Below are 57671 nucleotides of genomic sequence, written 5' to 3'. Positions count from 1 at the left end.
CCATTCCCTGCTTGGCCCAAAAATCATATAAGGCAATCAAGTCATCTGAGGGAGCTCCCTGACTATCTGCCAGGGTTTCGCTCATGGCGGATTTGAAAAAGCGATTGTCTAAGACCTGACCATTGGGCAGTTGGAGGTTTTCTAACAAAATCTTAGTCACGGTCGCTCTCCTTAAATACTTGGATTTTCCTATCAAGATAGGCTAGTAAGGCTTGGCTCTTTGCCAAATCAAATCCTTTCAAGCTGACCTTAGCCAACCTTTTCTCCGCAAAATAACGACCTGATACTCCAGCCACCTCTGGTGACAAACTTAAGTAGTAACCCGTTTCAATCCCCTGGTCCAAATCTTTGGAAAATGGTTTCATCAGACTGGTGAGAATCCGACTTCTCAGATTGCGTTTGACCCCATCATTGCCCAAATTTGTCGCAATCAAGCCAGGATGGTAGGCATTGACGGTCACAGATGAACCTTGCTTTTCTAAGGCCTCTGCCTGAGCTATTGCCAGCCAAATGGTGTATAGTTTGGCATTATTGTAAGCCATGGCTGCAGAATAGCCCTGCTCTAAACCAAAATCCAAGCCTCTGGTTTGTGCAAAATGGTGCATGAAGGAAGAGGTGTGAATGACCCTGCCTCCTGCTTTTTCCAGCAAGGGAAGCAACTCCGCCGTCAGGATATAGGGAACTTGGACAGACAGCATAAAGGTCATCTCGATATTTTCTGCCGTTGCCACACGGGCATCTCCAAAGTAAGCTCCCGCATTGTTTAACAAGACATCAATCTGCTCAAAATCTCGTTTAATTTCTTGGCTGAAACGATAGACATCTGCTAACTTGGAAAAATCTGCAAGGTAGCCGTGAATCTTTTTATTTCCTGTTTTTAGTTGAATATCACTGAGAGCTACACGGAGCTTTTCGCTATTTCGCCCGTGCAAGATCACTTCATGACCTTCACTAGCCAGTTTCATGGCTAGGTGTTTGCCGATTCCATCCGTCGAACCAGTGATTAAAATAGTTTTAGGCATTGCTTTCCTCCAAAAAGGCTAGTAAGGCTTTCGAAAACTCTTCTGCATTTTGGAAGATAGAGCCGTGACCTGCATTTGGATAGATGATCAGTTGGCTATTTTTGATTTTCTCATGCATGGTGTAAGAATTTTCTGTTGGAACCTGCATATCCTTATCACCGTTGACGATCATAGTCGGTTGGGTGATAAAGGTCATGGCATCTTGAGGCTCTCTTCCCCAGCGTTTGATAGCTTTGAGCTGTGTCAAAAATCCTGGAACATTCATGTCCTTGTCTGCATGAGCAGCACTTCTTTGCCCCATACGACCCAAGACTTTTTCTGCCTCCAAACGACCTGCCTCATCATGATTGTAGAAGATGTAGCGTTTTGGATCCACACGCTCCAAACCAGCCTTCAGCATGTAGCGGAAGGTTTTTCCAGTCACCTTATCAACTTCAAAACCACCACGAGGACCTGTACCTGCTAAAATCAAACGGTTGACCAATTGACTATCCAGACGAACTATTTCTTGAGCAATAAAGCCACCCATAGACAGACCTAGCAAATTGATTTTCTCATGACCCAAAGCCTTGATAATGGAAACAGCCTGCTCAGCCATTCCTGGAATGGTCGGAGCCACCTTGCCCTGACTAGCACCCACGCCAGGGAGGTCTAGGACAATTACATGGTGCTGTTCAGCCAGCAAATCCAGCAATTTGGGATCCCAGTTGTCCAAGGTGGCCGCTAGGTGAACCAGCATGACCAAAGGAATGTCAGACTTGCCCTTGCTGAGCTCACGGTAGACGATTTTATTGTTTGAAACGGTGGTGTATTGGTTTTTGGTTGTAATATATGACATGATGATTCCTTGTATATCTTATTGTCTTAGTTGAAACTGAGGACGGTTTTTCCGCGTGAACGACCGTTGGCAACCTTATCAAGTGCTGCGTTGACTTCTTCAAATGGATAAACGGTATCGATAGACGGTTTAATTTCGAGCTTGCTGAAAATGTCTGCTACTTCTTGCAGTTGGCGACCGTTGCTCTCTACAAAAATGAAATGGTAGTGAACACCGTATTTTTTCGCCATTTTGTCAAATGAACGACCAGCTAGACCAAACAAGATTTGTTTCCATTTTGGCAAATTCATGCGTTTGGCAAATTCACCATTTGGCATGGCACGAAGGGAAACCAGCTGTCCACCTTTTTTCATGATTGACATTTGTTTTTCCGTTTCTGCACCGCCAAGTGTGTCCAAGACATAGTCAACATTGCTAAGTGTTTTGGTGTAATCTTCTGTCTTATAATCGATAAACTGGTCTGCACCCAATGACAACACCCGGTCTGCACTTGCCCCATCACCATTTGTGATAACGGTCAAGCCCTTAGCTTTGGCAATTGGAATAGCCATACCACCGACGCCACCAGTTCCGCCAGAAATGAAGATGGTCTTGCCTGCCTCAGCACCCATGAGGTCAAGGGCCTGCATGATGGTCAAGGCTGTCAGAGGTACAGCAGCTGCTTCTTCATCTGTCAAGTAGGCAGGAACCTTAGCAAGAGCCTGAGCGTCAACAGCTACATACTCAGCAAAAGCACCGATACTATCAAGCGGAAGACGACCGAAGACACGATTACCTGCTGCAAAGTTGGTTACAGTTGCACCGATTTCTTGGATGATTCCAACTACTTCATTTCCAGCTGTTTGGGGCAATTTGTAAGGGACAATCAATTTCACATCTCCGCGTGAAATCATGTTGTCCAATGGATTAACGCCTGCTGCGGTCACTTTGACAAGGACTTGGTTAGGCTTGATTTGTGGCTTAGCAATTTCTGTAAGGTTAAGGGTGATATTGTTTTTGTTATAAGATGTGTGTTGTGCTACTTTCATGTTGTTCTCTTTTCTATTCTTTAGTTTGTTCCTGTATCACTTACAGGTCTATGTTTGGTTTTATAAAATCTGACCTCGGTCAGATTCGGGTTACTTGTGCGGATTGATAGAGATTAGTAATCACATTATCTAAGGATTGACGACTGAGTTGATTTTCCAGTTCTTGTTCAACGCTGGAAAAGATGGGAACCATTGCACCTTCTATATGCTGCCCAACTGGACAAGAAAGATTGGCATTCTGGTGTATCTGAAATAGGCGAATATGCTCCACTTCTTGCGTCGCAAGATAGATTTCCAATAAGCTAATATCCTTAGGGGACTTGCTCAATTGGTAGCCTGATCGCCCTTGGTGCGAAGTGATTAAGCCTGCATTTTTCAAAAGTGCAATCACCTTGCGGATGTAGCTGGCATTTGTGCCTACGCTCTCAGCCAAGGCTTGCGAGCTAAGTATTTCCTTGCTCTCACTGATCATGGTCAGAATATGAAGGGCTACTGAAAATTTTGTATCCATTCGGTCTCCTTTGTGTTCTTGTATCAACTACAAGAACAAATTTATCATAAGCTAGACTTCTTGGCAAGTCTTTTGCTTGATTTTTTTAAAACAAAGCATTCGACCAAGAAGTCGCTTGTCTTACATACGTTTGCCGTCTAGGACGAAAGGCAAGGTTTTTTCTATATGATAGGCGTGGACTGCTGAGGCGTATTGCACCACTTCTGCATTCAACTGCGGAGCTAGGTTGGCATAGAAGGCCTCTCTTGCCGCCTGATCCGCAAAACCTAGGATGATAGAGGAATGAAGATGGGCTTCTTTAGGATTGTCATGGGCAACATTTGGAGTATTCCAAGTCGCTTTATTCCAAGGAAGATAGACCTGTGTCCGTACTTCCGTTACACCAGAGATTGTAGCCAGTTGACTGGCTAGTCCATCTTGAACAAATGTTTTGAAGCTACCGCTCTTCACACCATCTTTGCGACGGAAGTAAAGGACATCACGCAGTTGGGTTTGGGCCTGTGTGCTAGTATGATACCAACGTGATGAAAATGGGAAGCCCATGTGCATCAAGGTCCGACGGAAAACATTGACCTCATCTTCAAAGGTAAGAGCCGTCTGACGGCGACCGCCTATTGGTGCCAATAACTTTTGATAGGTTACTTCCGCAATACCATCAATCCGACGGTCTTCTGGAACAGCCGTTTCCAATCCTGTCGCTTTCGGCCAAAAACTATGTTCTGTCGCACTCAAATGTTGCTGGCGGTATTCTAATAGACCCGGTGAAGCTGCAATAATCTGTGCGTGCCCGCCACTCCAGTAGTCCATCCCCTCTTGGCGTACTTTATCCTGACGCATCCATAATAAAATGGACAATGAAAATTGTTGTTGGTATCCTTTTGTCATATTTTTCTCCTTTTTGTTCTTGTATCATTTACAGGAACAAGTTTAACACAAGCCAGACCTCTTGGCAAGGATTTGGCTCAAAAAAGGGAGTGGGACAAAAATCGGTAACCCGCAGGGGGCGATTTTATCGTCCCACCCCCGCACAGCTCCAAAGGTTTGGGGAACCTTTGGAGGTTGGAAATAGAGCGAATTTTGTTCGCGTCAGCCGTAGAGGCCAGATTTGGAGTGTAAAACACGAATTGCTGAGATTTGCTGTGCAAATCTTATCTCCAACCTTTAACAGTCCACTGGACTGTTAAAGCCACTCAACCACTGCGTCAAGTTTAACTATTGAAAAAAACTAAGGAGGCAAGGAATTTTTCCCAGCCTCCTAATTCTTCCGTATCTTATCTTCCTGATAAGCCGCACGAGCTCCGCCGATTAGTTTGGGTCGACTGGCGAGAGCGGTGACATGGGCCTGACCAATCTCACGCAGACTAGGTCTGATGGGCACTTGGACGTGCTTGATGTGCATGCCAATAGCTGTGTCGCCGATATCCACACCAGCCTGAGCAGTGATAAACTCGACTTCCACCGGATCCTTCATATACTTGAAGGCCGCCAACTGTCCAGAACCACCTGCATGAAGGGTGGGCAAAACATTGACTATTTCCAGGTCCTTCTGGATTGCCAATTCCCGCTCCACCACCAAGGCACGATTGAGGTGTTCGCAGCCTTGGACAGCTAGAAAAATACCTTTTGGCTCCAGAATTTCCAAGATAGTTTCAACAACCACCTCACCGACTTCCAGACTAGAATTTTTACCAATATGCCCCCCAAACACTTCACTAGAAGACAATCCAAGGACAAATATCTGTCCCTTTTGAAGATTGCTGAGTTCTAGGACTTCTTGCACAACTTGCTGGGTTTGAACTTTGATTTTATCGAGTGACATAGCCAATAGCTCCACTTTTCTCTACTAATTTGACCAAGGCAAATCCCAAGCCCATACCGACAAAATTTTGCATGCTATTGCCAAAAACACTTTCAATGGCTTTGAGGTCATTAAAATAAATCCGAGATGCCAGGTAGTAGCCCCCAACCATAGAGAGCGTCGCCAAGACTAGACCGAGAATCCGTTTCTTGCCTGTCCAACCCGCAAAATAACCCTGAGCCCCGTGGAATACTAGACTAAAGAATGCCCACTGGGGATAGCCCAGCAAGAAATCAATCAAGAGCCCTGCCAAACCGCCAACAATGGCTCCTTCTTTCTTGCCCAAGTAAAAGGCCGTAAAGAAGACACCCACATCCAAGAGTGTGACAAAGCCGGATAGGGTCGGCACATGAACATGGGCCAAGACCAAGGTCAAGGCTGTTAAGATGGCTAATAATACTAATTCTTGTGTTTTCTTATTTCTCATATTGAATCACCCCGTAATCATCTGATTTTTCAATCGCCGCATGAACAAAGTCCTTGGACAGCCTGACCGCCTCGAATGGTTCTCTTCCCAGCAAAAGCTGACTGGCAATGCTGGACGCAAAGGTACAGCCTGCCCCCACATTGTTTTCTGACAGCAGAGGCGACTGGAGCACCACCACTTCCTGACCGTCGTAGAAAACATCGATCGCCTCTGAGCCACCCAGACGATTGCCTCCCTTGATGACCACCGCCTTGGCTCCCAAGTCATACAAGGTCACTGCCGCCTGCTTCATCTCTTCCACCGTTTTGATATCCTTTTGGAGCAATAGCTGAGCTTCTGCCAGATTTGGCGTGATCATGCTGACATAGGGAAGGAACTTCAAGAGTTCATCTCGCAACTGGCTGACCTCAGTATCATGCGTTTCCTTGCAGACCAAGACTGGATCCAAGACCACAGGAATCTCCTGGTGAGTCTTGATAAACTCCAAAGCCTGCTCTGCTATTTCCACAGAGGGAAGCAAGCCAATCTTAATCGCAGAAAAGGGCACATCCTTCAAACTAGTCAGTTGCTGGGCAAACACCGCAGCCTCCGTCGGAATGACCTCAAAGCCCTTGTCGGTCAGAGCTGTCAAGCAAGTCACCGCCACAAACCCATGCAGCTTGTGGACAGCGTAGGTCGTCAGATCCGCATGAAGACCCCCACCGCTGAAAATATCGTTGCCCGAAAGAGCCAAAATGTACCTAGTCTTCATAGATAATCTCCTTTAGATAGAGGCCGTTGCCTGCCGCAGTCGGACCCGCCAAACCACGATCCTTTTCTGCCAAAATCCGCTTAATCTGCCCCACAGGCATGCGACCATTGCCAATTTTCAGCAGGGTCCCCACCATATTCCGCACCTGCTTGTACAAAAAACCGTTGCCTGAAAAGGTAAAAATCAAAAACTGCCGCCGCTGGTCGTATTCCATAGTCGCCGCCGTAATGGTCCGCACCTTGTCTTCAACCGAGGTCCCCGAAGCCGTAAAGCCTGTAAAATCATGGGTCCCCACCAAGTCCTGAATGGCTTCTTCTATCAAACTCAAGTCCAAATCATAGGGATAAAAGGTCGCATAGTGTCGCATCATGGGATTCTTGGGTCGACCAATGTCCACCAAAAACTCGTAGGTCTTGCTGTGCTTGGCATAGCGGCAATGAAAATCATCCGCTACCTGCTCCACACTGACCACATCAATATCCTCAGGTGTTTGAGTATCAAGAGCAAAGCGGAGCTTCTCAGCATCTCGACTGCCAGCCAAGTCAAAGTGAATCACCTGACCATAAGCGTGCACTCCTGCGTCCGTCCGACCTGCTCCATGAACGGTTACTGGCTGGCCGCTGTTCAATCTTACTAACGTTTTTTCGATTTCTTCCTGAACCGTACGGGCATGGGGCTGGCGCTGAAAACCAGAAAAATCATGGCCGTCGTAGGAAATAATTGCCTTATATCGTGTCATGTTCTGATTGTAGCACAAGCAAACTTAGAAAAACAAGCCTATAAAACAACAACTGTCCTAGCACAGATACCTACCCTCCTATTAGATTGACAGAGCTAAGAAAATACACTATAATGAAAGCAGGAATTGAAATTTAGAATTGTTATTATTACATCGTAGAAAGGAGGGAAGCATGACCCACCATCATAGTAGTGACCATCAAGCGGATTTCGACCACGTCATCCAGCACCTTAAGGAAAAAGGAGTGCGTATCACTTCGACACGTAAGGCTGTTGTAGCCTACATCATAGAAAGTGATGACCACCCGAGTGCTGAGATGATTTACCAAGATCTTCTACCAGACTACCCAGGAATGAGCCTAGCTACTGTTTACAACAATCTGAAACTTCTGTTGGAAGAAGGATTTGTCACAGAAATCAAACGTACCAATGATAATACGACCTATTATGACTTTATGGGCCATGATCACCTCAATATCATTTGTGAAGTGTGCGGAAAAATTACAGACTTTATGGATATCGAACTACCTAGTCTGAAAAAAGAAGCCCAAGACCAGACAGGTTACAAGGTCACAAAAGAGGTCCTAGCTATCTATGGTATCTGTCCTGAGTGCCAATCTAATATAGAATAGCAGAGCGAATTAATTCGCTCTTTTTTCTTTCCTTGGAATTGTCTGAAAAATCTTATTTAGAATTATTATAATTAAACTTGACATTCTATTTATAATTGTTATAATTAAACCATAGAAAGATATTTCGAGGAATGATTTATGACACTGACACAACAATTTAAACAGTATAGTCACATTATCACAACTGCTGTCTGCCTAGTATTTATCCTGGTAGGGATAATCCTACTACAGACCGAACAAGGATGGGCACCCATCCTCTTCATTTCAGCCTTTATCATCGGTGGCTACCAGTCTGCCAAGGAAGGTCTGACAGAATTATTTGTGGACAAGCACCTGTCTGTTGACCTGCTTATGATTTTGGCTGCTATCGGCTCTGGCCTCATCGGCTACTGGATGGAAGGAGCCCTGCTCATCTTCATCTTCTCCCTTTCTTCTACTCTGGAAGAATTAGCCATGGAGAAAAGTAAAAACGCTATCGCTGCTCTGATGAACATGACGCCTCCAACGGCTCGCAAAATCGAGGAAAACGGTGACATTACTGTCTTAGATACCGCAGCCATTCGCATCGATGACCTCTTGCAAGTTCGCAAGGGGGATACGGTACCACTAGATGCTACCCTCATCAGTCCGCAATCCATCTTTGACGAATCCATGATTACAGGCGAGCCGCTCCCTGCTGAGAAAATGGCTGGCGCTGCTGTTATCGGCGGAACCATTAACCAAGGTCCAACTGTGACTGTTCAAGTTACAGCTGAAAAAGGCGATGCCCTATTCGATAAAATCGTCCAAATGGTTGAAAACGCCCAAGAATCCAAATCAAAAACAGCGACTTTCATTGAAAATATGGAAGATACCTATGTCAAGGTTGTCTTGGTGGTGGTACCACTCTTTATCCTCTTTGCTCATTTTGTTCTGGGTTGGGACTGGTTGACTGCCTTCTACCGTGGCATGATTCTCTTGACCATCGCTTCTCCTTGTGCACTTGTAGCTTCTTCTTCACCGGCGACACTTTCTGCCATCAGCCGTGCGGCACGCAAGGGTATGATTATCAAGGGCGGTGACATTGCGGATAACATCGCCAATCTAGAAGCCATCGTCTTTGACAAGACGGGTACCCTAACCATTGGTAAACCTGAGGTTGTAGGAGTGACCTATCTTGGCGATGAGGAGCTTATCAAACAGGTTGTTCAGGCAGTTGAAAAACAATCAAGCCACCCAATCGCTCAGGCTCTCATGACCTATACGGCTGACAGCTCTGCTATTACCCTCCAAAGCCTAGAAGACGTGACCGGAAAAGGCTTGGTGGCAGGCTATCAGGACGACAGCTGGAAAATCGGTAAGGCGGGCTTTGTGGTAGATAGCTTGGTTAGTCCCCTGTCTGCAGACTTAGTTGCACAGATCGATGAGGCGGAAAGCACTGGGAAAACCCTGGTCTATGTCAGCCAAAATGATTTCCTTGTGGCGATTTTTATGGTGGAAGATAGTTTGAAACCTGAGAGCAAGCAGCTGATTGCCCAATTGAAAGAGATGGGCGTGACACCAATTCTCTTGACAGGTGACCAAGAAAAGACGGCTCGTTACGTGGCGAGTCAGGTCGGCATTGATCGGGTCATTGCCAACTGTCTGCCAACGGATAAGGCTGCTGTTATCCAAGAACTGCAAACCGAGTTTGCGTCTGTCGGCATGGTGGGCGACGGTATCAACGATGCTCCCGCCCTAGCTCAAGCCAATGTCAGCTATGCTATGGGAAGCGGAACGGACATCGCTATGGAGTCAGCTGACATCGTGCTCATGGAGGACCTGACGAGAATTCCTTACTCCATTCGTCTCTCTAAGAAAATGCGGGGCATCATCAAGCAAAACATTATCTTTGCCCTATCTGTCATTGCCCTTCTTATCATTTCCAACCTCTTCCAGTCTATCAACCTCCCACTCGGTGTGGTGGGCCACGAAGGATCAACGATTTTGGTCATTCTCAACGGATTGAGACTCTTGTATTTTAAATAGCAGAGAGCCGCCAGCTACTTGGCGGTTTTCTTATTATTCTTTTTTTAAAAAAACGCTTGCATTTTAAAAATTATTGTTTTATAATAATTTTACAGATAATATTATCATAAAACAATAATAATCGGAGGTTTGCTATGAAAACCAATCTACTCAAAACAGCTGGCATTGTGGCTGCTTGTGTTCGCTATTTCTTCTATTTCACGATTGCTCTTTATACCTTCTCTACCTTGGCTGGTTTCAGAGGCGACTCATTTGTGATAGGCTCTTGGGAATACACCTTTAACAAACCCATTGACCAGATTAGTGTTTGGCTCATCCTTTTAACAAGTGGATTAATCTTAATCATCTTGGCGGTACTCAGTCACATTGCTCACTTGCTTCAAAAGTTATGTAAATTGCTTCTGGAAGAAGATTATTTCGCTTCAGCTAGTCTGGAAGTTTATCAGAAACTCTTCATCAGTTTGCTCGTCTTGACTGCTGGGCAATTTTGCCTAACCAGCTTGATCGCCTTGACAAATGCTACTGGACCAAACAACTTCCTCAATCTGCGTTGGTCAGATTTCATCCTCAATGCCCTCTTTATCTTCTTGACTTATTTTGTCTGGACCTTAGTACAAAAGGGGCAACAACTTGAAACCGAGAACAGCGAGTTTATCTGATATGGAAATGATTCGCGTAAACCTAGACAAGGTCCTCAAAGATCGACAAATGACTTCCAAGGACTTGGCAGAGCAAGTCGGCATCACCGAAGCCAATCTGTCCATTCTCAAGACAGGCAAGGCAAAAGGGATTCGTTTTAATACCTTGATGAGCATCTGCCGAATCCTAGACTGCCAACCAGGGGATATTTTGGAATATGTGAGAGAGGGGGAATGATGAAAATCTCCTAGATTTAGGTCTGCAATGAGAGGCTTAATCTTATCTCCAACCTTTTAAGCAAAAAATTTTCCTTATGGATAGCTGAAAATATTGAGGCTAGGCATAAAGTCCAAAGACACTTCTCAGTGTTCGTGTTAACATCTCAGCGCAGCGGTTGATAGGCTTTAACAGTCTGGAAGACTGTTAAAGGTAAGAGATTCCCCACTTTGTAGAGAATGTCTGTCGCCAGAAGCTCCCTTGCTTGGTTGTCTGCCATGTTTTGGCTGAGCTTTCTTGCGACCTCCATTTGATATGGGCTGGCGATGGTTTGAAGTGCTTGGACTTCTTTGTTTCGACGAATAGAAGGTGTAAGTGACATAAGTGTTCTCCTTTGATATAATTTTGGTAAGTTAGCTAACTTATGGTTAAAGTTTATCAAAGTTAAAATGCTAAATGTTGCCAAAATCTATGTCAAAATCTTGCCAATTTCGGAGGTGTTTATGTTTATAATCCCAGCCTTATTTTCCATTGTTTTGAAAAATGCCAACAAAACGGTCTGGTCTGACCGCAAGAAAGTAAGTGTCGGCTTGGCAGTTACTCTTCATGAAGATTCACTGGCTTATTTATCTGACACAACTTTCAATAAATTATTCACAGGGCAAAATAAAGGACGAACCCTTTACGGAATCGTCCAAGATGAGATAGATGAAGCAGGTTTTTCAGCTTACATTTTCAAAACTGAAAAGAGATTAAGCGACACCAACTACCGAGAAAATAAGTTTGAATTACAGAAAACGCAAGAAGACTTCTTTGACTTATTAGAACAAGCACAAAATTTACCAAAATCCATTCTTTTGGGTTTGAAGCAATCTTTCCAGCTCAACCATGCCGAGCGACCTTATTTGTTTTTAGCAGAATGTTTGTTTTACGCCTTGGCTTGCCAGCACAACAAACACCAGCAATATATCGAACTGGATTTCAGCCAAGAAACGGAAGTGGTCTCTCGTCCTTTGGAAGAGTTAGTATCAAAAGCAACAGGCTATTCCAAGCGAATCAAGCAAGAACTAAACCGTTTTTCAGAAGATGAACTGAATCTGTTTAAGCGAATCGCCCCTTATACTTTTTATGATGAATCCTTTGATGAGCTTTCGGGTGAATATATTTTGGACTATTACCTGATTTCTCATGCCGATTTTCTGGACTTGTTCACCAAGTATGGCGTCAAAGGCAATGACATTTCAAGGCTGAAAGAATACGGTTTGATTTCTGACGGTGGCAGACATGAAATAATTGTCGAAAAAGGCGAACTGTCTGGCTTCCAGAATGACAACCTAGTCCTAACTTTCTCCACTGATTCTGATGAACGAATCACTTTTGAATACAGTGCTTTTCATTTAACAGATACCGCCAAGGCTTTGATTGAAATTTTGGAGATTGAGACGGATGATGAGTTTTTCCAAGGCTTAGCAGATAACTTCAAGGAGCGTTTGGCTGGGATTGATGTCATTGTAGAGGTTTATAGTGTGGAGGAATTGGGATGAAATAATTCTTCTATCCTTGTTTGTTATATGGTATAATAAGAGTATGATTTATTCTGATAGTTTAGCTATCTGGAAATTATAATTAGATGAGCATCAATTAACGAATTTGAATTAATATAGGAGGTAACAATGAATAAGATTACTTGCATTTGTCTAGGTGTTAAAGATATGGAAAAGGCAATTAAGTTTTACAGAGACGGTTTAGGTTATAAGACTAACTGTAAAGAGAATAATCCGCCAGTATGCTTTTTTGATACTCCAGGAACAAAGTTCGAACTATTTCCTTTGGAACAATTAGCAAAAGATATTGATGAAAACAATCCACCAAAAGGAAATGGATTCTCAGGAATTACATTGGGTTACAATGCTGAACATAAAGAAGATGTAGATACTATAATTGAGTTAGTAAGAAAAGCTGGTGGAAAAATTGTAAAAGAGCCACAGGAATCTTTCTGGGGTGGATACCATGCGTATTTTTCGGATTTAGATGGATATTATTGGGAAGTTGCATGGGGTCCAAATTTTAAGTTTGACGAAAATGGACTATTGAAATTTTAGTAGTTAATGGAGATAGAAAAATGGCTTCAAGTAAAGAATACTTAAATTTCATTTTAGAACAACTATCCGAGTTGGAAGAAATAACATATAGGTCAATGATGGGTGAATATATTGTTTATTATCGCGGAAAAATTATAGGTGGAATTTATGATGATAGGTTTTTAGTAAAGCCTGTTAAATCTGCAATAGCATATATGCCAAATGCAAAGTATGAGTTACCATATGGTGGAGCTAAGGAAATGCTACTGGTAGACGATGTAGATAACAAAGAATTTCTAACTGGCTTATTCAATTCTATGTACGACGAACTACCAGCGCCGAAACCGAAAAAAGAAAGTAAACAAATTCAAGTTTATTAAAAAAATATAACTTAAATAAATTTTATATGATTATCCTGAAGGAAAAAGATAAGTAAAAAACGGCAAATTGCCGTTTTTTTCATTACTTCTATAAGGTGTATGAACTCAGATTTTATTAGACTGCTGAACGTCATACTCGGTTGCCGCTGGTTCTTATTTCAAACCTTCTAGGACGTCCCACGTACAATGAGAACCGTCTGCCGACGATTTCAATCTCCAACCTTTTAATAAAAATGACTGTTCCCCGGACTTTTGAGTATAAAGAAAACTGCCTACCGGCAGTTCCAATTTCCAACCTTTTAGTATAAAAAAAGTGCTACCAGCACTTTTTTTATACTAAAACCCATCTACATTCGTGTAGATTTTTTGGACGTCTTCGTCGTCTTCGAGGGCGTCGTAGAGTTTTTCAAATGTTGCGAGGTCATCGCCTTCAAGTGATACTTCTGATTGTGGGATCATTTCAAGTTCAGTGACGTTGAACTCTTGGATTCCTGATTCTTTCAGTGCCACGATGGCCTTGTGCAAATCAGTTGGGGCTGTATAAACAGTGATTGTTCCTTCTTCTGCTTCTACATCATCGACTTCAACATCTGCTTCAAGGAGCAATTCGAAGATGGCATCTGCATCATCACCAGCAAATACAACTACACCTTTTTTATCAAACATGAATGATACAGAACCAGATGCACCCATGTTACCACCGTTTTTACCAAAGGCAGAGCGAACATTGGCTGCCGTACGGTTTACGTTTGATGTCAAAGTATCAACGATAATCATAGAACCATTTGGTCCAAAGCCTTCGTAACGACCTTCCACGAAGGTTTCGTCTGTGTTTCCTTTTGCCTTGTCAATGGCCTTGTCAATGATGTGTTTTGGAACCTGCGCTTGCTTAGCACGGTCGATAACAAATTTCAGCGCTGAGTTTGTTTCTGGATCTGGGTCACCCTTTTTCGCTGCTACATAGATTTCAACACCAAATTTGGCGTAAACTTTTGAGTTAGCACCGTCTTTTGCGGTTTTCTTGGCTACAATATTGGCCCATTTACGTCCCATGGGGAACCTCCTACATTTTATAAAATCGCTTTATTATACCATAAATGGCAAGGATTGAGAAGATTTTAAAAACAAAAGACAAGCTCACATGAACTTGTCTTTTACTTTTTACAACTCAACTGTCGCAACTTGACTATCTTTGCTTACTTGTCCAAGATTTCCAAGGCTGACAGATTTGATTTCTGCTGTATTTGTGAAGGCGACGACGATGGTTGTTTCACGTCCTGCTGAGTGAATGGCGTCCAGATCTGCGACAAGGAGCAAATCCCCTGCTTCAACACGTTGACCATCTGTTACCTTAGCTGAGAATGGAGCACCGTTTAGCGCAACCGTATCTAGGCCGACGTGCACCAAGACTTCTACACCCTTGTCAGACAAAATACCGACAGCGTGCTTGGTTGGGAAGACACTAGTTACAATACCTGAAACTGGTGCATAAACATTGCCGGAGCTAGGCTCAACTGCATACCCATCACCCATCATTTTTTGTGAGAAGACCGGATCTTTCACTTCTGTGATGGCAATGGCTTGACCTTCAGCAACAGAGTAAACTGTCTCGGTCACACCCTTGAATTGTGATTCCTCAATTACTGTTTCAGTCGCAACAATTTCTGTACGAGGAATAGCTACGCCAGATTCTAGCAAGTCTTGAATATCTGATTTGAGAACATCTGCTTTTGGTCCATAGACTGCTTGAACACCTGAGTCCTTGATAATCAAGCCCATAGCACCAGCCTGTTTCCAAGCATTTTCATCTCCAACCTGTGCCACATCTTTGACACTAACGCGAAGACGAGTCATACAAGCATCCACATCTGCGATATTATCACGACCACCAAGCAAGTTGATGATTTGTACCACTTGTGAATTAGCATCCGCTGTATCTACGTTTGAATTTGAAACCACATCCGTTGTTTCTGTATCATAGTTACCATTGCGTCCAGCTGTTGCTAGGTTGAATTTTTGAATCATGAAATTGGCAATGAAGTACATTGCAACTGCAAAGAGGGCTGTTACCCAGATAAAGTTGACAACGTCCATACCAATTCCGGCTTTAATCGCCATCGGTGTACGTGTAAGGAATTCGATATTACCAAATGAGTGCATACGCAAATTGACAATATCCGCCATAGCAAAAGCAGCACCTTGTACAAAAGCATATACGACATAGAGTGGCATTGCTGCAAACATGAACATAAATTCAATTGGTTCTGTTACACCTGTCAAAAAGACGGCTGCAGCAGATGAAAGGAACATACCACGATATTTTTTCTTCTTATCCTCATCAACATTGCGGTACATAGCAAGGGTCAAGCCCATGAGAATACCAGAGGAACCAATCATTTGACCTACTTTAAAGCGAGCAGGCGTTACATTGGCAAGAAGGTCATTGTACTGGGTCATGTCCCCGGCATCCTTGAGGTTGATCAAGTCAGTAATCCAAGCTAACCAAAGTGGATCTTGACCAAATACTTGTGTACCTGCTTGTGCACCTGTCAAGATGTCATAGGTACCACCAAGTGATGTATAGTTCATTGGAATGGTCAACATGTGGTGAAGACCAAATGGAAGAAGCAAACGTTCCAAGGTACCATAAACAAATGGGGCTACAATTGGAGCAGTGTCTTGTGAGGTTGCAATCCATTTACCAAAACTGTTAATACCAGTTTGTACAAGAGGCCAGAAGATTGCCAAACCAAGTGCTACAAGAACAGAACGATAGATGACTACAAATGGTACAAAACGCTTTCCGTTAAAGAAGGTCAAAACATCTGGCAACTTGCGATAGTTGTAATATTTGTTGTAGGCAGTCGCTCCAACAAAACCAGCAATAATACCAACGAAGACACCCATGTTCAAAGCAGGCTGACCAAGGATATTGACAAAGTATCCAGATACTGGAATTTCTGTACCAAAGACTGTGCTAACAGTCGCAGTCGCATCTGCCAACATATCAGTAGTTACGCCAAAGAAGTGACCAGTAATCAAGTTAATCAAGATAAAAGCAAGACCAGCAGAGAATGCACCGCCAGCTTTCTCTTTAGCCCAGCTACCACCGATTGCCAAGGCAAAGAGCAAGTGAAGGTTTCCGATAATCCCCCAACCGATTTGGGCAATGATATTCCCAATACGAATGAGCAATTCTGATTCAGGACTGATTAGTGGAATCGAGTTCCCGATAGAAACCATAAGACCTGCCGCCGGCATAACGGCGATCACGACCATCAAACATTTACCGAATTTTTGCCAAAATTCGAAACTAAGAAATTTTTTCATGTTTTTCTCCTAAATTTTTTCTTGGTCTGTTGACCTTTAGATACTTATGTTAACTTCCACACCAAAGTGGTCTGAAATAATGGGAAGATTATCCCCATTGAAAATCACACGACTGGATTGAACCGGTCTTTCCTGATTTATGAACACATAGTCCAGACGCTTTTCCTGACTATGACCTGCCCACCCATCAATGGCTTTTTCAACAGTGATTCCCCTATCCTTTTCCTCGGCCAAATCATAACTATCATATAAACCTAAGTCCTTGATAGCTTGATAGGCTTGTGGATTTGACAAGGCATCCGTATTGAAATCTCCCATTAGGATTTTCAAACGTCCCGAACTTGTCCGTTCCACAATCGAGCGGACATTCTCCAACTGATTTTCTTCTTTACTGTCAGGAAGATTGATATGACAAGAATAAATGTCTATCAATTCCTTCTCATACAAGACCGTCAAACCGATGATTTTTCTAGATAAGATTGATGTCAGGTCTTGGTTCTGACTACAGTAGAAGGCATCTACTTCATAGATAGGTAGTTTAGTCAAGAAGGCAATTCCTTCATCGTACCGATCGTAACCAATATGGGAATTGGACCAGAAATAAGAATAGTCTGTCACTCCAAGCTCTCTCAATTTCTCAAGCAGGACCAGACCATAATTGTCTTGCCGTAAGTCTTTGGTCACCAGAGGACTTGTCATCAGCTGATTGACTTCCTGAAGAGCAATCACATCATATTGCTTTTGGGCAATGGTCTGAGCTAAAATATCCAATTTTTCATGCTGGTCATCTTCTAGCCAGGCATGAACATTGACTGTTAGTAATTTCATATCTCTCCTTTCTATTTGCTTCGTAAAACCCTTTCAACTTGTAGCCTTATTATAACGTAAACGTTTTCACTTGTCAACACTTTTACGGAATAATTTAAAACGTTTTCCGTAAAAGTTTGTCTAGACTTAGAATACTGACCTTTGGCATTTTTTATGATATACTAGCGGTAAATAGCAAGCTAGGAAGTTATCCCCAATGAGTAAATACAAAAAAGTCTATGCTGACATCAAGGAAAAAATTGAACAAAATATCTGGCAGGCCAATCAAGAGATGCCTACAGAGAATGAGCTGATGGAGATTTATTCCTATTCCAAGGACACCATCCGCAAGGCGCTATCTCTGTTGGAAATGGACGGCTATATCCAAAAACGTCAAGGGAGAAATTCCATTATATTGGACCATAACCTAGTCAGAAAACCATTTGTGTCCGAATTGAAGACTGTTAGTGAACTCAACCGCTCTGCCCATCATCAAGTCCAGACCGAATTGACCAACCTCTATATTGTCCAAGGTCAGCCAGAAGTCATGAAGGAATTGGAAGTGGATGAAAAAACGGATCTCTACCGTGTTAGTCGCGTTCGGACTATCGACGGTGAGCGATTAGAGTATGAGATTTCCTACTTTGATCGCAGAATTGTCCCCTATCTCAGCAAGGAAATCGCTGAAAGTTCCATTTATCAGTATTTGGAAAACGACCTTGGCTTAGACATTTCCCATTCCCGCCGAGAAATTTCCTTCCGCTTTGCGACAGAAGAAGAAAAAAGCCTGCTGGACCTGGCTGACTACGACATGGTGGTTTCCGTCACCAGCACCACCTATCTGGCAGACGGCCGTCCCTTCCAGTACGGAACCATCACCTACCGACCAGACAAGGTGACCTTTGTATCTATGGCCAAACGGTAAAAACTAAATATACCAAAAAGAATGTTCCCACTCGGAAACATTCTTTTTTTTGGATTATTTACTGTGCCAGATGTCTTCGTTGTACTGCTCGATTGTACGGTCAGATGAGAAGAATCCTGCTTTAGCAATATTGTGAACAACTTTCTTGTTCCATGAATCTTGGTCTTCGTAGTCTGCAAAGACTTGCTCCTTGACTTCGATGTACTCTGCCAAGTCAATCAAGGTCATGAACCAGTCTTTAGAGATCAATTCATGGTGCAAGCGACCAAGACGCTCATCATTTCCAAGGGCACGGATTTCGTCGCTAACGATGAAGTCAACCGCACGTTTGATATTAGCATCACCATTGTAGTAGTCCGCAGATACGTAACCAGCCTTGTCGTACAAGTCGATGATGGTATCTGAATCTTTACCAAATGTATAGATATTGTCCATGCCAGCCAACTCTGCAATCTCAACGTTGGCACCGTCCATAGTACCAAGTGTCAAAGCACCGTTCAACATAAATTTCATGTTACCAGTACCTGACGCTTCTTTAGAAGCCAATGAGATTTGCTCAGAAATATCTGTCGCAGGAATCAGTTTTTCAGCAACGGTTACGTTGTAGTTTTCTACCAAGTGAACGTTGAGGTACTTGCTGACTTCTGGGTCATTGTTAATCAACTCAGACAAGCAGAGAATCAAGTGAATAATGTCTTGGGCAATCACGTAAGCAGGTGCTGCCTTACCACCAAAGATAACCGTGATTTTACGTTTTGGCAGATTACCGTTCTTGATTTCAAGATACTTGTGGATAACATACAAAGCGTTCATTTGTTGGCGTTTGTACTCGTGGAAACGTTTGATCTGTGTATCGATAATAGAGTTTTCGTCCAACTCGATACCCTTGTTATCTTTGAGGTAACGTTTAAGGGCCAACTTGTTGTTGTGCTTGATTTCCGCCAACTTAGCATGCACTTCCTTGTCATCAGCAAAGGCAAGTAGTTTCTCAAGCTTAGTCGCATCTGTCAAATAGTCATCACCAATCAATTCCTTGATGTAGTCTGCAAGATCTTGGTTAGCAAATTCCAACCAACGACGGAAGGTGATACCGTTTGTCTTGTTATTGAATTTTTCTGGGTAAAGCTCGTAGAAGCCTTTCAACTCAGAGTTTTTCAAGATTTCAGTGTGGAGAGCCGCAACCCCGTTGACAGAGTTTGAGAAGTGGATATCCATGTGAGCCATGTGCACACGACCAGACTCGTCGATGATGTGAAGAGCAACATCGGACACTTCTTTTGCAACCAAGGCATCCAATTCCTTGATGATGTCAACCAAGTGAGGTACTACCTCTTCCAAGAATGACAATGGCCATTTTTCAAGGGCTTCTGCCAAGATGGTGTGGTTGGTATAACCAGTCATGTTCTTAACGATGGCCACTGCTTCTGCAAATTCCAAGCCGTGTTTTTCAGTCAAAAGACGGATCAATTCTGGAATAACAAGTGAAGGGTGAGTATCATTGATTTGAACATAAGCATAGTCTGCCAAGTCACGCACATTTGAACCACGCTCAATCGCTTCGTCAATCAAGAGCTGGGCAGCATTTGACACCATGAAGTATTGTTGGTAAATGCGGAGCAATTCACCATTCTTGTCTGAATCATCTGGATACAAGAAGAGGGTCAAGTTTTCTTGAATAGCCGTCTTGTCAAACGTAATACCATTTTCAATCAAGCCATAGTTGACAGACTGGATATCAAACAAGTTGAGGTAGTTCTTAGTGTCTTTCTTGTAACCAAGAATATCCAAACGGTCCAATTTAGAGGTCAAAGTAAAGTTTTTAAACGGTACATCGTAGCTGATTGTCGTTGGAATCAACCAAGAGTCATTTTCAATCCAGAAGTTTGGCTCTGCATCTTGTTGGTTGTCCTTAAAGACTTGCTTAAAGAGACCACAGTGGTAGTTAAGCCCTACACCCTCGCCGTTGATACCAAGTGTTGACATAGAATCTACAAAGCAAGATGCCAAACGGCCAAGACCACCGTTACCAAGAGATGGTTCTGGTTCCACATCTTCAACTTGTGCTAAGGACTTGCCTGCCGCTGCCAATTCTGCCTGAATGTCCTTGTAGACACCCAAGTTGATCAAGTTGTTTGACAAGAGTTTACCAATAAGGAACTCTGCTGAGATATAGTAAACCTTGCGTTTACCTGTGTTTTTTGGCATATCTGCCGCTGATAGTTTGACATAGTTGAGCAACTGAAGATAGATTTCTTCGTTGGTCATGTCGGCTAATTTCTTGTTGGCTTTGCTTTCTGCAAATGTAGTAAAGTTATTCATGATTTTTATTTCCTCGTTGATATAGTGTAGTCATTTTGACTAAGAAGTCTATGCGGTCCTGGGTTAAATCTTCGGCTTTCATCCGCCATTCCCAGTTGCCTCCAACAGTTGAAGGCATGTTCATACGGCTGTCTTCACCCAAGTCCAGAACATCTTGCATGGTCGCAATAGCTGTATCGCTGACAGTTGCAAACAGTGTTCTAAGCATGGCTTGAGTAACTGGCTCAATCGGTTTTCTGTTGGTATAGGCATCTACAAATTCCTGTTGTTCAGGCTCTAGATTGTTATACCAGCCATTAACCACCTCATTATCATGGGTACCTGTATAGGCAATCGAATTTGGCACACAACGGTGTGGGATGTCGATGCTCTGCCCTGTCACATCAAAGAAGCCAAATTCTAGGATTTTCATACCTGGATAACCACAGTCTGCCAGCAACTTGCGTGCCTTAGCATCGATATTTCCAAGGTCCTCTGCAATAATGGGCAAATCACCTAGGGCTTCTTTAACTGCCTTGAAGAGATTATAGCCTGGGCCTGGCTCCCATGTGCCAACCTTGGCAACTTTAGCATCTCCAGCTACCTGCCAGTAGTCAGAAAAGCCTTTGAAGTGGTCAATTCTCAAGACATCGTAGATCTTGAAGCTCTCGTGAATACGGTAAATCCACCAGTTGTAGCCAGTCTTTTCATGTTGCTCCCAATCATAAAGTGGGTTACCCCAGAGCTGACCGTCCGCAGAGAAGTTATCTGCTGGTACGCCTGCCACATAAAGTGGTTTGCGTTCGCTATCAAGCTTGAAGAGCTGTGGCTTGGTCCAAACTTCCACACTATCTGCCGATACGTAAATGGGCATATCTCCAATAATCTTAATGTGGTTCTTGTTGGCGTAGTCCTTCAACTGCTTCCACTGGCTAAAGAAGAAATACTGCGTTACTTTAAAGTAATCAATTTGGTCTGCCAATTCCAAGCGGTATTTTTCAAGAGCTTCTTCATTTCGAGCAACAACTTTCTTGTCATCCCATTCTTGTAGGGCCTTGTTACCAAAATGTTCTTTAATGGCCATGAATTCCGCATAGTCGTTTAGCCAGGAAGAATTAGCTTTTTCAAACTCTTGAAAGGCTACTTTACGCTTGTCATCAGTCAAGAAATTTTTTACAGCTCTTTCCAATATCGGACGACGTGCTTCGTAGATCAAAGCGTAATCCACTTTTTCTGGATTGTCCCCAAAGTTCACATCTTGGTAATCAAAGTTGGCCAATAAATCCTCTTCCGCCAACAAATCAAAATCAATTAAATGGGTATTTCCAGCGATAGCTGAAAATGATTGGTAGGGAGAATCCCCATAACTGGTCGTTGTGAGAGGAAGAAGCTGCCAGTAGGTCTGCTTGGTTTCAACCAAGAAATCAACAAAATCATAGGCAGGCTTTCCAAAAGTACCGATACCAAACTTACCTGGAAGTGAGGTAATATGCATTAAAATTCCACTGGTACGATTCGTCATAAAAACGTTTTCCTTTCTTTCAAGTACAATCATAGTTTAACGCAAACGTTTGCACTTGTCAAGGAATTATACAAGATTTTTAAAAACTTTTCCGTAAAACTGCTCGAAAGCTGTCAATATGAGCTTTATTAGACACTTGTTAATACCTTTCAAAAAGAAAATCCGAGAATTTCTTCTCAGATTTTCTATATTATCTTATTTTTTATGAAAAGGTTTGCTCTTCAATTTTGATTTCATTGTCAGCCACATCCGCGAGTAAGTTAGTCACATTTGTATGGTCCAAATAGAAGTCTGTCACCTTATCACGAATTTGATTTTCAATCACTCGGCGGAGTGGACGAGCCCCCATTGCTTTGTCATAGCCTGCTCCCATCAAGAATTCTTTGGCAGCTTCTGTCACTTCAAGGGTAATCCCTTTTTTAGCTAGGGTTTGATTGACCTGAGCTAGCATCAATTCTACGATAGCTTTGAGATCTTCTTTATCCAAATGCTTGAACTCGATAACTGCGTTGAAACGGTTGAGAAATTCCGGACGGAAGAATGGTGCAATGCGGTCCATGATGTCTGGCTCTTCTTCTTGACCTTCTTCCACACTATAACCAAAACCTGCATTAGATGTAGCGATGATAATGGTATTTTTAAAGTTGACTTGATTGCCCTGTCCATCTGTCAAATGCCCGTCATCTAGCACTTGCAAAAGGAGGGTAATCACTTGTGAATCTGCTTTTTCAATCTCATCCAAGAGAACAATGGAGTAAGGATTGCGACGGACACGCTCAGTAAGAGTATGGGAATTGTCATCATAACCAACGTAACCGGCTGTGGTGCCGATTAATTTGGAAACGGCTGTGCGGTCGCTGTACTCGGACATATCCAAACGAATAATGGCATCCTTGTTACCAAACAAGTCTAGTGCTAGTTGCTTAGCCAGCTCTGTCTTACCCACACCTGTCGGACCGACAAAGAGGAAGGAACCAATCGGACGGTTTCCGTCATCAAAACCTGCACGATTTCGACGAATGGCACGAGAGACAGCTTCCACCGCATCGTCTTGACCGATAACCTTGGCTGACAGGCGATTTTTCAATTCCTTGAGCCGTTCAATGTCAGAGGCTCCCATTTGAGAGACTGGAATTCCTGTCATGCGCTCAACTGACTGAGCCACATCATTAACAGTCGCCACCACTTTCTGTTGCTCCGTATGATTATCAATCTGTTTTTGTAGCTTATCAATACGGACTTTTTCATTCAAGGCTTTTTCATAATCCTCTTTCTCAGCCGCTTCCAACTGCAACTGTTTTGCCTCAGCCATTTCTGCTTCCAAGGTCTGAATATCTGTCACAGGATGTTGTGCAGCCAAGTGAGCAGCGGTCACATCGACCAGGTCAATAGCCTTATCAGGCAAGCTACGTTGTGGAATATATTGGACGGAATAATCAACCGCAGCTCTCAAAACCTCATCTGGCAATTCAATATTGTGGTGGGCTTCATAAAGCGGCTTAATCCCTTTCAAAATCTGGTAGGTGTCTTCTGCGGATGGAGCATTAACCTTGACTTCATTGAAACGACGAGCCAGAGCGGCATTCTTGTGAATGGTATTGCGGTATTCGTCCTGTGTAGTGGCACCGATAACCGTCAATTCCCCACGGGATAAAGCTGGTTTGAGAATATCCGCTAAACCCTTGGAACCTGAATCACCACCTGTACTACCAGCTCCCAAAATCTGATGAATTTCATCAAAGAAGAGAATGATATTTCCTGCTTTTTTGACTTCATCCACAAGATTTTGCACATTTTCCTCAAAAGCTCCACGATACTGAGTCCCAGCTTCCAAGCCTGAAATGTCGATGGAGATGATTTCCTTGTTCTTAATTGCTGCTGGCACATCACCATTGACAATGGCTTGAGCCAAACCTTCTACTACCGCTGTTTTACCAACACCCGCATCACCGACCAAAACTGGATTGTTCTTGGTACGACGAGCTAGGATTTCAGAGGTTTCTTGGATTTCCTTGTTGCGTCCAATGACTGGATCCAACTTACCTTCACGCGCATCTTGGGTCAAATTGCGACCCAGTTTTGCAAGAATCCCATCTGACTTTATCTGACCTTTACCCTGTGTTTGAGCCACTGCTTCTGTCTGTGGCAGACGACCTGTCTGACGGTACATAGCGAATTCCTCTGGTGTTACCTCACGTCCATTGATGGAATAACGGCGACGCTCTGTGCTATAGCCACCCATGTTGCCCATAAGTTGATTGAAAATATCGTCCATATTGTTAAAGTTATTGAAATTGTTGTTCATAGTAGTTACCTCATTTATAATTCACTTATTTTTGACTTTTACTGACCTTTGTTTTAAAAAATTTGATTTAGTCTTTTAGTTTGCTTTTAGTACTAGCTCTAAAGGTTTGGGGAACCTTTGGAGGTGGGAAATAGAGCGAACAAAGTTCGCATCAAAAGCTGCAGGTAGCTTCAATAGTCCAGCGGACTATTAAAGCTTGGAAATCGCACTTACGATTGTAAGTAACATTCATAAGGTACGGCAAAGCGAGTTCTCTAATGATGAGATTATTTGAAGTTGGAGATAAGGAAACGAAGTTTCCTCACTCGCCGCAGTAATAAAAGATAAACTAAATGACGCTAATAGGGTATAATCCTGTCTTTCATCCCAACCTCCTCAGAAGTTTGTCTTTTACTGACCAATAGGTTCAAGAGTAAGTCAAACCGTTCTCGTTTGACCTAAACTGACCTTTTGTTCAAAGAATTTGTAAGGCTGATTACCTTACATTCATTATTCTACACCATTGGTCAGTAAAAGTCAATAGGTTTGTTTGACCTTTTTTGACTTTTTATAGTCGAATGAATTAGCTTTCAGACATGGAACTGAGGCGCAGGCTATACTAAAGTATGGCAAGTCGAAAGTGACGATATATCAAAGTTAATTCAAATGACTATAAAAAAATCTACCTGACGGTAGATTTGGTAGCACTAGATAATAATCCCTTCCAAATGATCTAGTTCATGCTGAACAATCTGGGCTTGGAAGTCTGTCAGCTTTAGGCTATGCTTTTTCCATGAAGCATCAAAAAACTCCACTTCAATCTCCTGATAGCGTGTCATCGGACGGATACCTTCGAGCGACAGGCAGCCCTCTTCTGTCTGATAGGGATTGGCCTTGCTGATGAGGACGGGATTGTACATGACCAGGTTGGTAAAACCCATGTTGACGATGATAATCCGCTTTTTGACGCCAATCATGTTGGCCGCCATGCCCACGCAGGCGTGAGCGTTGGCTACCAAAGTATCATGCAAGTCCTGACCGACCTGCACATCTAGCTGAGTCGCAGGCTCAGACTTCTGCTGCAGGAAGAAAATATCTTTCACAATAGGTTGAATCATGGGGTGTCCTTTCTGGCTACACATTCTTCCAGATAGGACGCAATTGAGGAATGAATCTCTTTTTCTAATCCATTGTGCCACAAAAAGACTTTACCAGTCGAATCCGCTAAAACAAGCATATCATCAAAATGTAGATCCTCTAAAATAAATTTCTCTTTAGGAAAATTTTCATACAGACTACGCGCTTCCAAGGTGGTTGCAACTACGTCAGTCCAAGTATCTCCTTTCAATCCATTCCATTCTGTTCCATAGAATGAAATCACCCCATACACTTTCAAATAGTCCTTATACTCTGCTGGAAATATCAACTGAAGCTTACTCTCAGCCACTGCCACTTCTTGCTCACTAGCAGGGCTACCACTATAAAGACCTTGAACTACTTTTATTTTATCTACTAACTGACTCATACTTGTCCCTCCATAAGTGCTTTAGCAATTGCTCGTTTATCCCTAGCAAAATCTGAATCATGACCGACCTCTGACCTACCTGCTTTGTGCAATATTATTTTATTTCCGTTTACAATGTGTTCCTCCTTGGTTAATAAGGCATAATGACCACCATTTTTTTGACCGATATGATGAGCTTCTAACACTTTACCATCTTTAACTGGTTGCAAACCACCTTGCAATCTCTCTGCATTGGTCCGACCTTTTTCATCTACACCTACATCCAGCGATAGCTCTTTTGGAACAAGACAAAATCGTGGCTCCCCATTTTCTTTCTGACCAAATTGCACAGCTCGCATTCCTATGTCCATATAATGCTTGAGTTCCTGAGAATTGTAAATATCCTTAGCTATCTCTTTGGGAAAACCTTGGGCTTGAGCTAGAAATTCTTGAGGCTTGCTCAGACCATCATAGCGAAAAGTGGTTTTATTATCAGATGCAGCTTCCAATCGCTTATCTGAATCTATCGGCTTTTCAAAGGCATCTATCGCTCGTTTGCCAACTTCATTTACGACAGGCTTAACTGCCTCTGCCACAGTTTTCAATCCTTCTATCATATTAATTCTCCATTTCGTAACCAATCCTGCATGGCCTTGTGGTCTTTTAGTTCAAATAAATAATAATAAGTCATCAAGCCCTGTACTAAATCCCGTCTGGCCTGCTGGCTGATAGTCTCTGGTAAGTTCTGGTCGATTTCCTGCTGAAGTACCTGTGTCAAAGCGGGTGGCTCTAATCCTTTTTCGGCTTTCAAGCGAATTTTCTCGACTAATTCTGGGTATACTTTCCCGAGAATGTGAGCCAGTTCATGCATACTAAAATTATCTGGGGATGTTGTTCGTAAGAAGTTAAAGATTCTTACTTGAGTCAAACTATCTAGACCTACTGCTAGCGTTAATTCTTGTAATTCTTCAAAAGACAAGGTGTTATCTAGGTTTGGGCTAGCAGTCAGTAATTCTAAAATAGCCAAGCGGTGATAGGGAGATTCTGTCCTTACTAATTGGGTTGGTTGTTGAAATACCATTTCAGTTGAGTCGTACTTTGCTACCTTACATAAAACTGGTTCCAGCCATTCATTTTGATAGACTGCTGCGACACCTTTCGGCAGTTTAGCCAATTCATTTATTTGTTCTTCATTTAGATTAGCAGACTTACCAACCAACTCCCTATCGGAATATTCAGGTAAGCGCAAAATAATCTTGGTATTGGTATTACGAATAACAGCTAAGTCTAAGAGACCTGGCGACTGATCTGCGATAATAAAGCCCTCTCCATATGTCCTCATCTCAGCAATGGCATTGGTCAACATCTCCACACTTTTTCCAAGTAAATTACTAGACTCGGTTGCCTGTTCTGTTGATGTACGTTTCAAGAGATTGTGAGCCTCTTCTAAAACAGTCACATGGCGGAGCTGCTGATTCATACCCTGACTAGAAACCATCCGGTATTCTTGCATTTTTAAAATGAGGAGACCCATTACCAGCGATTTGGTCTCACTAGAACCCAGACGACTTAAATCCACGATAACATTTTCATCAAATAGCTTCTCGGATGAAATCTCATCTTCTGTAAACATCAACTGGTAAATCCCCGTTGTCAGTGACTCCAAGCGTGTCAGCAAAGCTCCTTTATAGGCTCCCTTATTATCATTATCGTATTCGCTCGAGTCGATAATTTCTCTGATTGTCCGTAAGACATCTGCAAACGTTGGGAAAATGGTTTTTGAATAAGTATTCACTGACGAAATCAAATCCCAGCCACAATCTTGATAGGCTTGTTCAATGGCTTTTTTCAAAACAGCAGGCATAGCTGCATACATTGGCCAACAAACATTGAAGAGTTCTACAAGACGGTCTAAATGTTCTAGGATATGAATGCCTTCAGGGAAGCTGAATGGATTTATTTTTAATAAGGAAGTGATAGTTGGATTGGTTCCAAAAACTGCCACATCCTCATCTGAGCCAAAAACCTGCTTGTATTCTCCTTTAGCTGGCTCTACAACCAAAAATTTAATTCCTTTTTCCCTAGCCTGAGCGAGCAATTGATAGACGGTGTTACTCTTACCTGTACCTGTACTACCTGTAATAAATGTATGGGAGGCCAAGGAAGGTAAGGAAAGCTGAACTGCTGTATTTTCCTCATGATTCATGTGGAAAATATTTCCTAAAGGAAGTTGCTCCTGATTTTCTTTCTCCTCAAAAGTAGAGATATTACGACCAAACTGAGCACACTCTAAAACAGGAAGACCGGCAATCGATTTCTGAGGGAAATTGAGAGCATAGGCTAATTCCTTTCCAGACAGTGGCGTGGCTGCTGTGACGATTTCTGGATAGACTGCAAAGTCTTCATCAATCTCTAGAACTTCTGGGTTGAAACCAAAAAGAGGGTGGCGTAAATCTCTCAAATAAGCAGTCAGAGCTTTAGCCTTATCACGTTCCGATTGAACATCCCCACGCCAGAGATTAACAACTGTTTGCGACAGATGCGATTCTTCTCCCTGAGTCAAGGCCAAATAGGAATGGGCAGCATTATTGGCAATAGTCGGATCTTCACTCAGAACATAGGCAGAAAAATCCCAGAGTCCCAAGGCAGTAGACAATTCCAAACGCTCCATCTGCTTATCTAAATTTTTTAGAGCATGCTGAACATGGTGGTTGACAAAGGACTGACTAATGCCTTCATTTTTCCCAATGGTAGCAGTCACACTGGAAGTTCGAGCAAAATTAGCTCCAAAATTGGCACCTAGACTGCTAGAAACTGTTTTCCCAACGGCATTGGCAACCGAGGCTGTTTTTCCTATTGTATTGGTGATACCTTTGGCGATTGATTTGCTTTTGTTCCAGTTTTTATTAGCATTTATTGAGACTCCTACATTACCTACTAAGTTCTTAATAGGGAACCCAATCGAACCCTCAATTGAACCTCCAACACTATGCCCTTCACCTTTGGTATTAGTCTCTGTCTCACTGGTTCCTCTTGACTCAGTTTGACCTTGCGAATGGGTTTGGGTTAGATTGTGACCTGTCTGGCTTCCGACACTGGCACCAATATTAACCCCAACAGTTGCAGAAGAGCCTCTGGAATCAGACTCTGTCAATTGAAACTGGGTCTGCCAAGCAGCATAAGGAGATAGATTTGAATAAATCTGAGAAAGATGCAATTTTCTATCTGCAACATCCAAAACTGGCGTTGCCAGGAGGACAAGAATGTATTCTTGTTCTTTGTTTTCAGGAACAATGCCATCCAATAATTTTTCGATTGTCTGACTGATGAACTTCTCTGATTTCTCCGTTGGAATATTGGAAGCTGTTGCTACTGAGTAGGGAATATAGTCCTCAAAACAAGGCAGACTCCCTCTTCCAACCTCCTCTTTCCAAGCTGCGCCTGGAAAATTTCCTTTAATAGCTGAAACTAACCGCTTTCGGTAACTTTCAACATCTGCATTACTATCCGCATTTTCAGTGTTAGTGATCGCTAAATATACAGAAGTTTCCTCCTGTTTACGGTGGAAAACAAGAGAAATATTACAAGGTGTTGTTGACAAGACCTCATAAACACTGACCAGTTTCTCCAAACTATTTTCCTGCTTATCCGTCACCCACTTGGTAATGTTGATGTAGCGGATATTATAACCACTCTTAAATTCGCCTTCATCGATCAAAACTCCCTCATCTTCTAAACGAAATTCCGTTTTATTGTCAATCGGAAGATAAAGATCTTTTAACTGAGGTAGATAGGCATTATAGACTTCTACGCCAGCAATTGCTAACTGTTTCCTAAAGTATTCCTCCGCAGCCTCACCTGTCAAATCAGGTAGTTGCTCTCGATAGGCTGCCATTTGAGCCTGTACTTTTTCTAGCTGTTGGGGACTCAACTCTGATAATTTAGAAACACCGTCAGCAGCCTTGGCAGCTACTTTCTTTATCATCTTCTTAATGACCATTTGTTACTTCCTCATCTTCTTTCCATGCCATCAATTCTTGTAATTCCTCAGAATAATCATGTAAATTATGTAACTTAGTTGTCAACTCTTCGATTTTGGCTTTATTATCCTGAATCAACAAATTCGTAGATTGAAGGTCTGGGCTAAATTCTACAATATTTTCCATCACCAATTTGAGGAGTTCTTCAACCCACTTATAAAAAGTCGCTTGATGGTGACTAATCAATTGCTCATTGTTATGCTTGTAAGCAGTTTTTAACAAACTGTTGTAGCGTTTTTCTAACTTTTGTAAATCAATCTTGTTAGCATCACCAAATATCTGGATGTCTCCCAAACGGAATCCTTCTAACAATGATTTTTGATCAAATAATTGCTTGGAATCATGGTACAAAACTGGCTGTTGGAATTGGAAAATTATTTCTTTAATAGCAGCCCGCTTTTGATCTGACAATACAGACGCATCACCAATGAGCTGAGAAAACCTATCTTTAATCAGTCCTGTTTGCTCTTTCCAATAATGAATCGACAGAGTCGTAAAGTCTTTTCCAACCTCTTCCACTTGTTTTATGTATTCAAACCTCGCAAAAGCAATTAACTGATCCCGAACTTGACCTTTGGCCTTGGTCTTCATTTTATTGTAGTCATCAACCTTTGAAAATACTTTCCCCGTATCATTAAAACCATTTACAAATGCTGAACCTAGTATTTCAATATTTTTCTTATCCCAGGCTTTTCCTAAACTATTCTTGATATTGTTTAGGGCTTTCTTAGGAGATTCTTCCATTTCTTTCTGATAGGATTTCAATTGGAAATCATCAACTGCCCTATTCCACAGAGAGTCTCGCTCTTTTATGAATAGTTGTAAAGAAGCATAATTTTTCTCATCCCTTACTTTCTCACTCAAGTTTTGCTGGTATACAGTTGATGAGGAATTGAAAAAATCAGCTTGTTGGCGTTTTAAATCATTCACCAATGCCTGCTTGTCTTTCTCCAACTTTTTCTCTAAACGGTCTTTTTCTTGCTCAATTGTATTCTTGGAATCTTCAATGATTGACTGCGTTTGAGAAATAATATGCTGCAAATACTGGTCCGCCTGTACACATTTATTATAAGCCGCATACTTGGTTGAAAAAACCTCAATTTCTGACTCTAAACTGTACAGTCCACTGTTGGCATAGAGAAGATTACTCTCCTCCTTAGACTGCAATTCCTGAGCCAGTTTCTGCTGAGTTGGAAGAATGTTATAAGTATACAACTGTTGATAATAAGGATTTGAAGCGTCTGTAAACTCAGCCAAACTTTTTTGATAAACTCTCTCATAATCTGGCTCTTGGAAAAGACCGCTGGTTTTTGACCCCAAGCCCATTAGAGAGGATAGGAAATAAACTCTTTTTGTTGATAATTTTCTTGGAAGAGCTTGATTTAATACCTGATGATCTTGAAAAGTTGATAAGGCCGCAGTGTCTGCTTTGTTAACAACTAGTATTGTATACCGTAAATCAATTCCGTCTATTTGTTCTAATTCCTGATAGAGTTTATCATTGTCTACAGTATCTAAGCTAGTGTACTCCGATATAAAAATAGGCAAACCATTGCTCATTCCCTCCATAGCCTTACGGAGAATATGTACATGGTCCAAATTGGTCGAAGAATTGGAACCTGGAGTATCAAATATGACGTAGCGATGGGAAGATTTTGACAGTGGACTATCGGTAAACGCTGTTTTCACAGTGATAATATTCAAACCACTATCTTCCCTAGCATTCAAATAAGCCAACACAGCCCGTGCTAGTATTTGCGGAGTTATTTGTGGCAAACTCTGCCGAATGGATTCTAAATCCGTGATAATTGTCTCATCAATTCTATCACCTTCAACCTCAAAGCCGTCCTCATCAATTCGGATACAGACCTTGTTTCTTAGAAGTGTTGCTTCTATTTCAATCCATTTTTCAGCAAATTTCTCAATTTGTATAATTTTCGCTGTTGTAGGTTGGTCACTGGCAGGTAGTAACTCATATCCTACCAACGAATTGATAAAAGTAGACTTCCCTGCACTATAATTTCCCAAAACCAACAATGGAATCTGAGGTTTCGTTGCATCTTGAAATTTTTGAATCGCTAGATCATTTTCCAACTCTTTTGGAAGAATGACCTGAGTTTTATCAAAAATACTCAACACTTCTGGGAGAATGTCACGTGCATTAGACAAGTTACATGGCGATTTTGTCACTGAGATTGATGAGTCATTTCGTGTTTGAGCAAAAGCTATCAACTCCTTAAATTCATCACTATTTCCTTCAAATAACAAGTCAATCCCTGTTCCGTCATCGTATTCTTCCAAAAGAATATCGACAATTTCTTGAATCTGAAAAGAGAGCACCCCTTTTTGGATGTTTTCACGTACTAGACGACTATTTGGATTCGTTTCAAAAGTAATCTCCTCCCAAACCTCTGAAATCGGTTGTTGTTTTTGAAAAATGATTCGTTTACGAAATGGATTACTAATTATTTTTATCTTTGTCATACTAAATCTCCATTTTTATTCTATGTTTTATTATACCATATATAAAACGTTTTCATAACATCAAAAAAGCCTAGTTCTCACTAGACTTTCCTTATTTATTCTTTGCAATAGACTGCAATGGCTTGACTGACAAAGGCTGCTGTTCCTGGTCCACCTGCTCGGTCAATGTTGGCTGAAAATCGTTCATCTTCAACGTACATAAGACCTAGCCCCTGCAAGATTTCCTTGGTACAGGTGTAGAAGTTCTCTGTGATATAGGCCTGCAAGTTCGCTACCTGATCCTGTACATCTGGATGACCTGCTTCCAAGCTCTGCATTTTTCCAAAAGCTTCAAAAATAGCCTGCATCTCTTGGGCAAACGCTTGATCCTTACTGGCATCGTAACCTTCTTCAAACTCAGCATAGGCCGCGGTCTGTCCCCACCGCTCCTTGGCCTCCGCCTTGTAGGCTTCTAGTTGACTGCTGTCAAACGCGTGAAAGTCCATGACTTCTCCTCCTTTTTCTGTGAGCAATCTGGCGTGATTGATGATGCGGTCCAGCCGTTCCCTTTTGAGCTCTAAAAGGGTAATATGGTCCCGCAAGACCTGCTGACGATTGATCTCCGTCACATCCAGAAGCTGCTGAATATCTTTGAGAGGAAAGTCCAACTCACGAAATAATAAAATTTCTTGCAGACGAGTCAAATTTTCTTGATTATAGTAGCGATAACCATTTTCAGCCACAAATGCTGGTTTGAGCAAACCAATCTGGTCATAGTGGTGCAAGGTCCTCACCGTCAATCCTGTCAACTGACTGACCTGCTTTACCGTCCATTTTTCTGACATGGAAGCCTCCTCTCTATGCCCAGTATAAAGGATAACGTAAGGTTAGGGTCAAGGGAAAAATGAATTTTTTATCCCTTCTTTGTAATTTCATTCATATAGCCAGCCGTAATAATCCCCGCAGGTAGAGCAACAATCGCAATTCCAATTATCGAAGAAAACATTGTAATGATTTTTCCTAGTATTGTTGTTGCAAATATATCACCATAACCAACAGTAGTTAATGATATGGTCGCCCAATAAATCGCATCAAAAAATGTTTCAAAAGTATCAGGCTCAACCGAAAAAATCAATAAAGCAGTAAAGAAAATATAACCAACAGCCAGGCTTGCTACTAGCAATAATGACTCTTTTTGATTTTGCAAAACGTTCGTCAAAATCTGAATGTTTTTTGAATAGCGGATAACTTTGAAAACTCGAAGTACTCGCCCCATCCGTACAATTTTCAATAATCGAAGACTGTTATTAAAGTATAAAAAAGTCGGTAAAATGGACAATAAGTCCACTATGGCTAATAGGCTAAATGGGTAGAACAGAAATGATAGTTTTCCTTTTTGCAATTTGAAATCAGCTGTTAGTATTCTAAAAAGATAATCCAAGCAAAAAATAGCAGTCGAAATGTAATCCATTAACAAATGAAAAGAATTTGTATTCTTAGACATCAAAGGAATCAAACTAACCACTATTGCAAATAACATTATTAAGTTATAGCAACGTGACAATAAACTATCGTTATCATTTTCTAGAATACAAAATAATTTTTCCCTCATCTCACTCCACCCTCACCGGCACGCGCCCGTAGGTCTGCTCAGCCATTGCGTCAGCTCCCAGTTGATAGACCGCATCCGCCTGCTGGGTCAAGCTGTCCCAGGGCTCTTTGCCGATCCGCGTCACCAGGTCCACCCGCTCCTTGACGGTCTTGAGATAAGCCTGACCTAGAGCCGAGAAGCCTAGGACATGGACCGCATCTGGCAAGGGAGTTTCCACCGCATTGACCAGGATGTAGGTCAGCACCCGCCGCACTCTCGCCTTGGTGTAGCGCTTGGTCGCAACTGTATCCACTAATTCCTCCACGGTCGTTGCGCTCCCAATAGCAGAGCGGATACGACTGGCTAGTTCTTCGTTGACCTGAAAGACCTGACTGAGATCTCGGTGGGTCGCAATCTGGTAGCGGAGCAGCGGAAAATAATTTCTCCAGCTTACCTTGGTCGCCTCTTCAAAGAGACTGGCAGACGGTAAAAAGCCGCGAACCAAGTCCAGCTGGTCAGCACCCTTTCTGATAGCCGTCGCCGAGGCGTAGGACGTTTCCACCTCTTCCGAATGAAAACCAGCCCCCTGCCGTTGAACCGGGCTGAGCTGAATGCCTGTTCCAGCCACCGACTTAGCATAAGCCAGAGCCAGAATATGGTTGGGCGTATCACCTGTGAAGGTCAAACCTACAAATTCCTGCCACATGGCCTGGGTCTTCTGTGGATAAGAGAGATTGTCTGGCAAGTTTTTCACAAAATTTTCCATTTCCTCAGACTTATCCACATAGATATCCGCAATTTTCTGGTAATCCAGCATTTCTTCCGTACCGAAAACCAACTTTTCCACACCCATCTTGTGTAAAATATTGATTGCTCCCTTGGCAAAATGGTCAGCCGACTGGACAGATACCAAAAAGGGCATCTCGACAACAAGATCTGCCCCGTGTTCCAAAGCCATCTGAGCCCGTGTCCACTTATCCACAATGGCTGGCTCACCCCGTTGCATAAAATTGCCAGACATAACCACAATTTTCAAGCCTTCCGCCTGTTCCAGCAGGTACTTATGCCCCGTGTGAAAGGGATTGTATTCTGCTATTATCCCTGAAATCATGCCTTGACCGCCTTGAAAAACCACCGCTGGCTTGTTTCCGTAGGAGCCTCATCTTCAAAATCCGCAAAAACTTCCACAGACTTGAAACCAGCTTGTTTCAATAATTCCACATAGGTTTCAATCGGATAAGTCCGCTCTTCATGCACTTCATCTCGACGGATGAACCGTTCCTCGTCACCTTCCTCATCTTTGACAAAAAAGGTCAATTCATGAACGATAGAATGCACATGCTCACCCTCATAGGTATCCCATACAAAAGCAAAGTCCTCATAGTTTTCATGATAGCTGTAACCTGCAAAAACCTCCTCCATTTGATAAATAGAGTGAACATCAAAGAGGAAGGTACCACCTTGATTGAGAACAGAGTGAACCCCTTCAAAGACCCGCAAAACGGCTTCTCGGTCTGCCATATAGCAAAGGCTGTCCGAGTAACAGGTCACCGCATCGAAATCTCCCACACCTTCCAGAGCCATCATATCTGCTTGGGCCAGTTCCATCATGACACCAGCAGCTTCTGCTTTTTTCTGGGCCAATTCCAACATTTCATAGGACAAGTCCAAGCCTGTCACTTCATACCCCTTTTGAGCAAAGCGTACAGCCTGAATCCCTGTCCCACAGGCCAATTCTAAAATTGTCTTGGTATCTTGTGGCAGGTGCCGCAAGCTAAAATCTGTCCATTTATCATACAAGCTGTCATCCATGATTTCATCATAAACCGCCGCAAAGGTTTCATAAGTTGCCATAGTTTCCCATTTTTCCTTTCATAAAAAGCAGCCAATCGACTGCTTCATTAACTCATGCTGTGTTCAAGAAGTCATAGTTTTGAGTTGTTGACGAACCCTTTTTGACCAGTCAAGTTCTCGTCCACTCTCACTATTCCTCTTCTAAAAAGTCTGCGACTTCCAAGAAGCTGCCTTCATGCCATAATTTTTCAAGGTTGTAGAGGTCACGCATTTCTTCTGAGAAGATATGAACGACAACGCCTCCAAGGTCCAAAAGAACCCAGCCACCGTTACTATCACCTTCTACACGGCTACCCTTGATTCCAACTTCCGCTACCTTTTCACGGATGTTTTCCGCAATAGCCTCCAACTGGCGACTGTTCATGGAGCTGGCAATCACAAAGTAGTCTGTCAGGCTGGTCACGCCTTGAACATCAATTACAACAAGGTCCTCAGCTCGCTTGTCATCAGCAGCCTGAACCACAACTTTTACTAAATCTAGTTCTTTCATCTTATCCTCTAATTATATTTTCTAATTTATCCACCTGGGCAAAACTCCATGACCAGATAGTTTCATATTGACCAATCAGTTCCTTTGCTGGAAGATCTGCTGTATAGGGAGTAGTAGTTCCATCTTTGATGACCGCCACGGTGTAGCCCAATTCAAAGGCCACCTTGATAGTTGTATCAATACAGAAATTAGTTGACATGCCCATGACAATCAATCGCTCAATCCCTTGCTCATCAAGATAGGCTTGCAAGTTCGTATCCTTGAAGGCAGAACTGTACCTCTTGTCAACAATCTTCTCGCCAACCAAAGGAGCTACTGCTGGATGGACGCCCCAACCATGACTGCCTGTGGCAAATTCCTCGTCATTTTGACGGACATAGATAATCTCTATACCCGCTTGACGAGCTTTTGTGATGCTATCTTGCCAGAGGGCTAATCGCTCTTCAATGGCATAAGGTTTTTCCTCCACTAGAAGGTTTTGAATGTCAATGACTAACAATGCAGATTTCATAGCTTAACACCAGGCGTTTCCAAACGGAACACCAATTCCCTTTCTTCTTCAAGATCTAAGACAAAACCATTTTTCTCCAAGAGTCTTGCCATCTTTTGGTTGCCCTTGACATAGGAGACAATCAAATGATTGCAGACAGGGTGCTTCTGAGCCAGTTGAATAACAGCTTCCAAAGCTGCCTGACCATAGCCTTTCCCCTGAAATTCTTGACCAATCATAAACCGCCAGAGCATATACTGCTGGATGTCCTCATCAATATCAATCAAGGCAAAGCCAACAACCTGCTCATCTGCCCAGATGGCATAGGGAAAGACATCACCATTCATTCTGTATAGCCAGGCATCTGCCAAGGAACGCACGTTGGGAGCCACGAAGCCCTTATCTGCCTCGGCTACTGTCAAGTCCAAGACGGCTTGATAGGAACTTTCATCCACAGGTTTTAATACAATCATTCTTGCTCCTTCAAATATGTGACATGTCCATTATAAGTTTCCAAAGTTTGTGGATAAATGGGAACCCCCTTCTTGGCCAAGTAGGAAATGGTCTGGGCAGTTTCATAAGCTACCGCCTTGTCCAAGGACTCTTTTGCGATACGACGCGCCTCGTCCACCCCAGGAAAATCCCGATTGGGTTCGATGTAGTCCGCCACATAGAGTACTTTGTCCAGCAAGGTCATCTGCCCAGCACCAACGGTGTGTCGTTGAATGGCTTGGAAAATCTCCTCATCTTTCAAGCCAAAATCTTCTGCGATCTTATAGGCGCCAACTACACCATGCCAGATGTTATTATCCCAGTTGAGCAGGTCTCTATCCAAATCATACTTGGCAATCAAGTCCAGAAAGACTTGGTCTTCCACTTCCTTGGCATAATCATGCAAGAGTGCTGCCAGACTGGCTTTTTTCGGATCACAGCCATATTGGTCTGCCAAGGCAAGCGCCACCTCTTCCACACCCAAGACATGTTGAAAGCGCGCTGGCTTCATGGCTGCACGGATTTTTTCCAAAAGAGCCTGACGGTCAAATGTCAAATCTGCTGCAATCATTGGTAAAGTCCCTTTTCTTCGATATAGTCCAGAACTTCATGAGGCACCATAAAATTCGGCACTCGTCCTTGCTTGATAAAACTACGCACCATGCTGGAGGAAATGTCCATCAAGGGTACATCTACCCAGATAACCGGATAGGACGTCCCCGCCTTATAACGAGGACGCTGGACACCAACAAACTGCACCAACTGGACCAATTCATCAATCCTGTGCCATTTTGGAAGGTAGTCTACCATATCTGCACCGATGATGAAATAATAATCTGTATCAGGATTTTTTTCCTTCAACAATTTCATGGTGTCGTAGGTATAGCTGACACCACGGCGTTCCAATTCAATGGTTTCAATCCCCAAGCCCTCAATACCTGCAATAGCCATCTTGAGCATGGAATAGCGATGGTATTCGTCAATGGTTTCTTTTTTATCCACATGCGGCGGAATGAATTCTGGCATGAGCAAGACTTGATCCAGCTTCAACTGTTGACGGACCTGGTCTGCCACAATCAAATGAGCATTGTGGACAGGGTTGAAATTCCCACCCAGAATCCCCACTTGTTTGCGATTGGTTTCTTTCTTTTCAACCTCTAATTCAACCTTGGTAAAGGGTGTTAAGAGTTCAATAGCCATAGGCTCTCCTTCTTAGATTTCTTTGACCTGTTTGGAAATTTTACGGTTCTCTTTCTTGCTAGATTGTTTGAATAAAATCAAGATGCGACCGATTTTTTGGACCGTATCCACACCGATTTCTTCTTCCAAGATTTCTGCTACTTCGTGGATGGTTTCATCCGTATTTTGTAGCAAGGTCACCTTGATCAATTCACGCGCGTCCAGCGCCTGACGAACACTGGTTTTAATCTGGTCATTTAGACCATTTTTCCCAATCTGAATAATGGGTTTGAGACTATGTGCCTGACTGTTCAAAAAGGCACGTTGTTTTGAAGTTAATGACATCTATTTTTCCTATGTTTCTATATTTATTGGCTAAAAAATGTAAGCAATGTGTACATCTAAATAATAGCCTTGCGAATGACCACATCCACACCCTTAGGTGCCCAGGCAGCAATCTTGGCCTTTTCATTGACACGAATCCAACCAAGACCTGAGAAAACCACATCCGTCTTCTCGTTGATGGTAAATTCATGACGGACCAATTCAGGAAATTCTTTCAATTCCTTGCTAGTTGGTGGCACTAAAAGTGTGCCCGCATGTTTCTGGTAAAATTCACTAGCTCCCTGCAACTTGGTACGGTGGAGCTGCAATTCATTGTCAAAGAAGGCCGTAAAGCCTTGGCGTTCACCAGCTACAAAATCAAATCGTCCCAGACCAGCCAAGAACAAGGTTTGTTCTGGATTGAGCTGGTAGGTCTTTGGCTTGATTTCCTTGCGAGGGCTGATGTACTTGAGGTTTTTAGCCGTCAAATAATGGGCCATCTGGTGACGGTGGATAATTCCTGGCGTGTCATATATGTATGAACCATCATCCAGAGGAATTTCAATCTTATCCAGCGTCGTTCCAGGGAAACGTGAAGTCGTAATGACATCCTTGTCCCCTGTGATTTCTTGAATAATAGCGTTAATCAAGGTTGACTTGCCGACATTGGTCACGCCGACCACATAGACATCTCGTCCCTTGCGGTGCTGTTCAATCTTCTCAATCAAATCTTTGATAGCCTGCTTGTTTTGGGCTGAAGTCAAGACCACATCAACTGGTCGCATACCGATTTCATGTGCCCGCTCGGTCAACCACTGAGTAACCTTGCCTGTCTTGACAGACTTGGGTAAAATATCCTGCTTGTTGCCGACCAACAACACATCATTGCCTGAAATAAAGCGAGGTAAACCTGGAATGACCGAACCATTGAAATCAAAAATATCAATGACATTAACCACCAAGGCATCGCTTTCTCCTACGCTATGGAGGAGTTTCAAGAAGTCGTCATCTGAAATATTGACATCTGAAATCTCATTGTAATGGCGCAAACGGAAACAACGTTGGCAGTAGAGTTGCCCTGTTTCCAGACCTTTTTCTAGGGCTGATTGAGGTGTAAAACCAGCGACAGCCTTATCCGTCGTCTGAATCTGGGCACCACAGCCGATACAAAATAATTCTTCCACTTACATCTCCCTCTTGTAGTCTATCGCTCCATATTGGGCGATAATTTTCTTCATGGTCCGTCGCTCACGCCAACGGTTAATCTGCGTATTGATCGAATCTGTCTGAATCAAGGGTTTGACCAGTACAGACTTAAGCCCAGCTCGCTTAGCAGCCCGAATGTCCGTCATCAGTTGATCTCCAATCATGACTACCTCATGCGGCTGGACATCAAAGCGTTTTAAAGCACGGTTCATCCCAAAGGTGAAAGGCTTGAGCGCAAAGGCTTCAAATTCAATCCCAAAAGGTGCAACTGCACGTTTAACCCGCTCATATTTGTTGTTGGAAACCACCACAACGGGAATGCCTACGGCCTGTAAATCCTGTAACCACTGGCGCATCTCTGGCGTACCATCGGGATTATTCCAAGCAATCAAGGTATTATCCAAGTCAACAAACACTACTTTTATGCCATGTTTTTTCAAGCTTTCGACGGTCACGTCATAAGCCTTTTCCAAGGCAAAATCCGGCATGTAATTTTCTAAACTCACTGTCGTCTCCAAAGTTTTTTATCAGATAATTATACCATTTTTCTAGGAAAAAGGCGAATAGATAGCCAAAAGGAAAACACCCGGTGGAACCGAGTGCCTATTCTACGAACCTATTTATTTTCTAAAATCCAATCCTTAGGAATGAAAATCATATGGGTCAACAACCAATCAATATCCAGTGAGTATTTTGAAAAGGCAAACCCAATTTCCTCAACCCCTGATTCTTCCTTGTCTAAGCCCAAAATAATTGCAGCATGACCATAATCAGCATGACTATCATCAAATAGACGCCAAGTCAGTGCCTTGTAAAGCAATTCTTTAGCATCGTATAATGTGTAACTCTCCTTATACTCTGAGAAAGCCAAACAGTCTTTTCCTTTAGGTTCTACGCCCTTAATTTTAGCGATTGCAATTAAGCTATCATAATTATGGAAACGAAGCGAATTATTCAATGACTCAGCTAAACTTTTAGCATAATCAATGGCTAAATCACTCACTTCAACTGCCACACTACCAAGTTGCTCTCTCAAAGGATTGATAAGTGTAGATGCATAATTAGCTAATTCTACGCGAATATGACTATCCAAATCTTCTATATTGGAAAGAGCAATTTCCTTGTCCTCTTCACAACCAACATAGGTATTGAGTGCTAGACCTTCTTCGCCGCGCACCTCGATTTGGTCATCTATCCCCTCTTTGCCAGCTTCTAAATAAGCCTGCAAGCTAGCAACGTAGCCTTCTGGTAACACAATCTGATCTAAGCCAGCATGCTTTGTGAGGATTGCATCAGTCTCCACTAAATTCTTCATGGGCGACTCCCTTCATGTCATGATATTATTACCTTATTATTTTAACAACATTTTAGGGATTTGTAAACCTTTTCAATTCATTATATTTTTATCAGTAATTTTCTGTAAGTATTTTCAAAAACAATGATAGCATAATTGAATCACCAAAACAATCGAGTTCCATGAAACTGGTCGACAGGTAATTTTTCTAACAAATCAGGTACATTGTCCACTGTCAAGCCACCACCAATCAAGATTTCAATTTTACCTTGTGCATAGGCGACAATTTCCTGTAACCATTCCACATTGTTCAAGGCAGACCCCGTCAAACTGCCTCTTGTCAAAATCCGAGTCACCCCATGGGATGCTAACCAATCAATGGCTTCAAACTGGCGTTCTTTAGGAATTTGGTCAAAAGCCATATGAAAGACAATTTGACAGCCTTGCGATTCCGCAAACAACCTATCTAGTGCTACTTCATCCAACCACTTTTCCTCTGTCAAGGCACCGTAGACCAAACCATCTGAACCCAGCTCTTTAGCTACTTTGCAATCTTCCAGCATCATCTCAAGCTCTAGCGCATCGTAGCAAAAATCACCACCACGAGGGCGAATCATGGTCATGACTGTGGCTTCATTCTTATGAGCCAGTTGACAAACATGTTTGACCACTCCATAACTTGGTGTCGTCCCTCCGACAGCCAAGTTATCGCAAAGTTCAATCCGTTGGGCCCCCATTGAGATAGCTTTAGCAACATCTACATGGTTTTCAGAACAAAATTCTTTTATCATGGTCATTCCTCTCGAAGTCTTTTTCTTAAGTATAACAAAAAAAGAGTATATTAACCAATACTCTTTTCAGAAATAACGACATCCTTTAATGATATGAGAAGGACTGCTGATAAAATCATGGCCATGCCCAGAAAATCAATCGGATAAAAACGTTCATTGACCAACCAGACCGCAAAAAATACGGAGGCAATTGGCTCAATAGAAGCTAAAAGGCTACCATTTACCGGACCAACCATACTAACACCTTTGAGAAAAGCCGTATAGGCAAAGATGGTCCCAACACCGACAATCCCCAGTAAGCCCAATAGACTACCACCATCAAGCGGTAGATTGCCCTGCCAAGTTTGTAAGCCAAGCGTAACCACAAAGCCGCCCAGCAGCATGCCCAGCCCTATCACCACCATACTGCCGTATTGACGAATCAGTTTTCCTGGCAAAATAATATAGAGTGCATAAGTAAAGGCAGAGAAGATTCCCCAGAACAAACCAATTGGTGTCACAGCCAACTCATCCAATTTACCATGAGTTGCAATTAAAAATGTACCTGCGACAGCCAAAACAATTGAAACCAACTCAATTCCTGATGGCTTTTCCCTATTTTTCAAACAAGTATAGGCCAATACCAAGACAGGACAAAGATATTGTAAAACCGTAGCTGTTCCTGCATTTGTATAGTAAATCGCTTGAAGGTAGGCCATTTGATTGAGTACCAAACCAAGCATAGCAAAGACAAAAATTCCTAACAAAGCCCGTTTGCTCTTTATGACCTTAATTAGCTGCTCTCTGGCTGTCAAATAGGCTAGCCCGAGCAGGAAAACACCGGATACCATCAACCGAAGGGAGGTAATCATATCCACCGATACACCACGTGACATCAAGTACTGCCCACTTACCCCCGAAAGTCCCCAAGCTATCCCTGCAACTAAAGTTATCAAGGTTCCCAATCTTTTTTCTGCCATCCTATCTCCTTTTCACAATGCGAATATTCCTATTATACCAAAAGAGCAGGACACCGTCCCACTCTTTGCTGTCATTATTGTTTGAGGCCCACAAATTCCACAAATCGCATAAAGGCTGCTTGACCTTCTGGAGTGCGTTTGTAGACACCTGCATCTTCTAGGACACGGGCGAAAATTTGTCCGACAGAGGCTCGAATGATTTCTTCAGCCCTTTCTTCTGTCACATCTGGATGCTCAGCCTTCAACCTATCCGCCCAAGGCTGATGATAGTCAGCCACCTGACTGTCTTGACCTAGTAAGTATTTTTTGACTTCAGCCAATTCTGCCTTCAAACGTGGAGGCAAAATCGCCAAGCCCATGACCTCAATCAAGCCGATATTTTCTTTCTTGATGTGTTGCACATCTGGGTGTGGATGATAGATGCCATCCGGAAACTCTTCTGAAGTCTGATTGTCGCGGAGAACCAAATCCAGCTCGTACAAGTCCCCTCGTTTCCGAGCAATAGGAGTGATGGTATGATGGGGAGTTCCATCCGTCTCAGCCTTAATCTGAACGCTATCATCTGAGTAGCTCCGCCATTTTTCTAAAATCTTAGTCGCTAAACCAAGAAGCGATGGCTTATCCGCTGAACTCAAGCGAATCACCGACATAGGCCACTTGACAAGGCCAGCAGATACGGACTCAAAGCCCTCAAAGACCAGCTGACGCTCAATCGGCGCCTTTTCCATGGCAAAACTGTGCCGCCCACCCTGATAGTGATTGTGGGTCAAGATGGAGCCACCCGAAATTGGTAGGTCAGAGTTGGAACCGACAAAATAATCTGGAAAGATGTCAAGCAAGTCCAAAAGCTGTTCAAAGGTTTGAGGACTGATGACCATAGGAACATGCTCTTGGTTCAAGAAAATAGCATGTTCATTGTAGTAAGCATAGGGCGAATACTGGAAACCCCACTGTTCCTGTCCAAGATCTAAGCGAATAATGCGGTGGTTGGCGCGTGCGGGATGATTGATGCGGCCTTGGTAGCCCTCGTTTTCCATACAAAGCAGGCACTGAGGGTAGTTAGAAGCCTTTGCCAAGCGAGCCGCCGCAATAGCCTTAGGATCCTTCTCTGGTTTGGACAGATTGATGGTAATTTCTAGGTTACCATAGTCTGTCGGTGTTTGATAATAGATATTTTTGGCAACAGCAGCCACCTTGATGTAGTCATTGCGCTTGCTCAAGGCATAGAAATCTGCCACAGCCTGCTCTGGGCTGTCCTGGTAGGTCTGCCAGAAATCACGATTGACCTGACTAGGACTAGGCGTGATTAAGTCCATCAAACAAGCCCCGACCATGTCCTGCTCTTCCAACAATTCTCCCACAAATCCAGTTCGAACCCCGTGAGCCAATAGTTCTTCCTTGAGTTCAATCAAGTCTGTTAGCTCTGTTTGGACAGTCAAAACTTGCTCACCTACTAAGGCTAAAACCCGATTTCGCAGGTAAAGAGCATCCATTTCCTCAAAATCACTGTTGGCAATAACCTGCTCAACAAAACGATCCACCAATCCAGCCATCATTTCTCCAATCTATTTTCGAGATAAAACGCGAGAGCCTCCAGCAATCTCCGCTACATAGAAGCTTGGTTCATATCCAACCACTTCAGTATAGGTCTTGCCGACATTTTCCGTGAAGGCTTCAACCTTATCCTTGTGGACAATGGCAATACCACAACCGCCGAAACCTGCACCTGTCATCCGAGCACCAAGAACTCCTTCTTGCTCCCAAGCTGTGTGAGCCAAGGTATCCAATTCCAAACCTGTCACTTCATAATCATGTTCCAAGGAAACATGGGAAGCATTGACCAAACGACCAAAGGTTGCCAAATCCCCTTCTTCCAAGGCCTTACGCGCCTGCAAGGTCCGTTGGTTTTCCAAAACAGCATGGCGGGCACGCTTGATGCGGTTATCATCTTTGATTAAGTAACTATATTGGTCAAAGGTCCACTCATCCAATTCACCTAGAGTTTGAATAGTCAAGACTGCATTCAATTCTTCCACAGCTTTTTCACATTCCGCACGGCGCTCGTTGTACTTAGAATCCGCCAATTCACGACGTTTGTTGGTATTCATGATGACGATCACATGGTCTCCCAAATCCAATGGCACCAATTCATATTCAAGCGTATTGGTATCCAGATAAATGGCACGTTGGTCCGCTCCCATACCAATCGCAAACTGGTCCATGATGCCAGAATTGACACCGATAAAGTGATTTTCCGTTTGTTTCCCAATTTTCACCAAATCAAGACGCGTCAACTCAAGACCGTACAATTCTTCTGCGATAATGCCGATCAAGAGTTCCAAGGAAGCTGATGAAGACAAGCCTGAACCATTTGGAATATTACCGTAAACAAAGACTTCCATACCTGTATCAATGGTATGCCCAGCTTCTTGCAAGAACTTGAGAACACCCTTAGCATAGTTGGTCCAGTTGTCCGCCTTATCAAAGACCAAGTTGTTCAAATCCACTTCGATAATTCCAAGCTCTTCAAAGTTTGCAGAATAGAAGCGCAAAACTTGGTCATCACGTTTGCGAGCAGCACCGTAAGTCCCTAAGGTAATGGCTGCTGGAAAGACATGACCACCGTTGTAGTCTGTATGCTCACCAATCAGGTTAATCCGCCCAGGTGAGAAGAAAGTCGCATCCGCCTCTTGACCAAACACATCGAGAAAGGCTTGCTTGAGTTGTTCTATGTTCATAAGAACCTCCTTGATTTTGTAATCGTTTTCTTTTATTGTACAACTTTAAAATATAAAAGTCAATATATTTACTAAAAATTTACTAATTTTGCATTTTATGCTATACTAGATACAAATAGATAGGAGAATCCCATGGTTACCATTAAAGACATCGCTGAAAAGGCTCAATTATCATCTGCCACCATTTCCCGCGTACTCAAGAACGACCTGACCCTATCCGTCAGCCAAGAAACCCGCGACCGCATTTTCAACTTGGCACAAGAATTGGGCTACACCAAACACATCAAAAAACAAGCACCTCAACCCAAGGGCACCATCGGCATTGTCCAATGGTACACTGAGAGCGAAGAGCTGGCTGACCTCTACTATTACTCCATCCGTGCCAGCATCGAGCAAACTGCCAGCCTCTTGGGCTACCAAATCGTCCGCTCCTTCAACGACTTGACCAATCCCCTCCTCCAAGATGTTGACGGCATCATCGCGGTTGGTAAGTTTTCTTCTGGGCAAATAGCAGAGCTATCTAGCCTGTCTTCAAAAATCATTTTTGTGGATTCTGATACACTGACTGAGGGATTTTCCTGCGTCACGACTGACTTTGAACACTCTGTTCAGACAGTTATTGACCACTTCCGTGCACAAGGTCTGACAGGCATTGGCCTATTGGTCGGACAGGAGGAAACCACAGACGGCAACCAACTGCCAACAGATCCCCGCCTGACTGCCTTTCGTGACTACCTGGACACCTTGGGCATGCTCCAAGAAGACTACATCTACCAAGGAAAATTCTCAACCCAGTCAGGATATGAGCTGATGAGCCAGGCTATTTCCGACCTGGGCGACCAACTACCCCCTGCCTTTTTCATGGCAAATGATACCCTTGCAGTCGGTGCCTTGCGTGCTTTACAAGAACGTCAAATCGCAGTGCCAGAAAGAGTTCAACTCATCACCTTTAACGATACAGCCATCACCCGTCAGGTCTATCCTGCCCTGTCTTCCATCAGCGTCTTCACCGAGGAAATGGGCCAGGAAGCCATGCAGCTGCTGGACCGTGTGATTGCTAGTCCGCAGCCCCACCATCCCCGTAAAATTAAGCTAGGAACCCAGCTGGTAATACGCGAGAGTTCTTACTAAAAGTGCATAAGAAAAACCGAGAGTTCTGATGAATTCTCGGTTTTGTTCTGTTTATTTTAGTCTAACAACTTAGCCAATTCCTGTGCCAATAGTTGTTGTGCAACTTGCGGGTTAGCTTGTCCCTTAGTCGCTTTCATCAAGAAACCTGTAAAGGCCTTGTCCGCATTGCGTTTGCCAGACTTGAAGTCAGCTACAGCCGCTTCATTATCCGCAAAGACTTGGTGGATAATCGGAATGAGGACAGCTGGATCTGAAATCTGTACCAAGCCAGCTTTCTCAACGTAAGCCTTAGCAGAGCCACCTTCTTTCGCCAAGTGAACAAAGACTTTCTTGGCGATTTTAGATGAAATAGTGCCATCCGCAATCAAAGCTATCATCTCAACCAAGTTTTCAGGTGTTAAGGCGATTTGCTCAATAGTCTTACCTTCAGCATTGAGGAACTGAGCCACTTCACCCTGCAACCAGTTAGACACTTGTTTAGCATCGCCACCTGCTGCCACTGCTGCTTCAAAGAAGTCAGACAAGGCCTTGGTAGACGTCAACTGACCAGCATCATAGGCAGTCAAGCCCAAGCTTTCCACATAGTGAGCACGGCGAGCCTTTGGAAAGACTGGTAATTCTGCGCGCACTTCCTCAATCCAGTTATCGTCAATCTCATAGAGTGGCAGGTCTGGCTCTGGGAAGTAACGGTAGTCCGCTGAACCTTCTTTGACACGCATGAGAATAGTTTCCCCAGTAGATTCATCGTAACGGCGAGTTTCCTGCTGGATTTGACCACCTGAACGCAAGATTTTCGCCTGACGCTCAACTTCGTGTTGCAAGCCCTTGCGAACATAGTTGAAGGAGTTGAGGTTTTTCAACTCAGTCTTGGTACCAAATTTCTCCCGACCATAGGGACGAAGGGAAATATTGGCATCCACGCGCATAGAACCTTCTTCCATCTTGACATCTGAAATGCCAGTGTATTGGATAATTTCTTTAAGGGCTGTCAAGTAGGCATAGGCCTCCTCAGGCGAACGCATATCTGCTTCTGATACAATCTCAATCAAGGGCACGCCCTGACGGTTGAGGTCTACATAAGAGTAGCCGTCTGTCCCGTGGGTATTCTTACCAGCATCCTCTTCCAAATGCGCACGCTCGATACGGATTTTCTTGGTTGAACCATCTTCTAGCTCAATCTCAATCCAGCCATTGTAGCCAATCGGCTCGTCAAACTGGGAGATCTGATAGGCTTTAGGATTATCAGGATAGAAATAGTTCTTACGGTCAAAATGCATTTCCTTGTGAATATCCATGTTCAAGGCCAAGGCAGCTTTAATCCCAGCATCCACAACACCCTTATTAAGAACAGGAAGGACGCCTGGGAAGGACCAGTCAATTACGTTGGTATTGGCATTTGGATCCTCACCAAAATGCGCAGATGAAGGTGAGAAAATTTTCGAGTTGGTATTCAACTCCACATGGACTTCTAGACCAATAATCGTTTCAAAGTTCATTAGTTGGCACCTCCAAAAATCACTGGTTGTTGCTTATGGTAATCTGTTGTCGCTTCAAAGGCCGCAGCCACTTGGTAAATGGTCTCTTCTGAATATTTTGGACCAATCAACTGCAAACCGACTGGCAAGCCTTCTACAAAACCAGCAGGAATAGAAAGACCAGGAAGACCTGCCAAGTTTACAGGAATTGTTAACAAGTCCGCCAAGTACATAGCCACAGGGTCATGGTTGAGCGTGTCCAAACCAAAGGCAACCGTCGGAGCTGTCGGCCCCAAAATCAAGTCATAGTCTGCAAAGACCTTTTCAAAATCTTGGATAATCAAGGTCCGCACCTGGCCAGCCTTCTTGAAGTAGGCATCGTAGTAACCAGATGACAAGCTAAATGTACCTAACATAATACGACGTTTGACTTCCTCACCAAAACCTTGGCTACGGGTTTTCACGTAAATCTCATCCAAGTTTGTCGCATCTTCTGCACGGAAACCATAGCGGATACCGTCAAAACGTTGCAAGTTAGAAGATGCCTCTGATGAAGCAATGATGTAGTAAACAGCAACCCCATACTTAGAATGTGGCAGACTAACTTCTTCAATGATTGCCCCCAAGCTTTCCAAGTGCTTAGCCGCCTTGAGAATAGTTTCCTTGACCTGCGGATCAATCCCTTCGCCCATGTATTCTTTCGGCAAAGCAATTTTCATGCCTTTAATGTCTTGACCAATCTTGCTAGTAAAGTCAGCAATTTCATTGATCGTTGATGTTGCATCCTTGATATCATGACCAGAGATGACATTGAGCAACTGGGCATTTTCCTTAACCGTCTGTGAGAATGGACCAATTTGGTCAAGAGATGAACCAAAGGCAATCAGACCAAAACGTGACACCGTTCCATAGGTCGGTTTCATACCGACGATACCATTAAAGGCTGCTGGCTGACGAATGGAACCACCTGTGTCAGACCCGAGTGACAAACGGACCTGACCAGCAGCAACTGCAGCTGCCGAACCACCTGAAGAACCACCGGGAACTTTTGTCTGGTCCCAAGCATTTTTAGTCGGTTTGAAGGCAGAGTTCTCATTAGAACCTCCCATGGCAAACTCATCCATGTTGGTCTTACCAACAACAATCATATCCTTGGCATAGGCTTGGGAAACTGATGTCGCATCGAAAATCGGCTCGTAGTTATAGAGCATTTTTGAAGCTGCCGTGGTCAAAATCCCCTTAGTAGAGATATTGTCCTTGACTGCCAAAGGAATCCCTGCCATAACATTGTCCGCATCAATCCCTTTTTCATCAAGGGCAGCAGCCTGCGCCAAGGCCGCATCTTCTGTGATAGTCAAGAAAGCATCCACTGCTCCCTCACGGCTCTTAATGTCTTCCAAGGTTGCCTTGGTCAACTCAACCGCAGAAATCTCCTTTTTGACAAGGAGGTCATGCAATTCATCAATGGTTTTATTGTTAAACGTCATTAGGCATCTCCTCCCCCGTCTAGAATAGCTGGTACCTTGATAAAGTTATCTTGGGCTTCAGGCACATTTTTAAAGAGCTCCTCACGGCTCTCACCTTTTTGGGCAATATCTGCTCGCAAGACATTCTTACGGTCAGCCATAGTGGTCGTTACCGCAACACCTGTCGTATCTACTTCATTGAGCAATTCAACCATATCGACAATCTTGCTCAAACTTGTCGCAAATTCCGCTGTTTCATGGTCCGAAAATTCCAGCTTAGACAGCTTGGCAACGTGACGGACTTCAGCTTCAGAAATCTTCATTCTTACTTTCCTCCTATTGGAAATCTATCTTCTCATTATACCATATTTCCAGCCTCACACAAAGGTAGGTACAGCCTTGTAGTTTATTTTTTTACTAAAAATAGCTACCGGTGCATCTTTAGTTACACAAATTGATAAGCTAATCAAACAAACACTACACGAGCATATGAAAAGAGCTGACTTGCATCAGCTCCAATTTTATCTACGATATTGACGTAAAAAACGGGTCATCTTTTCTTGAATTTCAGCTAATTCATCAACACGTGGAAGGTAAACGATACGGAAATGGTCCGGATCCTTCCAGTTAAAGCCTCGACCATGAACAAGCAAGACTTTCTCCTGTTTTAAGAAATCCAAGACAAACTGCTCATCATCGTCCACTCGATACATCTCACGATCAATTTTAGGAAAGACATATAATCCCGCCTTGGGTTTAACTGCTGATAAGCCAGGGATATCATTGATAGCTTTAGTAATGAATTCACGTTGTTCATACAAGCGACCACCAGGCATCAAAAGTTCATCAACTGACTGATACCCTCCCAAGGATGTTTGAACAACCTGTTGTGCCAATACGTTCGAACACAAACGCATATTGGACAACATATTCAATCCTTCGATATAACCTTTTACGTGTTTCTTAGGACCGGACAAGACCATCCAACCCACACGGAAACCACAGATTCGGTGGGATTTGGACAAACCATTCATGGTCACGACAAACAAGTCAGGTGCTAAGGTAGCAATCGGAATATGAACCGCACCGTCAAAGACCATCCGATCGTAAATCTCGTCAGAGAAAATAATCAATTCATGCCTGCGAGCAATATCAATAATCCCCTCCAAAATTTCTTTCGGATAAAGGGCACCTGTTGGATTATTCGGATTAATCAAGACAATGGCCTTGGTCCGCGAAGTTACCTTAGACTCCATATCGGCCAAGTCTGGATACCAGTCTGCCGCCTCATCACAAACGTAATGTACAGCCTTACCACCAGCCAAGCTTACTGCCGCAGTCCAAAGTGGATAGTCCGGCATGGGTACCAATACCTCATCACCATTGTCTAGCAAGCCTTGCATTGACATAACAATCAGCTCACTCACACCATTTCCAAGATAAATATCTTCAATATCCACATTTGGAAACTTTTTCAATTGACAGTACTGCATGATTGCCTTGCGCGCTGAGAAAATCCCCTTACTATTTGAATAACCTTCAGACTTCCTAGCATTATGGATCAGGTCACGAATAACTTCATCAGGTGCTGTAAAGCCAAACTCAGCTGGATTACCTGTATTCAAACGTAAAATTTGCTCTCCGTTGGCCCGCATTCGCATAGCTTCTTCTAAAACTGGGCCACGAATATCATAGGCTACATCATCTAATTTACTTGATTTATTAAATTGTTTCATGTCGTTACCTCGACTTTCTTCTGCATTCTATTTTACTTTAAATACAAGAAAATCTCAAGAATACCTTTACTTTTTCTATCAAAAGACTTATAATATAGATGTAATATTAACTTGTTATTAATGATTGAAAGGAGTGATTATTATGACACAATCTTACCAAACAATTCTTGTTGCAGTAGATGGTTCAAAAGGAGCTGAGCTAGCTCTACATAAGGCTATCCACGTCGCCAAGCGCAACCAAGCTCGACTTGTCATTGCCCATGTCATTGATACACGCGCCCTTCATAATGTTGTCGCATTTGATGCTTCCGTCTACGAATCTCTAGAAAAAGAAGCTGAGTTACTCCTAGAAGAATACAAGCAAGAGGCCATGAATGCTGGTCTAAAAGATGTTCAAATCCGCATTGAATTCGGTAATCCTAAAACGATTTTGGCTACGGACATTCCAAAAGAAACAGGTGCAGACCTCATGCTCCTTGGTGCAACAGGATTAAACGCTTTTGAACGCCTCCTAATAGGTTCATCATCTGAATACATCCTCCGTCACGCAACAATCGATTTACTCATTGTACGTGACAGTGAAAAAATTCTATAACACCACAAAAGACTTGACCTATGAATCAAGTCTTTTCATTTGTCTTTCAAGTTCTTCAGCAATCCTATTTTCCGGCGCAAACTTCTCTTCCCAATCATCAGGTTTTAAGATTTTATGTGTAATCGGATCAAAATGCGCCTTTCCATCTGGAAAAACTTTTCCCATATTTGCAGCGTGTACCAAGTCAAAAATGGGAGCTGGATCAACCCCCATCAAAACAAACGAGCCATAGGTAAAATACAAAATATCTAGCAAGGCGTCTACTTGGTTTTGTAAGGAAATACTAGCTGATCTCTTGTCCGAAATTTTTTGAGCTGCCTTGTCTAAGTCCTTATGTAGCTGGCTTAAGCCTTCTTGGAAAATTTCCTCACTTTCAGAAGCAGCATGGAGAAACTCAAGAATTTCTTCTAGCTTGAATCCAGATCTATGGAGCGCTGTCTTCCTATCATACTCTTTAGGAAACTCCTGAGTCCTGCCATCCATTAAGGCATGGAAAGCTTTTACCTTATTGAAATTTGTATCCTTACTTTGAAACATTACTTCCCTCAATAACACCAAAATGAACCAAGGCTTTATATATACCATCGCGGTTATTGGTATCTGTCACAAAAGCTGCAACATCTTTTACCTTTTTAGTACCATTCCCCATCGCAACCGAGTACTTTATTTCTTTTAACATCTCATAGTCATTGTTAGAATCACCGAAAACAATAATTTCATCTAAGGTCAATTGGTACCTCTGTGCAAGGATCAAAATACCTGATAGTTTCGAACTACCCTTGCTAATGATATCTGTTGCATAAGGGCTAGAACGAGTAAAAGATAAATCTTCGAACTGAGATTCCAAGTCTCTAGTTTCCCTCTCTGTCATTAACATCATCAACTGATATATTGGTTGAGAGAGGCAGCCTTTTAAATCAAGATCTTTCTGTGGTCTCAATTTCCGAATAAGACGATTAAAGATGAAATTGACAAAACCAGCCCAGGACTGTGGAATCATCCGAGTAAGGCGATAAGCAAAGTGACCAGTTCCCATACTCATAATCCTGCTTCCAACCACACCTTTGGCCGTTCCCAAGGATAGATCCTTTTGTTTCTTCCGTGCATAATTCAGGATTGCTTGGATCTGTTGAACTTCTAAGACACGACTGTAAATAACTTCTTCTCTAGAAAAAATATATTGACCATTATAGGTAATTCCAATGTCCAACCCTAAACTAGCCATGTATTGCAAAACAAAACGTGGATCTCGACCAGTAGCTACACCAACCAATACCCCTTTCTTTTTCAGGTAATTAATGGCTGAGATTGTTGACTTACTAACTGTGCGACTATCTGTCAATAATGTCCCATCAATATCAAAAAATACAGCTCTAATTGTCAACCATCTCACCACCTTTCTTAGAATTGTGTTACAATTAGTATAACACAAATTGAAAGAAACAGAAAATTTATGAAAAAAATTCTCGCCCTACACACAGGTGGAACTATTTCCATGCAAGCCGACCAAGAAGGCCATGTGACAAGCAGTCAAATCAATCCAATGACTCAAATCGACACACCCATTGAAGAAATACAAGTCACATCCATCGATTTTCTCAATGTTCCAAGCCCCCATATCCGTTTGGAACACATGATGACCCTCTATCAGAAAATCAAGGCTGAACAAGCAAACTTTGATGGATTTGTCATTACCCACGGCACCGACACACTTGAAGAAACAGCCTATTTTCTCGATACCATGGCCATTCCTGAAAAACCAATCGTGTTAACTGGGGCCATGCGTTCATCCAATGAACTTGGTAGCGACGGAGTTTACAACTACCAAACAGCCCTCCGTGTCGCAGCGGATGAAAAGTCTGCAGACAAGGGAGTCCTGGTCGTTATGAATGATGAAATTCATGCTGCCAAGTATGTCACCAAGACTCATACAACCAACGTATCTACCTTCCAGACACCAACCCACGGACCACTTGGACTGGTTACCAAGCGTGAAATTCTATATTTTAAAACTGCAGAACCACGAGTTCGCTTTGACTTATCAGCTATATCAGGAACAGTTCCAATTATCAAGGCCTATGCAGACATGGACTCTGTTCTCCTTGATTCACTCTCACATTCAGCCATTTCAGGCTTGGTCATCGAAGCACTTGGAGCAGGAAACCTCCCACCAACCATCCTTCCTGCCATCCAAAAACTTCTTCATCAAAACATCCCTGTCGTTCTAGTTTCTCGTTGCTTTAACGGCATTGCCGAACCCGTTTACGCCTATCAAGGCGGTGGCATTCAGCTAGAACAAGAAGGCATCCTCTTTGTCAAAGAATTAAATGCACAAAAAGCTCGCCTGAAACTACTAATTGCTCTCAATGTCGGCTTAAAAGGACAAGCCTTAGCTGACTACATCCAAGGCTAATCACAACTGCATGCTTAAAACTACAAAAGACCGAACAGTCGGTCTTTTTTCAATCTTTCAAATTTAATCCAATTCTTTCTTATCCTTCAAATGTTTCAGCAAAACTGACCAGTTTGGATTTTTCTGCCAATTTTTTTCACTGACAATCTGACTAGCAACCCGTCTAGCCTCCTCTAGGATTGGATAATCTTCAACTATATTTGCTACCTGAAATTCTGGCAAACCTGATTGACGGGTTCCAAAAATTTCACCAGACCCACGCATTTTCAAATCTGCTTCAGCCAGTATAAAACCATCTGTGGTTTCAGTCATAATTTTCATGCGTTCCTTGCCCGACTCTGTTTTAGGATTAGCAACCAAAATAGCGTAGGACTGCTTATGCCCACGCCCAACACGCCCCCTCAACTGATGAAGCTGACTTAAACCAAAACGGTCGGCATCCATAATAACCATAACTGTTGCATTAGGGACATTGACACCGACTTCAATAACGGTTGTCGAAACCAAAATATCCGTCTTTTGCTCCTTAAAAGCCTGCATAATGGAATCTTTTTCTTCATTTTTCATCTTACCATGTAGCAAATCCACAGTAAACTGTCCACCAAAATGAGCTTGTAACTCAGCTTGTAAGTCAATGGCATTTTTCAAATCCAAGGCCTCAGATTCTTCGATTAAAGGAGAAATAAAATAAACTTGAGCTCCCTTTTTTAATTCCTTTTCAAGCCATTCTAAAACGGTAGGCAACTGCTGATGCTTGACCCAGCGAGTAATAATAGGTTTACGCCCAGCAGGTAATTGGTTGATAATAGAAACATCCATATCTCCAAAGGCCGTTATAGCCAAGGTTCTAGGAATAGGCGTTGCTGTCATCATGAGGACATCAGGATTATCACCCTTTTCACGAAATAAGCGACGTTGCTTGACACCAAAGCGGTGCTGTTCATCCGTCACAACAAGCCCCAGTTTGTGATACACTACCCCCTCTTGTATCAATGCATGGGTACCAACTATCATCTGAACACGCCCATCAGCAATCGCCTCTAATGCAGTCCTACGCTCAGCAACCTTCATCCCACCGGTTAAGAGCGCAATCGATAAATCTGGGAATAACTGGCACAAACTCTCAAAATGCTGTTCTGCCAAAATTTCTGTTGGAACCATAATAGCCGCTTGCATACCAGCACTTACCGCTGCCAACATCGCCAAGCCTGCAACTACTGTCTTACCAGACCCCACATCTCCCTGCAACAAGCGGTTCATATGGAGAGAAGCCCCCATATCAGCCAAAATTTCTTCCAAAGCAGTTAGTTGCGCGTCCGTCAAAAGAAAAGGTAGTTTCGCAATTTGCCTTTCTAATTCTACCTTATCAAAATCAATCTTCAAACCACTAGAAAGATCACGGTTCCCAGCTTTCAACAATTGCAATTGTAACTGGAAATAAAATAATTCTTCAAACTTAATACGGCGCAGGGCTTGACGATATTCATCCAGATTAGAGGGAAAATGCATAGCAAAAACTGCCTGCTTTCGATTTAGAAGTCGATACTTCTCCAATAAAACTACCGGCAAATTCTCATTCAACAAATCCAAATAACCATGGTCAATCGCTGATCTAATAGCTTTGACCAACTGAGATTGAGAAATACCTTGTGCCACATGATAGACCGGCTGTAAATCCTCAGCTACTTGAGCCAACAACTTCATACCAGTCAAACTAGCCTTTGCCTTATCCCACTTACCCCAGATTGCAACGTCCTGCCCCAAAACAATCTTATCAGCTAAATATGGCTGATTAAAAAAAGAAACCGACAGAACTATCTCTCCCTGCTTAATCGAGAAACGAAGCCGATTCCTCTTATAGCCATAGTATTGCACATTAGCTGGAGATACCACACTACCTACAACTACAGCCTTTTCACCATCTTGCAAATCTAAAATAGACTTACTTTCAAAATCCTCATATCTAAATGGATAATAAGTTAATAACTGCTCAATAGTCACAAGATCTAATTTCAAAAATTTCTCAGCTGATTTTGGACCAATTCCTGGCAAAACCGCTAATTCATCTGATAATTTTTTCATACATCTATTATACCAACAAAAACAATAGAAAACACCATATATTGCACACGATTCAAGGCAGCCATTCAAATTTTTCAGTTAGAATGACCTACTCTATAATAGGTCCCTACATTTATATAGTTTAAAAAAACAGTACATTTTTATTTAATGTATCTATGGAATATTCATTACTTAAGTAAGTACAATTTCCAAAATTTCCCGCAACACCATCTATCAAGGGATAAATTAAAAGAGAATACTAGTTAGCTATACCACCTAAAATCCAAGTGCCAAGCATTCGGGTTTAGGACCTATAAGTACATAAAACGAAGAAATATATAGCTTTAGAAATCAAAAAAGAGAGAACGAATTTCGTTCTCTCAAAAAGTTAGATTAAACCTAAATTTTTTGTAATAAAAACATATAAAAACTATAGTCCGTACGGGATTCGAACCCGTGTTACCGCCGTGAAAAGGCGGTGTCTTAACCCCTTGACCAACGGACCATATATGGGCACGAGTGGAATCGAACCACCGACCTCACGCTTATCAGGCGTGCGCTCTAACCATCTGAGCTACGCGCCCAAACAAATGTTTGGGGATGAACATATTAAGTTCAAAGCGGGTGACGAGAATCGAACTCGCGACAACAGCTTGGAAGGCTGTAGTTTTACCACTAAACTACACCCGCTTAAATGGGAGTTAACGGGATCGAACCGCTGACCCTCTGCTTGTAAGGCAGATGCTCTCCCAGCTGAGCTAAACTCCCATTTGGAGATTTCTCTCCAATTTGCTAAGCGACTACCGTATCTCACAGGGGGCAACCCCCAACTACTTCAGGCGTTCTAGGGCTTAACTTCTGTGTTCGGCATGGGAACAGGTGTATCTCCTAGGCTATCGTCACTTAACTAATGAGTCTTGTCAACTCAAAATTGAATATCTATATTCTAACAAGAAATCGATCGCTTGTCAATATTGACTCTAGTTTATTTCTTTGGATAAGTCCTCGAGCGATTAGTATTGGTCCGCTACATGTGTCGCCACACTTCCACTTCCAACCTATCTACCTGATCATCTCTCAGGGCT

55 protein-coding genes, 4 tRNA genes, 2 rRNA genes and 1 pseudogene (1 of these 62 running past the window's edge) are annotated in these 57671 nt (G+C 42.8%); 11 read left to right on the top strand and 51 right to left on the bottom strand.

Annotated elements, in window-relative coordinates; genetic code table 11:
- The 10 genes from NF418_RS03665 to truA form a co-directional block, all read right to left on the bottom strand.
- Positions 1-160: the beginning of an NADH:flavin oxidoreductase/NADH oxidase family protein gene (locus NF418_RS03665; protein WP_256778481.1), read on the bottom strand. 1052 nt of this gene lie to the left of the window's left edge; only the first 160 of its 1212 coding nucleotides appear in the window; its start codon is at positions 158-160; its stop codon lies beyond the left edge, outside the window.
- On the bottom strand, positions 153-1022 hold the full coding sequence (locus NF418_RS03660; RefSeq protein ID WP_256778480.1) for an SDR family NAD(P)-dependent oxidoreductase: 870 nt from the start codon (positions 1020-1022) through the stop codon (positions 153-155). Before NF418_RS03660 ends, NF418_RS03665 begins: the two co-directional genes overlap by 8 nt.
- Complete coding sequence (locus NF418_RS03655; RefSeq protein ID WP_256778479.1) at positions 1015-1860, bottom strand: alpha/beta fold hydrolase; 846 nt, start codon at positions 1858-1860, stop codon at positions 1015-1017. The genes NF418_RS03660 and NF418_RS03655 overlap by 8 nt, the downstream gene beginning before the upstream one ends.
- Positions 1861-1886: 26 nt before the next feature.
- Positions 1887-2888 carry an NADP-dependent oxidoreductase gene (locus NF418_RS03650; protein ID WP_256778478.1) on the bottom strand — a complete coding sequence of 334 codons (1002 nt, stop codon included), beginning with the start codon at positions 2886-2888 and terminating at the stop codon, positions 1887-1889.
- 79 nt (positions 2889-2967) lie between these two features.
- Complete coding sequence (locus NF418_RS03645; RefSeq protein ID WP_012774961.1) at positions 2968-3399, bottom strand: Rrf2 family transcriptional regulator; 432 nt, start codon at positions 3397-3399, stop codon at positions 2968-2970.
- Positions 3400-3519: 120 nt separating this feature from the next.
- Positions 3520-4284 carry a hypothetical protein gene (locus NF418_RS03640; RefSeq protein ID WP_256778477.1) on the bottom strand — a complete coding sequence of 255 codons (765 nt, stop codon included), beginning with the start codon at positions 4282-4284 and terminating at the stop codon, positions 3520-3522.
- Positions 4285-4654: 370 nt separating this feature from the next.
- The gene (locus NF418_RS03635; RefSeq protein WP_256778476.1) at positions 4655-5218 is read right to left on the bottom strand and encodes a TIGR01440 family protein; all 564 of its coding nucleotides are present in this window, start codon (positions 5216-5218) and stop codon (positions 4655-4657) included.
- Entirely contained in the window at positions 5205-5684 is a 480-nt protein-coding gene (locus NF418_RS03630; RefSeq protein ID WP_256778475.1) for an ECF transporter S component, read from the bottom strand. The genes NF418_RS03635 and NF418_RS03630 overlap by 14 nt, the downstream gene beginning before the upstream one ends.
- Entirely contained in the window at positions 5674-6435 is a 762-nt protein-coding gene (locus NF418_RS03625) for a bifunctional hydroxymethylpyrimidine kinase/phosphomethylpyrimidine kinase (protein ID WP_256778474.1), read from the bottom strand. Before NF418_RS03625 ends, NF418_RS03630 begins: the two co-directional genes overlap by 11 nt.
- Positions 6425-7174: a tRNA pseudouridine(38-40) synthase TruA gene (truA, locus tag NF418_RS03620; RefSeq protein WP_024397808.1), complete on the bottom strand. Its 750-nt coding sequence runs from the start codon at positions 7172-7174 to the stop codon at positions 6425-6427. The genes NF418_RS03625 and truA overlap by 11 nt, the downstream gene beginning before the upstream one ends.
- Before the next feature lie 172 nt (positions 7175-7346).
- Here truA and NF418_RS03615 point away from each other — a divergent pair, with 172 nt between their 5' ends.
- The 4 genes from NF418_RS03615 (at position 7347) to NF418_RS03600 (ending at position 10688) form a co-directional block, all read left to right on the top strand.
- Positions 7347-7805, top strand: coding sequence for a Fur family transcriptional regulator (locus NF418_RS03615; protein WP_172053626.1), 459 nt, complete (start codon positions 7347-7349; stop codon positions 7803-7805).
- Between the two features lie 138 nt (positions 7806-7943).
- Positions 7944-9812 carry a heavy metal translocating P-type ATPase gene (locus tag NF418_RS03610; RefSeq protein WP_256778473.1) on the top strand — a complete coding sequence of 623 codons (1869 nt, stop codon included), beginning with the start codon at positions 7944-7946 and terminating at the stop codon, positions 9810-9812.
- A gap of 134 nt (positions 9813-9946) precedes the next feature.
- On the top strand, positions 9947-10471 hold the full coding sequence (locus tag NF418_RS03605) for a hypothetical protein (RefSeq protein ID WP_256778472.1): 525 nt from the start codon (positions 9947-9949) through the stop codon (positions 10469-10471).
- A 1-nt stretch (position 10472) separates the two neighbouring features.
- Positions 10473-10688, top strand: a complete 216-nt coding sequence (locus NF418_RS03600) for a helix-turn-helix domain-containing protein (RefSeq protein ID WP_002943099.1) — start codon at positions 10473-10475, stop codon at positions 10686-10688.
- Between the two features lie 145 nt (positions 10689-10833).
- On the opposite strand, the gene NF418_RS03595 is transcribed toward NF418_RS03600, so the two are convergent.
- Positions 10834-11049 (bottom strand): hypothetical protein, encoded by a 216-nt coding sequence (locus tag NF418_RS03595; RefSeq protein WP_256778471.1) that lies wholly within the window; start codon positions 11047-11049, stop codon positions 10834-10836.
- Positions 11050-11170: 121 nt separating this feature from the next.
- Between NF418_RS03595 and NF418_RS03590 the strand changes: the two genes are divergently transcribed.
- The 3 genes from NF418_RS03590 to NF418_RS03580 all read left to right on the top strand — a co-directional run bounded on the left by NF418_RS03590 (position 11171) and on the right by NF418_RS03580 (position 13128).
- Positions 11171-12211 carry a hypothetical protein gene (locus NF418_RS03590; protein ID WP_256778470.1) on the top strand — a complete coding sequence of 347 codons (1041 nt, stop codon included), beginning with the start codon at positions 11171-11173 and terminating at the stop codon, positions 12209-12211.
- A 129-nt stretch (positions 12212-12340) separates the two neighbouring features.
- Positions 12341-12769, top strand: coding sequence for a VOC family protein (locus NF418_RS03585; RefSeq protein ID WP_024413591.1), 429 nt, complete (start codon positions 12341-12343; stop codon positions 12767-12769).
- 20 nt (positions 12770-12789) lie between these two features.
- Positions 12790-13128 (top strand): TfoX/Sxy family protein, encoded by a 339-nt coding sequence (locus NF418_RS03580; RefSeq protein ID WP_024413590.1) that lies wholly within the window; start codon positions 12790-12792, stop codon positions 13126-13128.
- 336 nt (positions 13129-13464) lie between these two features.
- On the opposite strand, the gene NF418_RS03575 is transcribed toward NF418_RS03580, so the two are convergent.
- The 3 genes from NF418_RS03575 to NF418_RS03565 form a co-directional block, all read right to left on the bottom strand.
- The gene (locus tag NF418_RS03575; protein WP_024419089.1) at positions 13465-14181 is read right to left on the bottom strand and encodes a YebC/PmpR family DNA-binding transcriptional regulator; all 717 of its coding nucleotides are present in this window, start codon (positions 14179-14181) and stop codon (positions 13465-13467) included.
- A 108-nt stretch (positions 14182-14289) separates the two neighbouring features.
- Positions 14290-16458 carry a PTS transporter subunit IIBC gene (locus NF418_RS03570; protein ID WP_256778469.1) on the bottom strand — a complete coding sequence of 723 codons (2169 nt, stop codon included), beginning with the start codon at positions 16456-16458 and terminating at the stop codon, positions 14290-14292.
- Between the two features lie 36 nt (positions 16459-16494).
- Positions 16495-17286, bottom strand: a complete 792-nt coding sequence (locus NF418_RS03565) for an endonuclease/exonuclease/phosphatase family protein (RefSeq protein WP_256778468.1) — start codon at positions 17284-17286, stop codon at positions 16495-16497.
- Between the two features lie 196 nt (positions 17287-17482).
- On the opposite strand from NF418_RS03565, the gene NF418_RS03560 reads away from it, so the two are divergent.
- The gene (locus tag NF418_RS03560; protein ID WP_256778467.1) at positions 17483-18190 is read left to right on the top strand and encodes a GntR family transcriptional regulator; all 708 of its coding nucleotides are present in this window, start codon (positions 17483-17485) and stop codon (positions 18188-18190) included.
- Between the two features lie 54 nt (positions 18191-18244).
- Here the strand turns inward: NF418_RS03560 and glgP are convergent, their stop codons facing one another.
- The 25 genes from glgP to NF418_RS03435 all read right to left on the bottom strand — a co-directional run bounded on the left by glgP (position 18245) and on the right by NF418_RS03435 (position 45709).
- Positions 18245-20509 carry a glycogen/starch/alpha-glucan family phosphorylase gene (gene glgP / locus NF418_RS03555; protein ID WP_256778466.1) on the bottom strand — a complete coding sequence of 755 codons (2265 nt, stop codon included), beginning with the start codon at positions 20507-20509 and terminating at the stop codon, positions 18245-18247.
- Positions 20502-22010, bottom strand: a complete 1509-nt coding sequence (malQ, locus tag NF418_RS03550; protein WP_256778465.1) for a 4-alpha-glucanotransferase — start codon at positions 22008-22010, stop codon at positions 20502-20504. Before malQ ends, glgP begins: the two co-directional genes overlap by 8 nt.
- A gap of 202 nt (positions 22011-22212) precedes the next feature.
- On the bottom strand, positions 22213-24315 hold the full coding sequence (locus NF418_RS03545; protein ID WP_256778464.1) for an ATP-dependent Clp protease ATP-binding subunit: 2103 nt from the start codon (positions 24313-24315) through the stop codon (positions 22213-22215).
- 686 nt (positions 24316-25001) lie between these two features.
- Complete coding sequence (locus NF418_RS03540) at positions 25002-25412, bottom strand: peptide deformylase (protein ID WP_256778463.1); 411 nt, start codon at positions 25410-25412, stop codon at positions 25002-25004.
- Positions 25409-25819, bottom strand: coding sequence for an SMI1/KNR4 family protein (locus NF418_RS03535; protein ID WP_256778462.1), 411 nt, complete (start codon positions 25817-25819; stop codon positions 25409-25411). Before NF418_RS03535 ends, NF418_RS03540 begins: the two co-directional genes overlap by 4 nt.
- On the bottom strand, positions 25816-26415 hold the full coding sequence (locus tag NF418_RS03530) for an HNH/ENDO VII family nuclease (RefSeq protein ID WP_256778461.1): 600 nt from the start codon (positions 26413-26415) through the stop codon (positions 25816-25818). Before NF418_RS03530 ends, NF418_RS03535 begins: the two co-directional genes overlap by 4 nt.
- Entirely contained in the window at positions 26412-29798 is a 3387-nt protein-coding gene (locus tag NF418_RS03525; RefSeq protein WP_256778460.1) for a helicase HerA domain-containing protein, read from the bottom strand. The genes NF418_RS03530 and NF418_RS03525 overlap by 4 nt, the downstream gene beginning before the upstream one ends.
- The gene (locus tag NF418_RS03520; protein WP_256778459.1) at positions 29788-32322 is read right to left on the bottom strand and encodes a dynamin family protein; all 2535 of its coding nucleotides are present in this window, start codon (positions 32320-32322) and stop codon (positions 29788-29790) included. Before NF418_RS03520 ends, NF418_RS03525 begins: the two co-directional genes overlap by 11 nt.
- A gap of 95 nt (positions 32323-32417) precedes the next feature.
- Entirely contained in the window at positions 32418-33146 is a 729-nt protein-coding gene (locus tag NF418_RS03515) for a MerR family transcriptional regulator (RefSeq protein WP_256778458.1), read from the bottom strand.
- 68 nt (positions 33147-33214) lie between these two features.
- Complete coding sequence (locus NF418_RS03510; RefSeq protein ID WP_256778457.1) at positions 33215-33913, bottom strand: ion transporter; 699 nt, start codon at positions 33911-33913, stop codon at positions 33215-33217.
- A gap of 1 nt (position 33914) precedes the next feature.
- The gene (locus NF418_RS03505) at positions 33915-35003 is read right to left on the bottom strand and encodes a nucleotidyltransferase (protein ID WP_256778456.1); all 1089 of its coding nucleotides are present in this window, start codon (positions 35001-35003) and stop codon (positions 33915-33917) included.
- Positions 35000-35746 (bottom strand): class I SAM-dependent DNA methyltransferase, encoded by a 747-nt coding sequence (locus NF418_RS03500; protein WP_256778455.1) that lies wholly within the window; start codon positions 35744-35746, stop codon positions 35000-35002. Before NF418_RS03500 ends, NF418_RS03505 begins: the two co-directional genes overlap by 4 nt.
- Before the next feature lie 130 nt (positions 35747-35876).
- Positions 35877-36236, bottom strand: coding sequence for a ribosome silencing factor (gene rsfS / locus NF418_RS03495; protein WP_029177784.1), 360 nt, complete (start codon positions 36234-36236; stop codon positions 35877-35879).
- Position 36237: 1 nt separating this feature from the next.
- Positions 36238-36747: a cysteine hydrolase family protein gene (locus tag NF418_RS03490; RefSeq protein ID WP_256778454.1), complete on the bottom strand. Its 510-nt coding sequence runs from the start codon at positions 36745-36747 to the stop codon at positions 36238-36240.
- Complete coding sequence (locus tag NF418_RS03485; RefSeq protein WP_256778453.1) at positions 36744-37199, bottom strand: GNAT family N-acetyltransferase; 456 nt, start codon at positions 37197-37199, stop codon at positions 36744-36746. Before NF418_RS03485 ends, NF418_RS03490 begins: the two co-directional genes overlap by 4 nt.
- Positions 37196-37789, bottom strand: a complete 594-nt coding sequence (gene yqeK, locus NF418_RS03480; protein ID WP_256778452.1) for a bis(5'-nucleosyl)-tetraphosphatase (symmetrical) YqeK — start codon at positions 37787-37789, stop codon at positions 37196-37198. Before yqeK ends, NF418_RS03485 begins: the two co-directional genes overlap by 4 nt.
- Entirely contained in the window at positions 37786-38418 is a 633-nt protein-coding gene (locus tag NF418_RS03475) for a nicotinate-nucleotide adenylyltransferase (protein ID WP_004195296.1), read from the bottom strand. Before NF418_RS03475 ends, yqeK begins: the two co-directional genes overlap by 4 nt.
- 12 nt (positions 38419-38430) lie before the next feature.
- On the bottom strand, positions 38431-38742 hold the full coding sequence (yhbY, locus tag NF418_RS03470; RefSeq protein WP_256778451.1) for a ribosome assembly RNA-binding protein YhbY: 312 nt from the start codon (positions 38740-38742) through the stop codon (positions 38431-38433).
- A gap of 56 nt (positions 38743-38798) precedes the next feature.
- Positions 38799-39905, bottom strand: a complete 1107-nt coding sequence (yqeH, locus tag NF418_RS03465) for a ribosome biogenesis GTPase YqeH (RefSeq protein ID WP_171999893.1) — start codon at positions 39903-39905, stop codon at positions 38799-38801.
- Entirely contained in the window at positions 39906-40433 is a 528-nt protein-coding gene (locus NF418_RS03460; RefSeq protein ID WP_373325943.1) for a YqeG family HAD IIIA-type phosphatase, read from the bottom strand.
- A gap of 110 nt (positions 40434-40543) precedes the next feature.
- Positions 40544-41242: an SEC10/PgrA surface exclusion domain-containing protein gene (locus tag NF418_RS03455; RefSeq protein WP_256778449.1), complete on the bottom strand. Its 699-nt coding sequence runs from the start codon at positions 41240-41242 to the stop codon at positions 40544-40546.
- A 140-nt stretch (positions 41243-41382) separates the two neighbouring features.
- Positions 41383-42012 (bottom strand): copper homeostasis protein CutC, encoded by a 630-nt coding sequence (locus NF418_RS03450; protein ID WP_256778448.1) that lies wholly within the window; start codon positions 42010-42012, stop codon positions 41383-41385.
- 50 nt (positions 42013-42062) lie between these two features.
- On the bottom strand, positions 42063-42971 hold the full coding sequence (locus NF418_RS03445) for a DMT family transporter (RefSeq protein ID WP_256778447.1): 909 nt from the start codon (positions 42969-42971) through the stop codon (positions 42063-42065).
- A 74-nt stretch (positions 42972-43045) separates the two neighbouring features.
- Positions 43046-44527, bottom strand: coding sequence for a UDP-glucose--hexose-1-phosphate uridylyltransferase (gene galT, locus NF418_RS03440; RefSeq protein WP_256778446.1), 1482 nt, complete (start codon positions 44525-44527; stop codon positions 43046-43048).
- A gap of 9 nt (positions 44528-44536) precedes the next feature.
- Entirely contained in the window at positions 44537-45709 is a 1173-nt protein-coding gene (locus tag NF418_RS03435; RefSeq protein ID WP_105207381.1) for a galactokinase, read from the bottom strand.
- Positions 45710-45841: 132 nt separating this feature from the next.
- Here NF418_RS03435 and NF418_RS03430 point away from each other — a divergent pair, with 132 nt between their 5' ends.
- Positions 45842-46840 carry a LacI family DNA-binding transcriptional regulator gene (locus NF418_RS03430; protein WP_256778445.1) on the top strand — a complete coding sequence of 333 codons (999 nt, stop codon included), beginning with the start codon at positions 45842-45844 and terminating at the stop codon, positions 46838-46840.
- A gap of 56 nt (positions 46841-46896) precedes the next feature.
- Here the strand turns inward: NF418_RS03430 and gatB are convergent, their stop codons facing one another.
- The 4 genes from gatB to NF418_RS03410 all read right to left on the bottom strand — a co-directional run bounded on the left by gatB (position 46897) and on the right by NF418_RS03410 (position 51517).
- Complete coding sequence (gene gatB / locus NF418_RS03425) at positions 46897-48336, bottom strand: Asp-tRNA(Asn)/Glu-tRNA(Gln) amidotransferase subunit GatB (protein WP_256778444.1); 1440 nt, start codon at positions 48334-48336, stop codon at positions 46897-46899.
- Positions 48336-49802 carry an Asp-tRNA(Asn)/Glu-tRNA(Gln) amidotransferase subunit GatA gene (gene gatA / locus NF418_RS03420; protein ID WP_256778443.1) on the bottom strand — a complete coding sequence of 489 codons (1467 nt, stop codon included), beginning with the start codon at positions 49800-49802 and terminating at the stop codon, positions 48336-48338. Before gatA ends, gatB begins: the two co-directional genes overlap by 1 nt.
- The gene (gene gatC, locus NF418_RS03415; RefSeq protein ID WP_256778442.1) at positions 49802-50104 is read right to left on the bottom strand and encodes an Asp-tRNA(Asn)/Glu-tRNA(Gln) amidotransferase subunit GatC; all 303 of its coding nucleotides are present in this window, start codon (positions 50102-50104) and stop codon (positions 49802-49804) included. Before gatC ends, gatA begins: the two co-directional genes overlap by 1 nt.
- Before the next feature lie 198 nt (positions 50105-50302).
- Entirely contained in the window at positions 50303-51517 is a 1215-nt protein-coding gene (locus NF418_RS03410; protein WP_171999902.1) for a pyridoxal phosphate-dependent aminotransferase, read from the bottom strand.
- Positions 51518-51659: 142 nt separating this feature from the next.
- Between NF418_RS03410 and NF418_RS03405 the strand changes: the two genes are divergently transcribed.
- Complete coding sequence (locus tag NF418_RS03405) at positions 51660-52112, top strand: universal stress protein (RefSeq protein ID WP_256778441.1); 453 nt, start codon at positions 51660-51662, stop codon at positions 52110-52112.
- Between the two features lie 18 nt (positions 52113-52130).
- On the opposite strand, the pseudogene NF418_RS03400 reads toward NF418_RS03405, so the two are convergent.
- Positions 52131-53496, bottom strand: a pseudogene (locus NF418_RS03400) (Cof-type HAD-IIB family hydrolase).
- Between the two features lie 69 nt (positions 53497-53565).
- Here NF418_RS03400 and NF418_RS03395 point away from each other — a divergent pair.
- A complete protein-coding gene (locus NF418_RS03395; protein WP_256778440.1) occupies positions 53566-54525 on the top strand; it encodes an asparaginase in 960 nt (319 codons plus the stop codon).
- A gap of 63 nt (positions 54526-54588) precedes the next feature.
- Here the strand turns inward: NF418_RS03395 and recG are convergent, their stop codons facing one another.
- From recG to NF418_RS03360, 7 genes are all read right to left on the bottom strand, one after another.
- Entirely contained in the window at positions 54589-56607 is a 2019-nt protein-coding gene (recG, locus tag NF418_RS03390) for an ATP-dependent DNA helicase RecG (RefSeq protein ID WP_256778439.1), read from the bottom strand.
- A gap of 412 nt (positions 56608-57019) precedes the next feature.
- Positions 57020-57091: transfer RNA gene (locus tag NF418_RS03385), tRNA-Glu, on the bottom strand.
- A 5-nt stretch (positions 57092-57096) separates the two neighbouring features.
- Positions 57097-57170 (bottom strand) — tRNA-Ile (locus NF418_RS03380).
- 35 nt (positions 57171-57205) lie between these two features.
- Positions 57206-57276, bottom strand: a tRNA-Gly gene (locus NF418_RS03375).
- 5 nt (positions 57277-57281) lie between these two features.
- A tRNA-Val gene (locus NF418_RS03370) sits at positions 57282-57354 on the bottom strand.
- A 23-nt stretch (positions 57355-57377) separates the two neighbouring features.
- Positions 57378-57493 (bottom strand): 5S ribosomal RNA (gene rrf / locus NF418_RS03365).
- 86 nt (positions 57494-57579) lie between these two features.
- A 23S ribosomal RNA gene (locus tag NF418_RS03360) occupies positions 57580-57671 on the bottom strand; the annotation flags it as partial.

Source organism: Streptococcus suis, assembly GCF_024509555.1.
Lineage (GTDB): Bacteria > Bacillota > Bacilli > Lactobacillales > Streptococcaceae > Streptococcus > Streptococcus suis_AD.
Note: the sequence above shows the minus strand (reverse complement) of the source record. Positions and strands in the feature narration are given on the sequence as shown.

What these genes read in the sequence shown, in the direction of transcription:
- NF418_RS03660 (WP_256778480.1), bottom strand. Translation starts at nt 1,022, where the DNA reads ATGCCTAAAACTATTTTAATCACTGGTTCGACGGATGGAATCGGCAAA.
- NF418_RS03655 (WP_256778479.1), bottom strand. Translation starts at nt 1,860, where the DNA reads ATGTCATATATTACAACCAAAAACCAATACACCACCGTTTCAAACAAT.
- NF418_RS03650 (WP_256778478.1), bottom strand. Translation starts at nt 2,888, where the DNA reads ATGAAAGTAGCACAACACACATCTTATAACAAAAACAATATCACCCTT.
- NF418_RS03645 (WP_012774961.1), bottom strand. Translation starts at nt 3,399, where the DNA reads ATGGATACAAAATTTTCAGTAGCCCTTCATATTCTGACCATGATCAGT.
- NF418_RS03640 (WP_256778477.1), bottom strand. Translation starts at nt 4,284, where the DNA reads ATGACAAAAGGATACCAACAACAATTTTCATTGTCCATTTTATTATGG.
- NF418_RS03635 (WP_256778476.1), bottom strand. Translation starts at nt 5,218, where the DNA reads ATGTCACTCGATAAAATCAAAGTTCAAACCCAGCAAGTTGTGCAAGAA.
- NF418_RS03630 (WP_256778475.1), bottom strand. Translation starts at nt 5,684, where the DNA reads ATGAGAAATAAGAAAACACAAGAATTAGTATTATTAGCCATCTTAACA.
- NF418_RS03625 (WP_256778474.1), bottom strand. Translation starts at nt 6,435, where the DNA reads ATGAAGACTAGGTACATTTTGGCTCTTTCGGGCAACGATATTTTCAGC.
- truA (WP_024397808.1), bottom strand. Translation starts at nt 7,174, where the DNA reads ATGACACGATATAAGGCAATTATTTCCTACGACGGCCATGATTTTTCT.
- NF418_RS03615 (WP_172053626.1), top strand. Translation starts at nt 7,347, where the DNA reads ATGACCCACCATCATAGTAGTGACCATCAAGCGGATTTCGACCACGTC.
- NF418_RS03610 (WP_256778473.1), top strand. Translation starts at nt 7,944, where the DNA reads ATGACACTGACACAACAATTTAAACAGTATAGTCACATTATCACAACT.
- NF418_RS03605 (WP_256778472.1), top strand. Translation starts at nt 9,947, where the DNA reads ATGAAAACCAATCTACTCAAAACAGCTGGCATTGTGGCTGCTTGTGTT.
- NF418_RS03600 (WP_002943099.1), top strand. Translation starts at nt 10,473, where the DNA reads ATGGAAATGATTCGCGTAAACCTAGACAAGGTCCTCAAAGATCGACAA.
- NF418_RS03595 (WP_256778471.1), bottom strand. Translation starts at nt 11,049, where the DNA reads ATGTCACTTACACCTTCTATTCGTCGAAACAAAGAAGTCCAAGCACTT.
- NF418_RS03590 (WP_256778470.1), top strand. Translation starts at nt 11,171, where the DNA reads ATGTTTATAATCCCAGCCTTATTTTCCATTGTTTTGAAAAATGCCAAC.
- NF418_RS03585 (WP_024413591.1), top strand. Translation starts at nt 12,341, where the DNA reads ATGAATAAGATTACTTGCATTTGTCTAGGTGTTAAAGATATGGAAAAG.
- NF418_RS03580 (WP_024413590.1), top strand. Translation starts at nt 12,790, where the DNA reads ATGGCTTCAAGTAAAGAATACTTAAATTTCATTTTAGAACAACTATCC.
- NF418_RS03575 (WP_024419089.1), bottom strand. Translation starts at nt 14,181, where the DNA reads ATGGGACGTAAATGGGCCAATATTGTAGCCAAGAAAACCGCAAAAGAC.
- NF418_RS03570 (WP_256778469.1), bottom strand. Translation starts at nt 16,458, where the DNA reads ATGAAAAAATTTCTTAGTTTCGAATTTTGGCAAAAATTCGGTAAATGT.
- NF418_RS03565 (WP_256778468.1), bottom strand. Translation starts at nt 17,286, where the DNA reads ATGAAATTACTAACAGTCAATGTTCATGCCTGGCTAGAAGATGACCAG.
- NF418_RS03560 (WP_256778467.1), top strand. Translation starts at nt 17,483, where the DNA reads ATGAGTAAATACAAAAAAGTCTATGCTGACATCAAGGAAAAAATTGAA.
- glgP (WP_256778466.1), bottom strand. Translation starts at nt 20,509, where the DNA reads ATGAATAACTTTACTACATTTGCAGAAAGCAAAGCCAACAAGAAATTA.
- malQ (WP_256778465.1), bottom strand. Translation starts at nt 22,010, where the DNA reads ATGACGAATCGTACCAGTGGAATTTTAATGCATATTACCTCACTTCCA.
- NF418_RS03545 (WP_256778464.1), bottom strand. Translation starts at nt 24,315, where the DNA reads ATGAACAACAATTTCAATAACTTTAACAATATGGACGATATTTTCAAT.
- NF418_RS03540 (WP_256778463.1), bottom strand. Translation starts at nt 25,412, where the DNA reads ATGATTCAACCTATTGTGAAAGATATTTTCTTCCTGCAGCAGAAGTCT.
- NF418_RS03535 (WP_256778462.1), bottom strand. Translation starts at nt 25,819, where the DNA reads ATGAGTCAGTTAGTAGATAAAATAAAAGTAGTTCAAGGTCTTTATAGT.
- NF418_RS03530 (WP_256778461.1), bottom strand. Translation starts at nt 26,415, where the DNA reads ATGATAGAAGGATTGAAAACTGTGGCAGAGGCAGTTAAGCCTGTCGTA.
- NF418_RS03525 (WP_256778460.1), bottom strand. Translation starts at nt 29,798, where the DNA reads ATGGTCATTAAGAAGATGATAAAGAAAGTAGCTGCCAAGGCTGCTGAC.
- NF418_RS03520 (WP_256778459.1), bottom strand. Translation starts at nt 32,322, where the DNA reads ATGACAAAGATAAAAATAATTAGTAATCCATTTCGTAAACGAATCATT.
- NF418_RS03515 (WP_256778458.1), bottom strand. Translation starts at nt 33,146, where the DNA reads ATGTCAGAAAAATGGACGGTAAAGCAGGTCAGTCAGTTGACAGGATTG.
- NF418_RS03510 (WP_256778457.1), bottom strand. Translation starts at nt 33,913, where the DNA reads ATGAGGGAAAAATTATTTTGTATTCTAGAAAATGATAACGATAGTTTA.
- NF418_RS03505 (WP_256778456.1), bottom strand. Translation starts at nt 35,003, where the DNA reads ATGATTTCAGGGATAATAGCAGAATACAATCCCTTTCACACGGGGCAT.
- NF418_RS03500 (WP_256778455.1), bottom strand. Translation starts at nt 35,746, where the DNA reads ATGGCAACTTATGAAACCTTTGCGGCGGTTTATGATGAAATCATGGAT.
- rsfS (WP_029177784.1), bottom strand. Translation starts at nt 36,236, where the DNA reads ATGAAAGAACTAGATTTAGTAAAAGTTGTGGTTCAGGCTGCTGATGAC.
- NF418_RS03490 (WP_256778454.1), bottom strand. Translation starts at nt 36,747, where the DNA reads ATGAAATCTGCATTGTTAGTCATTGACATTCAAAACCTTCTAGTGGAG.
- NF418_RS03485 (WP_256778453.1), bottom strand. Translation starts at nt 37,199, where the DNA reads ATGATTGTATTAAAACCTGTGGATGAAAGTTCCTATCAAGCCGTCTTG.
- yqeK (WP_256778452.1), bottom strand. Translation starts at nt 37,789, where the DNA reads ATGATTGCAGCAGATTTGACATTTGACCGTCAGGCTCTTTTGGAAAAA.
- NF418_RS03475 (WP_004195296.1), bottom strand. Translation starts at nt 38,418, where the DNA reads ATGGCTATTGAACTCTTAACACCCTTTACCAAGGTTGAATTAGAGGTT.
- yhbY (WP_256778451.1), bottom strand. Translation starts at nt 38,742, where the DNA reads ATGTCATTAACTTCAAAACAACGTGCCTTTTTGAACAGTCAGGCACAT.
- NF418_RS03455 (WP_256778449.1), bottom strand. Translation starts at nt 41,242, where the DNA reads ATGAAGAATTTAGTGGAGACTGATGCAATCCTCACAAAGCATGCTGGC.
- NF418_RS03450 (WP_256778448.1), bottom strand. Translation starts at nt 42,012, where the DNA reads ATGATAAAAGAATTTTGTTCTGAAAACCATGTAGATGTTGCTAAAGCT.
- NF418_RS03445 (WP_256778447.1), bottom strand. Translation starts at nt 42,971, where the DNA reads ATGGCAGAAAAAAGATTGGGAACCTTGATAACTTTAGTTGCAGGGATA.
- galT (WP_256778446.1), bottom strand. Translation starts at nt 44,527, where the DNA reads ATGATGGCTGGATTGGTGGATCGTTTTGTTGAGCAGGTTATTGCCAAC.
- NF418_RS03435 (WP_105207381.1), bottom strand. Translation starts at nt 45,709, where the DNA reads ATGAACATAGAACAACTCAAGCAAGCCTTTCTCGATGTGTTTGGTCAA.
- NF418_RS03430 (WP_256778445.1), top strand. Translation starts at nt 45,842, where the DNA reads ATGGTTACCATTAAAGACATCGCTGAAAAGGCTCAATTATCATCTGCC.
- gatB (WP_256778444.1), bottom strand. Translation starts at nt 48,336, where the DNA reads ATGAACTTTGAAACGATTATTGGTCTAGAAGTCCATGTGGAGTTGAAT.
- gatA (WP_256778443.1), bottom strand. Translation starts at nt 49,802, where the DNA reads ATGACGTTTAACAATAAAACCATTGATGAATTGCATGACCTCCTTGTC.
- gatC (WP_256778442.1), bottom strand. Translation starts at nt 50,104, where the DNA reads ATGAAGATTTCTGAAGCTGAAGTCCGTCACGTTGCCAAGCTGTCTAAG.
- NF418_RS03410 (WP_171999902.1), bottom strand. Translation starts at nt 51,517, where the DNA reads ATGAAACAATTTAATAAATCAAGTAAATTAGATGATGTAGCCTATGAT.
- NF418_RS03405 (WP_256778441.1), top strand. Translation starts at nt 51,660, where the DNA reads ATGACACAATCTTACCAAACAATTCTTGTTGCAGTAGATGGTTCAAAA.
- NF418_RS03395 (WP_256778440.1), top strand. Translation starts at nt 53,566, where the DNA reads ATGAAAAAAATTCTCGCCCTACACACAGGTGGAACTATTTCCATGCAA.
- recG (WP_256778439.1), bottom strand. Translation starts at nt 56,607, where the DNA reads ATGAAAAAATTATCAGATGAATTAGCGGTTTTGCCAGGAATTGGTCCA.